Source organism: Streptomyces sp. IMTB 2501, assembly GCF_001953885.1.
In the GTDB taxonomy this organism is placed as follows: domain Bacteria; phylum Actinomycetota; class Actinomycetes; order Streptomycetales; family Streptomycetaceae; genus Streptomyces.
This window is the reverse complement of sequence record NZ_MQUS01000043.1, coordinates 1-57217: the sequence shown is the minus strand read 5'-3', so window position 1 is coordinate 57217 and position 57217 is coordinate 1. Positions and strand designations below refer to the sequence as shown.

The 57217-nt window shown below is 72.9% G+C and carries 48 protein-coding genes and 3 pseudogenes (1 of these 51 cut by a window edge); 31 read left to right on the top strand and 20 right to left on the bottom strand.

Features of this window, described 5'->3' with window-relative positions; translation table 11 throughout:
- Window positions 1-1074, top strand: the 3' portion of a protein-coding gene (locus AV521_RS41850; RefSeq protein WP_076096740.1) for a chitinase. It extends 75 nt beyond the left edge of the window; only the last 1074 of its 1149 coding nucleotides appear in the window; its start codon lies off the left edge, out of view; its stop codon occupies window positions 1072-1074.
- Window positions 1075-1124: 50 nt separating this feature from the next.
- Here AV521_RS41850 and AV521_RS49850 read toward each other — a convergent pair whose 3' ends face one another.
- Window positions 1125-1775: a DUF6518 family protein gene (locus AV521_RS49850; protein ID WP_256725931.1), complete on the bottom strand. Its 651-nt coding sequence runs from the start codon at window positions 1773-1775 to the stop codon at window positions 1125-1127.
- Window positions 1776-1869: 94 nt separating this feature from the next.
- Window positions 1870-4236 (bottom strand): MMPL family transporter, encoded by a 2367-nt coding sequence (locus AV521_RS41840; protein ID WP_076096737.1) that lies wholly within the window; start codon window positions 4234-4236, stop codon window positions 1870-1872.
- Window positions 4237-4417: 181 nt separating this feature from the next.
- Between AV521_RS41840 and AV521_RS41835 the strand changes: the two genes are divergently transcribed.
- On the top strand, window positions 4418-5062 hold the full coding sequence (locus AV521_RS41835) for a TetR family transcriptional regulator (RefSeq protein WP_076096735.1): 645 nt from the start codon (window positions 4418-4420) through the stop codon (window positions 5060-5062).
- A 267-nt stretch (window positions 5063-5329) separates the two neighbouring features.
- On the opposite strand, the gene AV521_RS41830 is transcribed toward AV521_RS41835, so the two are convergent.
- Entirely contained in the window at window positions 5330-6613 is a 1284-nt protein-coding gene (locus tag AV521_RS41830) for a hydrolytic protein (RefSeq protein ID WP_076096733.1), read from the bottom strand.
- Between the two features lie 270 nt (window positions 6614-6883).
- On the opposite strand from AV521_RS41830, the gene AV521_RS41825 reads away from it, so the two are divergent.
- The 16 genes from AV521_RS41825 (at window position 6884) to AV521_RS47215 (ending at window position 27530) form a co-directional block, all read left to right on the top strand.
- Window positions 6884-7552 (top strand): response regulator transcription factor, encoded by a 669-nt coding sequence (locus AV521_RS41825; protein WP_076096732.1) that lies wholly within the window; start codon window positions 6884-6886, stop codon window positions 7550-7552.
- Between the two features lie 151 nt (window positions 7553-7703).
- Entirely contained in the window at window positions 7704-10886 is a 3183-nt protein-coding gene (locus tag AV521_RS41820; RefSeq protein ID WP_076096730.1) for a DUF11 domain-containing protein, read from the top strand.
- Complete coding sequence (locus tag AV521_RS41815) at window positions 10883-11617, top strand: DUF4255 domain-containing protein (RefSeq protein ID WP_076096728.1); 735 nt, start codon at window positions 10883-10885, stop codon at window positions 11615-11617. The genes AV521_RS41820 and AV521_RS41815 overlap by 4 nt, the downstream gene beginning before the upstream one ends.
- Before the next feature lie 20 nt (window positions 11618-11637).
- Window positions 11638-13872, top strand: coding sequence for an ATP-binding protein (locus AV521_RS41810; RefSeq protein ID WP_076096744.1), 2235 nt, complete (start codon window positions 11638-11640; stop codon window positions 13870-13872).
- Between the two features lie 196 nt (window positions 13873-14068).
- The gene (locus AV521_RS41805) at window positions 14069-15628 is read left to right on the top strand and encodes a phage tail sheath family protein (protein ID WP_076096726.1); all 1560 of its coding nucleotides are present in this window, start codon (window positions 14069-14071) and stop codon (window positions 15626-15628) included.
- A gap of 35 nt (window positions 15629-15663) precedes the next feature.
- On the top strand, window positions 15664-16104 hold the full coding sequence (locus tag AV521_RS41800) for a phage tail protein (protein ID WP_067043798.1): 441 nt from the start codon (window positions 15664-15666) through the stop codon (window positions 16102-16104).
- On the top strand, window positions 16101-16604 hold the full coding sequence (locus tag AV521_RS41795; RefSeq protein WP_076096724.1) for a zinc-ribbon domain-containing protein: 504 nt from the start codon (window positions 16101-16103) through the stop codon (window positions 16602-16604). The genes AV521_RS41800 and AV521_RS41795 overlap by 4 nt, the downstream gene beginning before the upstream one ends.
- On the top strand, window positions 16601-16759 hold the full coding sequence (locus AV521_RS49845) for a DUF6760 family protein (RefSeq protein ID WP_179023800.1): 159 nt from the start codon (window positions 16601-16603) through the stop codon (window positions 16757-16759). The genes AV521_RS41795 and AV521_RS49845 overlap by 4 nt, the downstream gene beginning before the upstream one ends.
- A 3013-nt stretch (window positions 16760-19772) precedes the next feature.
- The gene (locus AV521_RS41785; RefSeq protein WP_076096720.1) at window positions 19773-20198 is read left to right on the top strand and encodes a phage tail protein; all 426 of its coding nucleotides are present in this window, start codon (window positions 19773-19775) and stop codon (window positions 20196-20198) included.
- Complete coding sequence (locus tag AV521_RS41780; protein WP_076096718.1) at window positions 20198-20917, top strand: LysM peptidoglycan-binding domain-containing protein; 720 nt, start codon at window positions 20198-20200, stop codon at window positions 20915-20917. The genes AV521_RS41785 and AV521_RS41780 overlap by 1 nt, the downstream gene beginning before the upstream one ends.
- Window positions 20914-22737: a VgrG-related protein gene (locus AV521_RS41775; RefSeq protein WP_076096716.1), complete on the top strand. Its 1824-nt coding sequence runs from the start codon at window positions 20914-20916 to the stop codon at window positions 22735-22737. Before AV521_RS41780 ends, AV521_RS41775 begins: the two co-directional genes overlap by 4 nt.
- Before the next feature lie 88 nt (window positions 22738-22825).
- Window positions 22826-23143 carry a PAAR domain-containing protein gene (locus AV521_RS41770; protein WP_076096714.1) on the top strand — a complete coding sequence of 106 codons (318 nt, stop codon included), beginning with the start codon at window positions 22826-22828 and terminating at the stop codon, window positions 23141-23143.
- Window positions 23143-23565 (top strand): GPW/gp25 family protein, encoded by a 423-nt coding sequence (locus AV521_RS41765; RefSeq protein WP_076096712.1) that lies wholly within the window; start codon window positions 23143-23145, stop codon window positions 23563-23565. The genes AV521_RS41770 and AV521_RS41765 overlap by 1 nt, the downstream gene beginning before the upstream one ends.
- Window positions 23565-25523 carry a putative baseplate assembly protein gene (locus AV521_RS41760; protein ID WP_076096710.1) on the top strand — a complete coding sequence of 653 codons (1959 nt, stop codon included), beginning with the start codon at window positions 23565-23567 and terminating at the stop codon, window positions 25521-25523. Before AV521_RS41765 ends, AV521_RS41760 begins: the two co-directional genes overlap by 1 nt.
- A complete protein-coding gene (locus AV521_RS41755) occupies window positions 25520-26083 on the top strand; it encodes a phage tail protein (protein ID WP_076096708.1) in 564 nt (187 codons plus the stop codon). Before AV521_RS41760 ends, AV521_RS41755 begins: the two co-directional genes overlap by 4 nt.
- A gap of 682 nt (window positions 26084-26765) precedes the next feature.
- The gene (locus AV521_RS47215) at window positions 26766-27530 is read left to right on the top strand and encodes a zinc ribbon domain-containing protein (RefSeq protein WP_079249672.1); all 765 of its coding nucleotides are present in this window, start codon (window positions 26766-26768) and stop codon (window positions 27528-27530) included.
- 23 nt (window positions 27531-27553) lie between these two features.
- On the opposite strand, the gene AV521_RS41745 is transcribed toward AV521_RS47215, so the two are convergent.
- The gene (locus tag AV521_RS41745; RefSeq protein ID WP_076096704.1) at window positions 27554-28405 is read right to left on the bottom strand and encodes a helix-turn-helix transcriptional regulator; all 852 of its coding nucleotides are present in this window, start codon (window positions 28403-28405) and stop codon (window positions 27554-27556) included.
- An 87-nt stretch (window positions 28406-28492) separates the two neighbouring features.
- Between AV521_RS41745 and AV521_RS41740 the strand changes: the two genes are divergently transcribed.
- The gene (locus AV521_RS41740) at window positions 28493-29293 is read left to right on the top strand and encodes an SDR family NAD(P)-dependent oxidoreductase (protein WP_076096702.1); all 801 of its coding nucleotides are present in this window, start codon (window positions 28493-28495) and stop codon (window positions 29291-29293) included.
- A 21-nt stretch (window positions 29294-29314) separates the two neighbouring features.
- Here the strand turns inward: AV521_RS41740 and AV521_RS41735 are convergent, their stop codons facing one another.
- Window positions 29315-30187 carry an SGNH/GDSL hydrolase family protein gene (locus AV521_RS41735; RefSeq protein ID WP_076096700.1) on the bottom strand — a complete coding sequence of 291 codons (873 nt, stop codon included), beginning with the start codon at window positions 30185-30187 and terminating at the stop codon, window positions 29315-29317.
- Between the two features lie 388 nt (window positions 30188-30575).
- Here AV521_RS41735 and AV521_RS41730 point away from each other — a divergent pair, with 388 nt between their 5' ends.
- Window positions 30576-31571 carry an NAD(P)-dependent oxidoreductase gene (locus tag AV521_RS41730; protein WP_076096698.1) on the top strand — a complete coding sequence of 332 codons (996 nt, stop codon included), beginning with the start codon at window positions 30576-30578 and terminating at the stop codon, window positions 31569-31571.
- Window positions 31572-31612: 41 nt separating this feature from the next.
- On the opposite strand, the gene AV521_RS41725 is transcribed toward AV521_RS41730, so the two are convergent.
- Window positions 31613-32722, bottom strand: a complete 1110-nt coding sequence (locus AV521_RS41725) for a sensor histidine kinase KdpD (protein WP_076096696.1) — start codon at window positions 32720-32722, stop codon at window positions 31613-31615.
- A 2-nt stretch (window positions 32723-32724) separates the two neighbouring features.
- Complete coding sequence (locus AV521_RS41720; protein ID WP_076096694.1) at window positions 32725-33456, bottom strand: response regulator transcription factor; 732 nt, start codon at window positions 33454-33456, stop codon at window positions 32725-32727.
- 111 nt (window positions 33457-33567) lie between these two features.
- On the opposite strand from AV521_RS41720, the gene AV521_RS41715 reads away from it, so the two are divergent.
- Genes AV521_RS41715 through AV521_RS41705 form a run of 3 tightly spaced genes read left to right on the top strand, consistent with a single transcriptional unit; the run spans window position 33568 to window position 35623 of the window.
- On the top strand, window positions 33568-34260 hold the full coding sequence (locus AV521_RS41715) for a glycosyltransferase family 2 protein (protein WP_076096692.1): 693 nt from the start codon (window positions 33568-33570) through the stop codon (window positions 34258-34260).
- Window positions 34257-34871 carry a DUF2064 domain-containing protein gene (locus AV521_RS41710; protein ID WP_076096690.1) on the top strand — a complete coding sequence of 205 codons (615 nt, stop codon included), beginning with the start codon at window positions 34257-34259 and terminating at the stop codon, window positions 34869-34871. Before AV521_RS41715 ends, AV521_RS41710 begins: the two co-directional genes overlap by 4 nt.
- Window positions 34871-35623 carry a bifunctional 2-polyprenyl-6-hydroxyphenol methylase/3-demethylubiquinol 3-O-methyltransferase UbiG gene (locus AV521_RS41705; RefSeq protein WP_076096688.1) on the top strand — a complete coding sequence of 251 codons (753 nt, stop codon included), beginning with the start codon at window positions 34871-34873 and terminating at the stop codon, window positions 35621-35623. Before AV521_RS41710 ends, AV521_RS41705 begins: the two co-directional genes overlap by 1 nt.
- 313 nt (window positions 35624-35936) lie before the next feature.
- Here AV521_RS41705 and AV521_RS41700 read toward each other — a convergent pair whose 3' ends face one another.
- On the bottom strand, window positions 35937-37169 hold the full coding sequence (locus tag AV521_RS41700) for a molybdopterin-dependent oxidoreductase (RefSeq protein ID WP_076096686.1): 1233 nt from the start codon (window positions 37167-37169) through the stop codon (window positions 35937-35939).
- Between the two features lie 113 nt (window positions 37170-37282).
- Between AV521_RS41700 and AV521_RS41695 the strand changes: the two genes are divergently transcribed.
- Complete coding sequence (locus tag AV521_RS41695) at window positions 37283-38617, top strand: hypothetical protein (protein ID WP_076096684.1); 1335 nt, start codon at window positions 37283-37285, stop codon at window positions 38615-38617.
- Between the two features lie 72 nt (window positions 38618-38689).
- On the opposite strand, the gene AV521_RS41690 is transcribed toward AV521_RS41695, so the two are convergent.
- Window positions 38690-39175, bottom strand: coding sequence for a DUF6083 domain-containing protein (locus AV521_RS41690; protein ID WP_076096682.1), 486 nt, complete (start codon window positions 39173-39175; stop codon window positions 38690-38692).
- A gap of 292 nt (window positions 39176-39467) precedes the next feature.
- On the opposite strand from AV521_RS41690, the gene AV521_RS41685 reads away from it, so the two are divergent.
- Window positions 39468-42644 (top strand): amidohydrolase family protein, encoded by a 3177-nt coding sequence (locus AV521_RS41685; RefSeq protein ID WP_076096680.1) that lies wholly within the window; start codon window positions 39468-39470, stop codon window positions 42642-42644.
- Window positions 42645-42663: 19 nt separating this feature from the next.
- Here the strand turns inward: AV521_RS41685 and AV521_RS41680 are convergent, their stop codons facing one another.
- Complete coding sequence (locus tag AV521_RS41680; protein WP_076096678.1) at window positions 42664-43122, bottom strand: DNA-binding protein; 459 nt, start codon at window positions 43120-43122, stop codon at window positions 42664-42666.
- 86 nt (window positions 43123-43208) lie between these two features.
- Complete coding sequence (locus AV521_RS41675; protein ID WP_076096676.1) at window positions 43209-44696, bottom strand: long-chain fatty acid--CoA ligase; 1488 nt, start codon at window positions 44694-44696, stop codon at window positions 43209-43211.
- A gap of 161 nt (window positions 44697-44857) precedes the next feature.
- Between AV521_RS41675 and AV521_RS41670 the strand changes: the two genes are divergently transcribed.
- Window positions 44858-46024, top strand: a complete 1167-nt coding sequence (locus AV521_RS41670) for a CdaR family transcriptional regulator (RefSeq protein WP_256725929.1) — start codon at window positions 44858-44860, stop codon at window positions 46022-46024.
- Window positions 46025-46048: 24 nt separating this feature from the next.
- Here the strand turns inward: AV521_RS41670 and AV521_RS41665 are convergent, their stop codons facing one another.
- From AV521_RS41665 to AV521_RS41655, 3 genes are all read right to left on the bottom strand, one after another.
- A complete protein-coding gene (locus AV521_RS41665) occupies window positions 46049-46792 on the bottom strand; it encodes a class I SAM-dependent methyltransferase (RefSeq protein WP_076096672.1) in 744 nt (247 codons plus the stop codon).
- An 87-nt stretch (window positions 46793-46879) separates the two neighbouring features.
- The gene (locus tag AV521_RS41660; RefSeq protein ID WP_218639412.1) at window positions 46880-47464 is read right to left on the bottom strand and encodes a DUF2332 domain-containing protein; all 585 of its coding nucleotides are present in this window, start codon (window positions 47462-47464) and stop codon (window positions 46880-46882) included.
- Window positions 47392-48369: a class I SAM-dependent methyltransferase gene (locus tag AV521_RS41655; protein ID WP_079249671.1), complete on the bottom strand. Its 978-nt coding sequence runs from the start codon at window positions 48367-48369 to the stop codon at window positions 47392-47394. Before AV521_RS41655 ends, AV521_RS41660 begins: the two co-directional genes overlap by 73 nt.
- 109 nt (window positions 48370-48478) lie before the next feature.
- Here AV521_RS41655 and AV521_RS41650 point away from each other — a divergent pair, with 109 nt between their 5' ends.
- Window positions 48479-49474, top strand: coding sequence for a TIGR01777 family oxidoreductase (locus tag AV521_RS41650; protein WP_076096667.1), 996 nt, complete (start codon window positions 48479-48481; stop codon window positions 49472-49474).
- 60 nt (window positions 49475-49534) lie between these two features.
- On the opposite strand, the gene AV521_RS41645 is transcribed toward AV521_RS41650, so the two are convergent.
- From AV521_RS41645 to AV521_RS49840, 5 genes and pseudogenes are all read right to left on the bottom strand, one after another.
- Window positions 49535-50389 carry an L-tyrosine/L-tryptophan isonitrile synthase family protein gene (locus AV521_RS41645; RefSeq protein ID WP_076096742.1) on the bottom strand — a complete coding sequence of 285 codons (855 nt, stop codon included), beginning with the start codon at window positions 50387-50389 and terminating at the stop codon, window positions 49535-49537.
- Window positions 50390-50531: 142 nt separating this feature from the next.
- Window positions 50532-50968, bottom strand: a pseudogene (locus AV521_RS41640) (ABC transporter ATP-binding protein); the annotation flags it as partial.
- Entirely contained in the window at window positions 50965-52041 is a 1077-nt protein-coding gene (locus AV521_RS41635; RefSeq protein WP_076096666.1) for an iron ABC transporter permease, read from the bottom strand. The gene AV521_RS41635 and the pseudogene AV521_RS41640, both read right to left, overlap by 4 nt.
- A pseudogene (locus AV521_RS41630) lies at window positions 51954-53119 on the bottom strand (ABC transporter substrate-binding protein). The gene AV521_RS41635 and the pseudogene AV521_RS41630 overlap by 88 nt, the downstream one beginning before the upstream one ends.
- 246 nt (window positions 53120-53365) lie before the next feature.
- Window positions 53366-53797 (bottom strand): annotated as a pseudogene (locus tag AV521_RS49840) (sigma-70 family RNA polymerase sigma factor); the annotation flags it as partial.
- Window positions 53798-53893: 96 nt separating this feature from the next.
- Between AV521_RS49840 and AV521_RS41620 the strand changes: the two are divergent.
- Together AV521_RS41620 and AV521_RS41615 are read left to right on the top strand one after the other, a co-directional pair.
- On the top strand, window positions 53894-54808 hold the full coding sequence (locus tag AV521_RS41620) for a TIGR01777 family oxidoreductase (protein WP_076096663.1): 915 nt from the start codon (window positions 53894-53896) through the stop codon (window positions 54806-54808).
- Window positions 54809-54967: 159 nt separating this feature from the next.
- Window positions 54968-55837, top strand: a complete 870-nt coding sequence (locus AV521_RS41615) for a class II glutamine amidotransferase (protein ID WP_076096661.1) — start codon at window positions 54968-54970, stop codon at window positions 55835-55837.
- 60 nt (window positions 55838-55897) lie between these two features.
- Here AV521_RS41615 and AV521_RS49835 read toward each other — a convergent pair whose 3' ends face one another.
- Window positions 55898-56053: a hypothetical protein gene (locus AV521_RS49835; protein WP_179023798.1), complete on the bottom strand. Its 156-nt coding sequence runs from the start codon at window positions 56051-56053 to the stop codon at window positions 55898-55900.
- Window positions 56054-56101: 48 nt separating this feature from the next.
- On the opposite strand from AV521_RS49835, the gene AV521_RS41605 reads away from it, so the two are divergent.
- Entirely contained in the window at window positions 56102-56680 is a 579-nt protein-coding gene (locus tag AV521_RS41605) for a GNAT family N-acetyltransferase (protein WP_076096659.1), read from the top strand.
- Between the two features lie 93 nt (window positions 56681-56773).
- Window positions 56774-57007: a hypothetical protein gene (locus AV521_RS41600; protein ID WP_256725928.1), complete on the top strand. Its 234-nt coding sequence runs from the start codon at window positions 56774-56776 to the stop codon at window positions 57005-57007.
- Window positions 57008-57217: the final 210 nt, after the last annotated feature.

Sequence of the window (57217 nt, the reverse complement as noted above, 5' to 3'; positions counted from 1 at the left end):
GTCGCCGCCACCCTCCTCACCGCGCTGTTCACCGCGACTCCCGCGCAGGCCGCGGACGGCCAGATCACCGGACTCGCCGGCAGGTGCGTCGACGTGGCCGGAGCCGACAGCGCCAACGGCACCGCCGTACAGCTTTACGACTGCAATGGAACCAACGCCCAGATCTGGTCGAACCCGGGCGACGGCACTCTGCGGGCGCTCGGCAAGTGCCTGGACGTCGTCGACCGCGGCACCGCCGACGGCGCGGCGGTCCAGCTGTGGGACTGCGGCGGTGGCGCGAACCAGCAGTGGGTGGTCACCGCCGCCCACGACATCGTCAACCCCCAGGCGAACAAGTGCCTGGACGTACGGGACAACAACAGCGCCAACGGTACGCGGCTGCAGATCTGGACCTGTTCGGGTGGCGCGAACCAGAAGTGGAACGCCCCGGCCGACGGCGGGAGCGGCACGCCTTCCCGATTCGTCGTCTCCGAAGCCCAGTTCAATCAGATGTTCCCGAACAGGAACTCCTTCTACACCTACAGCGGACTCGTCCAGGCGCTGGGCGCCTACCCCGGTTTCGCGAACACCGGCAGAGACACGGTCAAGAAGCAGGAGGCCGCCGCCTTCCTCGCCAACGTCAGCCACGAGACCGGCGGGCTGGTCTACGTCGTCGAGCAGAACACCGCCAACTACCCCACCTACTGCGACTGGAGCCAGCCCTACGGCTGCCCGGCCGGACAGGCGGCGTACTACGGCCGCGGACCGCTCCAGCTGTCCTGGAACTTCAACTACAAGGCAGCCGGTGACGCACTCGGCATCGACCTCCTGAACAACCCCTGGCAGGTGGAGAACGATCCGGCCGTCGCCTGGAAGACCGGCCTTTGGTACTGGAACACCCAGTCAGGACCGGGCACCATGACCCCGCACGACGCGATGGTGAACCAGGCCGGCTTCGGCCAGACCATCCGCAGCATCAACGGCTCCCTGGAATGCGACGGCAAGAACCCGGCCCAGGTCCAGAGCCGCGTCGACGCCTACCAGCGCTTCACCCAGATCCTCGGCGTCCCGCCTGGCAGCAACCTGTACTGCTGATCAAGTGTCGCTGCCCTGCCGAACCCAACGGCAGGGCAGCGACGACCGGATCAGGCGGAGACCGTCTGGAGGGGCAGCTCGATGACGGCGTAGGCGAGCGGTGCGCAGACCACAGCGACACCCAGTGTCAGGGCGCGCTCTTTGTGTGTGCGAGCCATGAGCAGCGGGATGAGGACGAAGAGGACCAGGCATGCCCAGGCCTGCGCGGTGTAGTGAAGTGTCCAGGCATAGGCCAGGCCCTCCATGCCGAAGAGCCCGGCGAGGGCGGCCAGGCCGGTGACGCGGCGGCGCGTGTCCGGACCGCGCCGCCACCAGTGGCCCGCGACACCGAACAGAGGCCCGGCCACGCAGGCCATGCCGAGCCACACGAGCGGGAAGAAGAGGCTTCCGGCGCCGTCGCGCCCGAATTCGGCATAGCCGTAGTACCCGACGACCAGGCCGACCTCCGCGCCGAGGCCTCCGATCGCGGCCTTGGGCACGGATCCTCGCCGATACAGCAGTGCTCCGGCGGCGAAGGCGACGGCGGACCACACGGCACCGGAGTTGGCGATCTGCTGCCATGCTCCGGGAAGCCACCCCTGGGCCAGGTTGGTCAGTACGCCGAGCAGCAGCCCGGCACCTGGCGCAGTCGCCGCGGGGCCGCCCCACGCGCGCAGCCGGTCCCGCACGCCGACGGCCTGAACAGAGGTTGTCGCCGTCATCGCCGCCCCCACAGTCGTAGTCTCACAGCGGGCACTATACACATCATGTATACGCTTCATGTATACCGGGTGAGTCCCGGCGGAGTTCATGTGGTCAGGGCGCGGTCGGTCCGCTCGCGGTGGTCACGGCGGCGGGCCTGGGCTCCGGCCCGGTGGGGCCGGAGCCGGGTCCGGACTCGTGTCCGGGTGCGGTTGCGGGCGCGAGGCGCTCCCCTTCGATGTCGAGGTCGGGGAGCAGCCGGTCCAGCCACTTCGGCAGCCACCAGCCCGCGCGGCCGACGAGCGCGAGGACCGCCGGGACCAGGGTCATACGGACGACGAAGGCGTCGATGAGGACCCCCACCGCGAGAGCGAAGGCGATCGGCTTGAGGATGCTGCTGCCACCGGGGATGAAGCTCGCGAACACCGCGAACATGATCAGCGCCGCGGCCGTGACCACGCGGGAGGCGTGCCGAGAGCCGGCGAGGACGGCCTCCCGCGGGGCGGCGCCGTGCACAGACGCCTCGCGCATACGGCTGACCATGAACACCTCGTAGTCCATGGCGAGTCCGAAGAGCACCGCCATCACCAGGATGGGCAGAATGCTGACCACCGGCCCGGTCTCCGTGACGCCGAGCGCGCTCGCGAGCCAGCCCCACTGGAACACGGCCACGACCGCGCCGAAGGTGGCGGCCACCGAGAGCAGGAAGCCGAGGCCGGCCTTCAACGGCACGACCACCGAACGGAAGACGAGCAGCAACAGCAGCAGCGACAGGCCGACGACGACCAGGGCGAACGGGACGAGCGAGCTTGCCAGCCGGTCGGAGACATCGATGTTCACGGCCGTCGTACCCGTGACGGACACCTCCGCCCCCGTCTGCGCGCGCCAGCCGGGGGCCGCGTCACGGATGTCCTCGACGAGGTTGTTGGTCCGCCCGTCCCCGGGTCCGGTCTTCGGCACGACCTGGATGACGGCGGCGTCCTGGTGCGGGACGAACTGCGGTGCGCCGACCGTGGCGACGCCGTCGGTGGCCTTCAGGTCCCGTACGAGGGTGGCGGTGGCCTGTTGTGGGCTGTCGGTGCGGGAGGTGTCGGCGAGCACGAGCAGCGGGCCGTTGAAGCCGGGGCCGAACTTCTCGGAGACGGTGTCGTACGTCTGCCGTTGTCCGCTGCCCGCGGGGGCGGAACCGTTGTCGGGCAGGGCCAGTTGAAGGTCTCGTGCGGGGATCGCGACGGTCAGCAGGCCGACGAGGACGGCCAGCAGGGTGAGGAGCGGACGGCGGATGGCGAGCCTGCCCCAGCGTTCGCCCATCGGCCTGCGCCCACGATGCCCGCCGTCACGCCCGGCACCATGCCCGCCTTGTCCGGCTCCATCCCCGCCGCGCTCGGCATCGTACCCAGCGCCATGCCCGGCGTCGCGCCCAGCGCGCTCGGCATCGTGGGCGGCCTGTTCGCGGCGCGCTGCGCGAGAGCCAGGCTTCGGCCGCAGCCGCTCGCCCGCGAAGCCCATCACGGCCGGCAGGAGAGTCGTGGAAACGCCGACCGCGATCAGCACGGCGGCGGCGCCGGCGATGCCCATGACGGTCAGGAACGGGATGCGCACGACGGCCAGCCCGCACAGTGCGATGATCACGGTCAGGCCGGCGAAGACGACCGGGCTGCCCGCGGTGGCGGCGGCCCGGGCCGCCGACTCCTCGGTGTCCATGCCGGTGGCGAGTTGCGAGCGGTGGCGGGAGAGAATGAACAGGGCGTAGTCGATGCCCACGGCGAGCCCCAGCATGGACGCCAGCGAGGGCGCGGTGCTGGAGATGGTCAGCACGCCGGTCAGCGCCGACAGGCCCAGCAGGGTGACTGCCACGCCGGTGATCGCCGTCAGCAGGGGCATGCCCGCGGCGAACAGCGAGCCGAAGGTGATCGTGAGCACGACGAGGGCGACGGCCACGCCCGTCAGTTCCTTCACATGGCCCGTGCTCTTGCCGCTGCCGTACGCGGATCCGCCGACCTCGACCGTGAGTCCGGCGTCCTTCGCCGGACGGGTCGTCCTCTCCAGCGCGGACAGGCTGTCCTCGTGCAGGTCGGGCCGGCCGACCTGGTAGCGGACCTGGCCGAGCGCGGTCGTCCGGTCCGGCGATATGACCTTGCCGCGCATCGGGTCGGTGACGCCGACGACCTGGGGAGCCTTGTCGGCCTCATCCATGGTGGAGCTGATGGCGCGGGAGTAGCGCGGCTCGGTGACGGTGTGACCGTGGGGCGCGACGAAGACGATCTGGGCGCTGGTGCCGGCCGCCGAGGGCAGTTCGCGCTTGAGGGTGTCCATCGCGGTCTGGGCCGGTGAGCCCGGCACGGTGAACTCGTCGTCGGTCTTGCCGCCGAAGGTGATCACGCAGGCCACGACCGCGGCCAGCACCAGCAGCCAGGTGGCCAGCACCGCCCGGCGGCGCCGGAAGGCACCGCGGCCGAGCCGGTAGAGCAGGGAAGCCATCAGGAGTGCTCCTTGAAGGGGTCTTGCCGGGAACGAGCGGCACGTTCGGGGAGGCTTCAGCGCCGGCGGCAGAGGCAGCCACCAAAAGTGTCACGACTGACACGATACATAAAGTGTCAGGACTGACACTCTTCATGCTCACGTCAAACCCGGCTCGTGCGGAGCGTGGCAGGATGATCCCGTGAGCGAGCAGGGGACACAGGAGCCGGAGCTGGGGCGGCGGGACCGGAAGAAGGCCGCCACGCGGCGCACCCTGCTCCACACGGCGACCCGCATGTTCGCCGAGCGCGGCTACCAGGAGACGACGGTCAAGGACATCGCCGCGGAGGCCGGCGTCACGGAGCGCACGTTCTTCCGGTACTTCCCCTCGAAGGAAGACCTCGTCTTCGCCGAGATCCTGGACTTCGTCCCCCTGGTCGCGCAGGAGATCCTGCGCCGGCCGGCCGGCGAACCGCCCCTCACCGCCGTCCACAACAGCCTGCTGGCGGCAGCGGGCCGGCTCGACGGCGGGCTCGCCATCCTCTTCGTGGGCGCACCGCCTCGGGCACTGACCGGCCGGACCCGGCGCACGCATGTCCTGACCGATTTCGAGGACGGCATCAGCGACGCGCTGGCCGAACGCTTCGCCGCGCACGACCCCGAGGAACCGGCCCGCCGACGCGCACTGCGCGCCTCCGTCCTGGCCCGGGCCGCCGTCGGCGCCGTGCGCGGCGCCCTGCTCATGCACACACGGGGCGGCGCGGAGACCGGCGCGCGCAAGGTCGAGGACTACGCCACGCTGCTGGACGAGGCGTTCACGGTCCTGCGGACGGCGGACGGCGGATAGCACCGGGCCGGCCGGTCACGCCCTGACCTCCCGACGGGGCGCCTTCGCAGCCGCAAGCCATGACGTCGGGTGCGCTAACCGGCCATTTCTGCACGGCAGTTGATGTCCGGCCGTCCGGACGGTGTCCGTGCGCACCCGTGATTCCGGGCTCCCGACGCGTCGTGAAATGTGTCGGTTACATCCAACACTCCGTCGGTTTTCGGACGGAGTCGGACTCTCCTCTTCCGATCGCACCCAGCAGGGCGAACGATGTTCGAGGGGGCGATGTCACCGGGTGATGTCGCTGAGTACGCCACTGACGTTCAGGACCTCATGACACTGCTGCGCCTGCCGGCCGGTCGCCGGAGTACCGGGCTTCGCACATGTCACCTTCATGGTGACCTTGGCGTCCTCGGGGATCTTGATGGGGGTGACCCAGTGGTAGTCCTGATTGCGGAAGGTCTCCAGGGCGATCGTGGTGATCTTCCGGTCGCCGAAGGTGATGGTCATGAGGCCCTCGTCGCCCTGGAAGTTGGCGACCACGATGTCCGTGATCCCGAACACCTTGCCCTTCGGCACCACATAGATCCCGGTCTTGTCCTGACCGCCGGACGTCTGTACGTCGATCGTGGTCGAGCTCTGCTGGCCGACTCCGGACTCCACACCGCTCCCGCCGGAGCCGCCGCCGGTGCCCGCCGTCGTACCCCGGCCGCCCTGCTGGGTACCCGTGCCCGTCCCGCCTCCGGAACCGGTGCCCGGAGACTGTCCGTTGCCCTGTCCGCCGGGTGTGGGGCGCGGCTGGACCACCTCGTCGGCGGCCTGCTTGGCGGCGCTCCGCACCGCCGGGCGGACCAGCGCGAACCAGGCCAGCAGCAGCGCGATCAGGGCCGCGAGGACCGCCAGCAGCCACTTGGGGAAGATCGGGATCTGGACGAACTCGGCCTCCAGCGGCGGCCGCACGAGGGCGCCGGGCCGCTCAGTCCCCTCCGCGGCCGTGGTGTCCGTGGCACGTACGGTGAATGGCCAGACCACCGGTTTGCCGAACCAGACCGGTTTGCCGGTGCGCACCCGCAGCCGGGTCTCCGCCGACTCGCCCGGCTCCAGGGGAAGTTCGGCGGGCGTGAACGCGAACCGCAGCTCCTCGCCCCGCTGTTCCGGTGTCAGGGCGATCCTGGCCGGGGTGTTGCCCTCGTTGCGCACCGCCAGCCGGTAGCGGCCGCGCAGCCAGCCGCGACGGCGGCGCGGGAGCAGCTCGGTGCGCAGCTCGCGGAACTCCTCGATGTGCACCGTCGTTTCGGGCACGGTGACGGCTTCGGGGTGCTCGGCCGGCAGCACGCGTACGCCGAGCGGCACATCACCGGCGCGGACCTCCGGCGAGCGGGGCGGGTCCAGCCGGATGGTCACCGTCTCGGAGGTGCCGGGATACAGGGAGACCCGCTCGGGTTCCACGGTGGCCCAGGCCGCACAGTCACCGACGACTTCCAGGGTGTACGCCTCGACGATGTCGCTGTCGTTGCGGACGGTCAGACGGGTCGAGGCGGTACCGCCAGGCGTCACCGTCACATCGGGCATGTCGAGCCCGGGCAGTCCAGGGCCGGAAGAGGCTGCAGAAGGCGTCACGCGACGACCGTAGAACCGTGGCCGGACGGCCACGAGAGGTGCGAGGGCAACACCCGGGCAGTCGGCCTGCCCCGGACGGTCAAGGTCAACTCCTCGGATTGGCACGTTTGTTGAGGTCATGTCGTGCCGCCCGCGGTCCTCCGGCGGGCACCGCCGCCGTCCTCTTCCCGGCTCCTGTGTCGTCCGCTCCCCTTCGGTCCCTCGTCTGAATCAGGAACCTCCATGCCCCCCTCCGTGACAGAACATCAGACCGGCCCCGCCGGTCGCCCGCACCGGGTTTCCGTCGCCGTCTACGCCCAGGACCTCGTACTGCGCATCGGCGTCATCCATCAGCTCCGCCAGCGCCCCGAGGTGGAACTGCTCGACGGCGCCGACGCGGATCGGGCGCGCACGTCCCTCGTGATCGTCGACTCCGTGGACGACGAAGTCATCGCCCTGCTACAGCGGTTACAGCGCAACGCCGCCACCCGCACCGGACTCGTGGTCGGTACCTTCGAGTCCGCCGCCCTGCAGCGGGTCATAGAGTGCGGCGTCGCGGCGGTGCTGCGGCGCGCCGAGGCGGACCAGGACCGGCTGCTCCACCTGGTGCTCGCGCTGGCCAACGGCGAAGGCGTACTCCCCGGCGACCTGCTCGGCAAGCTGCTCAGCCATGTCGGCAGCCTGCAGCGCTCCGCGCTCGATCCGCGCGGCCTGGCCCTGTCCACGTTGACCGCGCGCGAGGCGGACATGCTGCGCCTGGTGGCGGAGGGGTTCGACACGGCGGAGATCGCGCAGAAGACGTCGTACTCCGAGCGGACCGTCAAGAACGTGCTGCATGAGATCACCACGCGTCTGCAACTGCGCAACCGGGCGCACGCCGTCGGATACGCCCTGCGCAACGGACTGATCTGACATCACGTCATCTCGGGCCCGGCGCAGGGGAGCTGCCCGAAAGCGCATCCCGCGCTTCCCCCGGGCACGGCCCCGCCGCCCTGCCGCGTGCCGCGCGCGCGGAGGCAGAGTGGCGGGGCGACCCTGGTGTTCCGAGACTGCGAGGTGGACCGTGAACGGCACCGATGGCCCCGGCGGGCAGCGCCGGCGGGGGAGATTCGGCGCGTCGTTGCTCCTGCTGGTCCCGCTGCTCGCGGTGACGGCGGCCTCGGGGCCGAGCAGCGCAAAGGCCCAGCCGAAGGCGACCGCGCCCTCCGCCACCCGGATCGCGTACGCGGGCACCGGACATCGCAGTCTCGGCAAGGTGGTCGACACCAAGGACAGCGAACCGCTGTTCGGCGCGGGGCCGGCGCACTACGACGTCGAGCCGTCGGCGCTGGGCGACACGATGGTGTTCGCGAGCCGCCGCGACTCGAAGAACCCCCAGATCTATCTGCGCGCCCCCGACGGCTCGGTGCGCAAGCTGACCAGCGGCCGGGACGCGGCGCATCCCCGGCTGGCCCCGGACGGCAAGGCCGTGGTGTTCGACTCGGCGGAGCCCGGCGGCCCGAACGGCAAGAAGCAGCGCGACCTGTGGCTGGTGCGCACCGACGGCACCGGTCTGACCCGGCTGACCGACACGCCGTACGACGAGGAGAGCCCGACCGTCTCACCGGACGGGCAGCGCCTCGCGTACTCCTGCGACAGCGATGCGGTGTTCGGGACCCAGATCTTCGTCCGGCCGCTGGTCGGCGGCACCGCGACCCGGGTGACCGGCGCGCTCGGCAGCAGGGCGACGGAGCCCGTGTGGAACCCGGTGAACGACGCGGCCCACCGGGACCTCATCGCGTACACCTCCACCCCCACCGCCTCCGACAACTCGACGGGCCCCCGGCTTCGGGTGACCGGCGGCCCGGCAGGCGACCAGCCGCTGCTCACCGGCACCCCGAACGGATGGCGGACCCATGGGGCGGCCTGGTTGCCCGATGGGGAGAGTGTGCTGTTCCTCAGCCCGGACCGCACCTGTGGCTGCGAGGGGGACTGGGACCATGTGTACCAGGTGCAGAACCGCACGACCGGCCCGCAGTTGGTGCTCATGGAGGACCGCGCGGTCGGCACGCCGACGTGGGTCGGCCCGCCGAACGGCGGTTACGTCGTGGTGGACCGCACCTCGGCCAAGGGAAGCAACACGGCCGACGGCGTGCACGGTCCGCACGTGGTGACCCTCCAGGACGTCCGGATGGACGGCGCCGACCCGCGCGACCTCGGACTGACGATCCTGAACGAGGACCCGGCGGCCGACACCAACACCGATCCGGCCAAGGATCCGCTGTTCAACCCGGCTTCCGGGTACGACCCGTGGACCGAACGGCAGAACTACACGCCGGACGGCCGCCGTATCGTCGTGACCCGGTTCGAGGACAGCGACGCCGGGCGGATCGAGCGGATCTGGACGGTGGACGCCGACGGCGCCAACCCGGCGCCGATGCCGCTGGCCGGACGCGGGCCGAGGGACTGGGACACCGACCCCACGTTTTCACCCGACGGCAAGTACATCGCGTTCACGCGGACTTCGCCGGGCGGGGTCGGGTCCGCCTCCGGTCCCGGGCGCATCCTGATCGCCGACGCGACGAGCGGGGCGATCGTGCACGAGATCGTGCCGCCGGCCGGGCAGCGGACGGGCGGCGACGCCCAGCCCACCTGGTCCTCCGACGGGACCACTCTTGCCTTCACCCGCACCATGACCATCGACGGCAACGGCGGCAACAAGCACATCTGGACCGTGCCGGTCAGCAACCTCGGCCGGCAGCGCGATCTGAGCGCGGCGATCTGTCCCGGCAACTGCGCGGTCATCGACGACAGTCCCGCGTTCTCGCCGGACGGGCTGCAGATCGCCTTCAACCGGAAGAACGGCGGCGGCCGGGTCGACGAGCAGAACGGCATGGTGCTCACCTCCGTGTCCGGCGGCGACTGCCGGGTGCTGCTGCCCGAGTCGGCGCGGGGCACCGCCGACGCCTGCCATCAAGAGCTGCCCGACACCTCGGTCACCGGCCCGCACCAGCCAAGGGACGCGGCCTGGACGGCGGACGGCACCGGAATCGTCTACAGCTCCCGCACCGACACCCCCGCCAACTGCCCGGAAAAACTACATCTGTTGAACGTCAGGACCGGCCATCAGACGGCGCTCACCCTGGAGCTGCCGGGGCGTCAGAAGGAACCCGGTGTCCAGCAGTCGGTGGACCTGGCCGTGCACGCCCCGGGCACGGTGCCCGCGGTCACTGTCGACCACTCCACCGACATCCGCGTCGACGTCGTCAACCACGGCCCGGCCGCCTCGCCCGGCACCCGGCTGACCATCGCACCGCCGGCCGGCGTGAGCGTCACCCGGATCCGCCGGCCCGGCGGCACCTGCGACGCCGCCTCCCTGCAGTGTGACATCGGGGTGGTGCCGCCCGGGGCGACCGTGCCGGTGACGGTCACCGTGACCGGGAACACCGTCGGCGACCAGCCCCTGGACTGGTCGGTCACCGGCAGCGTGATCGACCCGCGGCCCGACGACAACACCGCCCGGACCGTGGTGCCGGTCCGCAAGGCCGCCCCGCCCACCCCGCCTCCGACCCCGCCGACCCCGCCGACGCCCCCGGCGCCTCCCACACCGCCCGCCCCGGAGGCCGGACCCGGCGTCCGGGTCACCGCCCAGCCGAACCCGGGCTATGTCGGCGGCCGGGTCGTGGTGACGTACACCGTGCGCAACGGCCGTAACGCGCTGGCGACCGGGCTGCGGCTGCGGATCGGGCTGCCCGCCGGGATCCCGAACGGCGGGCCGCCGCCAGGCTGCGACGACCACTGGGTGTGCGCGCTGCCGGACCTGTCGCGGGGCACCTCCACCGTCGTACGGGTGGTGCTCTCCCCCGACCACGCGCTGACCGGTCGTGTCAGCGGTGTCCTCACCACCACCGGTACGGACGCCGACCCGCGCGACAACAGGACGCACACGACACTGCGGATCCTGCAGCCGAGGATCGTCGCCGTCCCGCCGATCGGGAAGCCCGGCTTCGTCACCTCGGTGCGCGGCAAGGACTTCCCGCCGGGCGTCCCGGTGCGGTTCACCTGGAAGCCGGGGATCACCGCCGCCGCGGCACCGACCGTGCCTGGGCCGGACGGCACGTTCATCGGCCAGTTGCTCATCCTCACCAAGGACCAGACGGGGCCGCGGACGATCACCGCGAGCGGACCCGGATTCTCCCCGGTGAAGACCGACTTCCTGGTGGTGAACGGCAGTGTGCAGCCGCCGGACGAGGTGACCCGCCGGTGATCCACGAGGTCGACGAGGCGCTGCGCGGACTGCTCGCCGGGTCCGGACTGGAGGCGTCCGGAGTCGAGATCGTCTTCGACGCGCCGACCCGCGAGTGGGCCGCCCGCCGTAACGCCCCCACCGTCTGTGTGTTCCTGTACGACATCCGGGAGGACCCGGCCCGGCGCGGCAGCGGCGCCGGGGAGGTGTACGACGCGGACGGACATGTGGTGGCGCGGCGTACCCCGCCCCGCTGGTTCGAGCTGACGTACCTGGTCACGGCGTGGGCGAGCCGCCCGCAGGACGAGCACCGGCTGCTGTCGCAGGTGCTGGCCACGCTGGTGGCCGCCGACGCGCTGCCGGAGCGGCTGCTCACGGGCTCGCTGGCCGAACTGGGCCTGACCGTGTCGCTGGACACCACCGGGACGGGCGGACCGGACGGACCGGCCGCCTCGGACGTGTGGTCGGCGCTGGGCGGCGAGTTGAAGGCCTCGCTCGGCGTGCGCGTGTGCGCGCCGCTCGCCGGGGCGAGCAGGGCGGCCGCGCCGCCGGTCACCGAGGGGCTCGTGGTGCGTGCCACGGATCACCGGCAGGACGCTGATGCGGTGGACCGGCGGCAGGACGGGGATCCGGTGCCGGGGCGCCGACTGCGGTACGAGGGCGTGAGCGACCCGGGGCCGGACGGTTTCGCCGGTCCGCGCGAGCGGCGCCCGGCCCCGGCCCGCCGCCGCAGAGGGGGCCGCCAGCCGTGACGTACACCGCGGATGTCGGCATGGTGGCCGGCACGGACCCGCTGTGGGCGCGACTGCGGCTGGTCGAGGAGCGGGTCCGCTACGCGGTGGCGGCCCGCCGTGCCGCCGATCCCGATCCCGACGACCCCTACCGCGGGCAGTACCTCTCCCCCGAGGCCGTGGAGCGGATCCTGCACGAGCCGGGCGGGCTCGACGTGCCCGGACACGAGCCGCTGCCCCCGCCGCCCGCGTCCGCGCTCGGCACGCTCGCCGCGCGGTTCGGCCTGTCCCCGCTGGACACCGATCTCCTGCTGATCGCGCTGGCACCGGACCTGGACGCCCGCTTCGAACGTCTCTACGGCTACCTCAACGACGATCTGACCCGCCGCCGGCCCACGGTCGCCCTGGCACTGGAGCTGTGCGGGCTCGCGTCGGCGTCGGCCGCCCGGTTCCGTCTCTCCCCGGGAGCACCGCTGGTCGCGGGCGGACTGGTGGAGGTCACCGAGCCGGACCGGCCGGCGTTGTCGCGGGTGCTCGCGGTGCCGGACCGGGTGACCGCCCATCTGCTGGGCGGTACCGAGCCGGACGCCCAACTCGCCGGAGTGCTCGGCGAGCCGGCGGCCGACCCGACGGCCGAGCCGGAGGAGGTGTACCGAGCGGCCCGCGCCGCCCGCTCCGGAACGGGACTGGTGCATCTGCTCGACCGGGGCGGAGACGCGCCGGGCCTCGCGGCGGCCGCCCTTCACGCGGCAGGACGGCGCGCGCTGGTCCTCGACGCGGCGGCACTCGCCCGACGCCCCGGCGACGTGCCCGCGCTCGCCCGGGTCGCGGCGCTGGAAGCCCGCCTCACCGGCGCCGGTGTCGTCCTGGGACCCCTGGAGGCACTGCCCGCGGCGCCGGCCGAACGAGCCCGCGCCACCGGCGAGTTGTGTACGGCACTGAGCGGCATCCCGCTGTTCACCCACGGCAGGGACGGCTGGGACCCGGCGTGGGCGGCCGACACCCCGGTCGTCCTTCCGGTGACCCCGCCCTCTCCGGAGCGGCAGGCGGCGCGCTGGCGGCATGCCTTGGCCCTGGCGGACGCCGAGGGCTCAGTGACGTTCGATGCCGACGGCTGGGGGATGAGTGACGCCGAAGGCTCCGGGACGGGCGACGGCGATGGCCGCGTGCAGGGCGAGGCGGACGGCTATGTGACAGGCGATGCCGATGGCTGTGTGACGGGCGGGGCTGGCGGCTCTGTGACCGGCGGCGTCGATGATTCCGTGCGGGGCGGCGACGCCACCGACGCCTACGCCCTCGCCCGCGCCGTCGCCGCGCACCGGCTCGACGGCGGGCAGCTGCGCCGCGCGGCGCACGCGGCGGTGCGGTCCGCCGGGCTCGCGGGCCGCCCGGTCTCCCCCGACGACCTGACGTCCGCCGTACGCGCGCAGAACGGCGCGGGGCTGGCGCGGCTGGCCCGCAGGGTGGAGCCGGGGGTCGGCTGGGACGACCTGGTGCTGCCCGCGCCGACCCACCGCAGGCTGCGCGAACTCGCCGTGCGGGCCCGGCATCGCGAGCAGGTGCTCGGGCAGTGGCGGATGCGTCCGGGCGGCGGCCGGGGACGCGGGGTGATCGCGCTGTTCGCGGGCGAGTCGGGCACCGGCAAGACCATGTCCGCGGAGGTGGTCGCCGCCGATCTCGGCATGGACCTGTACGTGGTCGATCTCTCCACGGTGGTCGACAAGTACGTCGGCGAGACCGAGAAGAACCTGGAACGGATCTTCACCGAGGCGTCCGCGGTCAACGCGGTCCTGCTCTTCGACGAGGCCGACGCGATCTTCGGGAAGCGTTCGGAGGTCAAGGACGCGCACGACCGGCACGCCAACATCGAGTCGGCGTATCTGCTGCAGCGCATGGAGTCCTTCGACGGGATCGCCGTGCTGACCACCAACCTCCGGGCCAACCTGGACGAGGCGTTCACCCGCCGGCTCGATGTGGTGGCGGAGTTCCCCATGCCCGACGCCGCCCAGCGGCTGGCCTTGTGGGACCGGTGTCTGGGCGGCCGGCTGCCGCGCGCCGACGACCTGGACCTCGGCTTCTGCGCGGACCGCTTCGAACTGGCCGGCGGCTCCATCCGGGCCTGCGCGGTGACCGCCGCCTATCTCGCGGCCGAGTCCCAGAAACCGCTCACCATGCGGCAGTTGGTGTCGGCGGTGGTGCGGGAGTACCGCAAGCTCGGCCGGCTGGTGCTGGAGAGCGAGTTCGGGCCGTATCTGGCGGACGCCCTCGACGCCTGAGGCACCTCGCCGACCTGCTGTTTCACCGAACTCGGCCAACCCGGGCCAGAGTTCCTTCCCCTGTGGTCCGTACGGGCGTCCGTAAAGGCAGTGGGGTTGCCCCCGGCAAGGTACCCGCGCCCCTGTCGCCGTGCCCAAGCGGCCTCGGAGACTCGGCATCGACGCAGGTGACCCGAAGGAACGTGAAGGAGCGAGCATGCCGACGTACCTCACCCCGGGCGTGTACGTGGAGGAGGTGCAGTCCGGTGCCCGCCCGATCGAGGGAGTCGGCACCGCCGTCGCCGCGTTCGTCGGGTTCGCCCAGAACGGGCCCTTCCACGAACCGACCCTGGTCACCAACTGGGACCAGTACACCCAGCTGTTCGGCGGCTTCACCGAGGGCACCTACCTCGCGCACGCCGTGTACGGCTACTTCTCCAACGGCGGCGGCGCGGCCTACGTCGTGCGCATCGGCGGCTCCGCGGACGGCGCCTCCGCCCCGGCCGGTGGCGGCCGGGGAGCCCGCGAGGGCCGGGCGGCGGAGCCGGTCGCGCTCGGCGGGTTCCAGATCACGGCCAGGCCCGGTGCCTTGGGAGTGTCGGTGGAGATCGCCGACGCGGACGGCGAGAACCCGCCCGAGGACCGCTTCAAACTGCTGGTCCGCCAGGGAGACCAGGTGGCCGAGACGTACGACGTCTCCACCCGCAAGAACGTCAAGGGCTATGTCGTCACCCAGCTGCGTGCCTCCAAGCTGATCGAGGTCACCGAGCAGCGCGACGCCGCCCAGGCCCGGCCCGCCAGCCAGACCGTGGCGGTGCCCGACGCACCGGCCGCGCCCGCGGTGCCCGGCCCCGGCGCGGTGTCCCGCCTCGACCCGGCCGAGTACGTCGGCGACGCCGCCGCCCGGACCGGCTTCGCCGGGCTGGAGGCCATCGACGAGATCACCATGGTCGCGGTCCCTGACCTGATGGGCGCCCACCAGCGCGGCGACATCGACGCCGAGGGCGTACGCACCGTCCAGCTCGCGGTCATCTCGCACTGCGAGCAGATGGGCGACCGGGTCGCCGTCCTGGACGCCCCGCCCGGACTCACCGCCCAGCAGGTGCGGCACTGGCGCAACGAGGAGGCGGGTTACGACTCCCGGTACGCCACCCTCTACTACCCGTGGGTGCGGGTCTTCGACCCGGCGGCCGGCCGCAACACCACGGTCCCGCCGAGCGGGCACATCGCCGGTGTGTGGGCGCGCAGTGACGCCGAGCGCGGCGTGCACAAGGCGCCCGCCAACGAGGTGATCCGCGGCGCGGTGGACCTGGAGACCCGGCTCAGCAAGGGCGAACAGGACCTGCTGAACCCGATCGGTGTGAACTGCGTACGCGCCTTCCCCGGCCGCGGCATCCGGATCTGGGGCGCGCGCACCCTGTCCTCCGACCCGGCCTGGCGCTACCTCAACGTGCGCCGCCTCTTCAACTATCTCGAAGAGTCAATCCTGTTGGGCACCCAGTGGGTGGTCTTCGAGCCGAACGACGACCGGCTGTGGTCGAGCATCCGGCGCAACGTCACCGCGTTCCTCACCGAGGAATGGCGCCGGGGCGCGCTCTTCGGCCGCACCGCCGAGGAGGCGTTCTACGTCAAGTGCGACCGTGACAACAACCCGCAGACCTCCATCGACCAGGGCCGGGTCGTCTGTGACATCGGCGTCGCCCCGGTCAAGCCCGCCGAGTTCGTGGTGTTCCGGCTGGCCCAGTTCTCCGACAGCACCAGCCTCATCGACGAGTGACCCGCGGGTCGGTCAAGGAAAGGTGACAGACAGTCATGGCAGAGGGCGATGCTCTTTCCACACACGTCTTCGGCGTGCAGCTCGGCGGGTACATGGTCGAGTCGATCCAGGAGATCAGCGGGTTCTCCGTCGAGGAGGAGGTCGTCGAGGTCAAGCAGGTCACGTCGACGGGCAAGCAGATCATCCGGAAGCAGCCCGGGGCACGGCAGGCGGGCGAGATCACGATCACCCGGGGACTCGACAAGAGCAGTGAGTTCACCAAGTGGATCAAGGAGACACTCAACAACGGTGCCGTCGACACCGCCCGGCAGAACCTGACGATCGAGATCAAGGACACCAAGGGCGACACGGTCCGCCGTATCCAGCTGATGAACGGCTGGGCCTCCAAGTGGGAGGGCCCCTCCCTCAAGGCCGGCGAGTCCTCTCCCGCCACCGAGACCGTCACGATCGTGTTCGAGGAGATCGTCGTCGAATGAGGCGCCGTACCGTCACGGCCGGCAACCTGGAGGAGTTCCTGGAGGCGACGTCGCCCGCTCAGGCGGCCGACCAGCCCCAGGCTCAGCCCCAGGCTCCGGCCGCCCGCCCCGCGATCTCTCAGGACCACGGGCTGCGCACGGAGTTCGAGTTCGAGCTGCCCCGCGGGTACGTGGACGAGGCGGGCACGGTGCACCGGCACGGCTCGATGCGCCTTGCGACCGCCCGGGACGAACTGCGGCCGCAGATCGATCTGCGGGTCAAGGAGAACCCGGCCTATCTGAGCGTGGTGCTGCTGAGCCAGGTGATCACCCGGCTCGGCACCATCACCGATGTGCACGCGGGCATTGTGGAGCGGATGTACGCCACCGACGTCGCCTTCCTCCAGGACTTCTACCGCCGTGTCAACAGCGAGGGACACACCCGCGCGGCGGTGACCTGCCCGCACTGCGAGGGGGGCTTCGAGGTCGACCTCTCGGGTGGGCGCCTGGGGGAATCGTGACGTACGCACTCCCCCGGCTGCGGGAGGAGATCGCGTACATCGCCTACCACTTCCACTGGCAGCGCGAGGAGATCCTCGGCCTCACCCACGCCGAGCGCCGGCAGTGGGTGACCGAGATCGCCCGTATCAACACGCGTGTGAACGAAGGTGGTTGAGCTCATGGCATGGCGGGACAGACTGCGCCGCCGGGCTACGGCGCCGGGTGCCATGAGGACGTCGGGGTACGACGCGGCCGGCCAGTCCGTGCCGCGTGACGCCGGTCCGTCCGTGCCCCGTGACTGGGACGGCGGGTGGCGCCGTACCCCGCCGCCGTCACTGACGGTCGCCCGCACCCCGCTCGGCATCAGTGACGGCCTCACCTTCCGCTCGGGTCTCGCCTCCTGGCAGAACCCGTCGTTCGACGCCGGCCTCGGCCATGCGGTGCTTCCCTCCGCCCCGGTCGGCCTCGTCCACGGCGTCACCGGTCCGGCCACACCACGCGCCACCTACACCGACGGCGGGCCCCTGTTGCTGCGCGTCCGGCGCCCGCAAGCCGAGGAGGCCGCCGAGTCCTTCGAGTCCGGTCCGCATTCCGACGAGTCCGGCGAGAGGCGTCCTACGGCCGACGCCGAACGACCTTCCGCCCCGACCGTGACGCAGGTGTCCCGCAGGACGCGACCGGGGGCGAGGTCCCGTGACTCCGGCAAACCGGGGGCGAGGTCGCGCGGCACCGGGAAGGCGGGAGGCTCCGGATCCGGGCAGCGGGCGGGAAGTGACGCGACCGGTCCCGCTCCGACGGCGTCCGCGGATCAGAGCCCGGCGCAAGGCGCTACCGGGAGCGGTGACAACGGCGGCCCGTCTGCTTCGGCATCCGCGGGCCGGGTCGGGCGGTCGTCCGGCTCGGCCGCTCCCCCTTCCGTCCAGCGGGCGGCCGTGACTCCGCCGAGCCGCGCCCTCGTTGCCGCCGACCCCCTTGTTACCGTCGCCGCATCCGAGGTGCCCGTTCAGCGGGCCGCCGCTGATTCCGGCCGACCGGCACCAGGACCGGTGCTGCCGGTCGTACGACGGATCGCCGTGGTGCCCCACACGGCGGGCGACGGCCCCGCGCCCCGGACTCCTTCCGTTGGCCTCGCTACGACCCCGCACGCGGGAGGTACCGCACCGCACCGCCAGGACACGGCCGGCGCGGCGCCGCGCGTCGCCTCCCCGACCCGCGCGTCAGGGTCCAGCGGCCCCCGCTCCGTGCGCCCTTCGGCAGTGGGCCCTTCACTGACCGTCGCCCGACGTCCGACCGTGCCGGTGCGCCGGATAGCGGCTCTTCGGCCCGACCGCGCGGCCACTCGCCCCGTTGCGGGGAGCGACGTCACGCCGACGGCCGGCGCCGCAAGGACTCCGAACCCCGAGCCGCCCGTACAGGAAACCGCACACCCCGCGCCGCCGGTACAAGACCCCACGCCTCCCGTGCGGCGGACCGCCGACCCGGTGCGCCGCCCGAGCAGCCGGCCGCCGCTGGGTGCACCTGTGTCCGAACTTCCGTCCACCGCCCGGCCGTTGACTGCCACTGCGCCGGAGACGCCACGCCCCGCCGGCGGCGCACATCCGACGGCCGGACCGGCGCTCCCGATCGTGCAGCGCCAGGCGGACGTCGCCCCTGGTGCCAGTGCCACGTCGAGCCCGTACGGCGCAGGCACCACGACGACGCCGCAGCCGCATGCGACCGGAGCGGCCGACGCCGCACCGACCGCTCCCGAGCCGCCCGGCCAGGCGCCTCGGCCCCAGCCGTCCGGCGCCCGTGCCCGTGGAGGGCTCGGGGCGCCGCTGCCCGAAATGCCGCCGACCGCGGGCCTGCCCCGACAGCCCGGCTCCCATGGCCGTGACCGTGGCGGCCTGGGTGCGCCCTTGCCGGCGATACCGCCGACCGCGGGCGCATCGCACCCGGCCGGCCCCGGCGGCCGAGCGGCCTTCCCGAACATCCAGCGGACCCCGGTGCGCCCGGACCGCACCGCCGACGTCGCGGAAGCTCCCACCGCACCCCTGCTGGGCACCTCGGACGCCGAGAACCACAGCACGAACCTCACCTCGTCATCCTCACAAGGGATTTCAGCTCCGGCCCCGAGCGCCTCCCCCGCTCCCGCCACCCCCCTCGTCTCTCCGGTCGGCCCGGGGGCGGCGCCTTCCGGCGCAGCCGAACCCGGTGCCGTGGTGCAACGCGCGGTCACGTCAGCGACTCGGTCGACCCCTTCAACGGGCCAAGCGCCAACACCTGTTGAAGTCTCGGACACGGGCCGACCGGAGCCGGTGGTCGCCGTCCGGGCTGTCGACCGACCCCGTACAAGCCCCGGCGCCGCCGATACTCGGACGCCCGGCGTCATCCAGCGCCGGCCGCTCTCTGCGTGGCGCCGACAGTCCCCACCCCGCACCCTCGCGCTGCTCGCCGCACGTCCGCTCACCGTCAACACCCGTGCGCCGGAGGGCATCGCGCCTCCCACGGGAACCCATGCGCCCGAGCCTCCCGTCGTCGCCGCATCCTGGCACCGCGACCAGGACCCGGCCGCGAGCGCATCCCCCACCACGCGCGCACCGCATCCCGGAGTGTCGCAGGTACAGCGAACCGTTTTCGACCCCGTGCCGTCCGGTTCCCCCAACCCCACCTCCGTGCACTGTAGTTCTCCGCCCCTCTGGCGAGCCGTTCCCGTCGTACGGCCGAACCCCTCCCTCCAACGGGCCGTTGCTGGCGGCGACATGGCCGTACGGCCGCTCACGCTGCCATTGTCCGATCCACAGGCACCCCCGCTCCCGGACCGGCCGGACAACGCGGTCCCCGGCCCCCCTCCGGTACCGGTGGTCCGCGTCGCCCGTACGACACCGACGAAGGCGCCGGCCGTGCAGCGCGAAGTGGGCCGAGCCGGTGGTGGCGGTGCCGTTACCGCCGGGGTACCGGCGACGGCCGTACCCCCGCGGGGTCGGCAGCGGTCGGCCGTCGCGCCGCCGGCGCCCGGGACGGCCGCCGGCAGGGGGACCCGGTCGGCGGGGGCGGGGCAGGAGCCCGTGATCGACCTGGACGAACTGGCGCGGCGGCTGCTGGACCCGATGGCCCGGCTGCTCCGCGCCGACCTGCGGCGCGGCCGTGAACGTACGGGCCGTCCCTACGACGGACGCCGCTGAGGACAGGGAACGGATGGCCAAGGGATGACGGACAACATCTTCGCGACGAGCGTGTTCTTCCGGCTCGCGATCGGCGGCAACGACCTGGGTGCCTTCCACACCTGCTCCGGCATGGGGGCGGAGGTGGAGATGGAGAGCTACGCCGAGGGCGGGAACAACGGCTTCACCTGGCAGCTCCCCGGCCGGGTCACCTGGTCGAACATCACCCTCACCCGGCCGGTCACCGCCGACACGGCGAAGATCGGGCGCTGGCTGGACCAGACGCTGCGGCGCGTGGAGCCCAAGGACGGGGAGATCGTGGCGCTGAAGCCGGATCTGACCCGGATCATCAGCTGGCAGGTGCTCGGTATCGTGCCGGTGCGCTGGCAGGGGCCGTCGTTCGACCCGTCCTCCTCGCAGCCGGCGGTGGAGACGCTGGAGATCGCCCACGAGGGACTGAGGCCTTCCTGATGGCTGCCGTACGCACCAGCGTGGCCAGGGCCCAGTTGACCCTGAAGGAACCCCCGGCGGCGGTCGGCGCGAAGCCCGGAGGGACGATCGCGCGACTGAACCTCCAGTTCAATCCCAACACCCTGCAGCTGCGCAAGACCACCGAGTGGCGGCGCAGCCCGTCCCGGATGGCCGGGCAGTCGGCGCTGCCGGAGTTCGTGGGCAGCGGGCCGCGGGAGCTGAGTCTGGAGGTCTTCCTCGACGCGACCTCGACCCATGACAACTCGGTGGAGCAGGCGGTCGAGACGCTGATGAAGGCGTGCGTGCCGAGTCCGGCGAGCCTCGCGCGGAAGAAGCCGGCCAGTCCGTGGGTGCGGTTCGAGTGGGGTACGGCGCGCACGACGTCGTTCGACGGGGTGCTGTCCAGCCTGTCGGTGACGTACACGCTCTTCGACGTGGACGGCAAGCCGCTGCGGGCCACCTGTGCGCTGTCGGTCGAGGAGGCGAGCGTCGACCCCCCGGGGCAGAACCCGACCTCGGGTGCGCGGACGGCCCGCAGTACGCACACGGTCGTGGCCGGGGACAGTCTGGCGCTGCTGGCCTGGCGGGAGTACGGCGACGCGACCGCGTGGCGGGTCATCGCGGAGGCGAACGGGATCGACGACCCGCTGGCCCTGGCGCCCGGTACCGAACTGGTGGTGCCGGCGCTCGGGGACGCGGGCGGTGAGGAGGAGCGGTGACCACACCCGAGGCGCGGGGCGGGCGGTCCTTCGCGGCGGACCCCGTCGTGGAGGCGCCCGGCGAGCTGCCGCAGATCTGGGCGGCGCAGCTGGTGAGCTGTGTGGTGGACGAGAACGTGGGGCTGCCGGACACCGCGGTGCTGACCTATCGCGATCCCGACAACGAGTTCCTGAAGTCGACCGGCATCACGCTCGGCACCCCGCTGCGGGTGTCGGTGGTGACGGTGGCCGGGCAGGCGCGCGAGCGGCTGTTCAACGGCGAGGTCACGGCGGTGGAGATCGACCGGGACAGTACCGGGTCGTTCACGGTCGTACGGGGGTACTCCGTCGCGCACCGGCTGCAGCGCGGCCGGAAGGTGGTGGCGTACCGGAACATGACGGCGGCGGCCATCGTGCGCAAGGTGGCCGCCGGGGCGGGGCTGTCGTGCGGGAAGGTGGAGGCTGCTCCGGTCACCTACAGGCAGCTGTCCCAGGCCAACGTCTCCGACTGGGAGTTCCTGCAGTACCTGGCGGGCGAGAGCGGTGCGCAGGTGCGCGTCGACGACCAGGGCGTGCTGCAATTCACCAAGCCCGAGAAGGCCTCCGGTGCGCCCGCGCCGTCGACACCGGCCACGCGGAGTCCGATGGTGCTGGAGTACGGGCGGAACCTGCTGGCGCTGCGGGCCGCGCTGTCGGGTGCGGACGGGGCCTCCCAGGTCGAGGTGCGCGGCTGGGACGTCACCACCAAGACGCCGCTGGTGGCCCGGCAGCAGTCGGTGACCAGCGACACGGTGCTGCCCGGCCTGGCGCCGGAGTTCGGCGCCCGGTTCGGGAAGTCGGCGAAGCTGGCGGTGACGGACACGCCGTACCGGACGCAGGCCGAGACGACGGCGGTCGCCGCTGCGGTCTCCGGTCATGTGAGCGCCGGCTTCGGTGAGTTGGAGGCCGTGGCCGAGGGCAATCCGCGGCTGCGTGCGGGCCGGCCGGTCGCGCTCGGCAATGTGGGGCCCGCGTTCTCCGGCCGGTACACGGCCACGGCGGTGCAGCACAGCCTGGAGCCGCACGGCGGCTACCGCACCACGGTGTGGGTGAGCGCCAGCCCGGACCGGTCCCTGACCGGTCTGGTGACCGGGGCGAACGCGCCCGGGCGCGGCCCGCGCATGCCGGGCCTCGCGATCGGTGTGGTCACGGACGTGCGGGAGCCGGGCGGCGCGCAGAGTGGCGGGGTCCGCCTCAAGTTTCCCTGGCTGGACGACACTTATGTGACCGACTGGGTGCGTACGGTGCAGTGGGGCGGCAAGGGCGGGGGCGGTGTGGTGAGCCCCGAGGTCAACGACGAAGTACTGGTCGGCTTCGAACAGGGCCTGCTGGACAGCCCGTACGTCATCGGCGGTCTGTACAACGGCGTGGACCGGCCCTCGCCGCACGATGTTCCGCTGGTCGACGGGACGAGCGGCAAGGTCAACCGGCGCTCGGTGGTGTCGCGTTCGGGGCACCGGCTCGAACTGCTGGATCCTCCGACCGGACCGTCCGGTGTGCGGCTGCGCACCGCGGACGAGCGGCTGGAGGTGCTGCTGGACGACCGGAACAACCGGATCGAGGTGACGGTGTACGCGGCCGGAGGCCGGCGGGCGCTGTCCTCGGTACGGCTGGACGGCCAGGGCATCACGCTCGACGCGAAGACCGGCAAGGTCAGCGTGAAGGGCGGCACCGTGGAGATCGACGGCACCGACTCGGTCAGGGTCGGCGGCCGCTCGGTGAACGTCACCGGGCAGACGGACCTCACGCTCGACGGCGGTCTGCTCGGAGTACTGAAGGCGGATCTCGTGCGCATCAATTGACCCACTGATTCATCGATCGACACACAGTCACTTTTGTTGGAATTCAAGGCCCTTGAGGGCCGTGACCCCGCTTCGAGGAGCCCGTTGCATGCCCGGCGCAGCCCGTACCGGCGACCCCACCAGTCATGGGGGTGTGATCGCCACCCCGCCGCCCGGCGCCGCCACGGCGGTGGCGCGTGTGCTGATCGGCGGCCGTCCCGCCGCCGTCGTGGGCAGCCTGCACACCTGTGTGATGCCCCCGCACGCCGCCATGGGTCCGGCCAATGTGATCCTGCCCAGCCCGGCCGGGCTCGTCTCGGGCGAGGTGCTCATCGGCGGGCTGCCGGCCGCGCGGGCGGGCGACACCACCGCCTGCGGCGCGACGATCCAGATCGGCGCCCTGAACGTGCGGATCGGGGGCTTGTGATGAGCGAGCGGTTCATCGGGCGCGGCTGGGCGTTCCCGCTGCGGGTCGGGCCGACCGGTGGCATCGCCATGGTGGAGCGGGAGCGGGAGATCGAGGAGGCGATCCGGCTGGTACTCGGCACCGCGCCCGGGGAGCGGCCGATGCGTCCGGAGTTCGGCTGCGGCATCCACGACTACGTCTTCGCGCCCGGCGACGGCGCCACCGCGGGGCGGATCGCCCAGCAGGTGCGCGAATCGCTGGAGCGGTGGGAGCCGCGGATCACCGTGGACGACGTGGTGGTGGCCTTCGACGCGGTGGACGACGGAACCCTCTACATCGATGTGCGCTACACGGTGCGGTCCACCAACGACCGGCGCAACCTGGTGTTTCCCTTCTACACGATCCCCTCCGAGGAGGGGGCCGAGGAAGCGGTCGCGGACTGATGGCCCTGCCCTCCCCCAACCTGGACGACCGGCGGTTCCAGCAACTCGTCGACGAGGCGAAGCGGTATGTGCAGCAGCGCGCCCCGGAGTGGACCGACCACAACGTCTCCGATCCCGGTGTCACCCTGATCGAGACCTTCGCGTATCTCGTGGACCAGTTGCTGTACCGGCTGAACCGGGTTCCGGACAAGAACTACACCGCGTTTCTCGACCTGCTGGGCATCCGGCTGTTCCCGCCGGCGGCGGCCGGGGCCGCGGTCGACTTCTGGCTGTCGGCACCGCAGCCCGACACGGTGACGCTGCCCGCCGGCACGGAGGTGACCACGGCGGACGGCGAGACCGAGGAGCCCGTGGTGTTCGCGACCGTCGACGAACTGCGCATTGTGCCCTGCGAGTTGACTCGAATGGTGACAGCGCCCCGCACCGGTGACCAGACCGACCGGACCGGTGAACTGGCCGAGGGCCGCGATGTCCGGTGCTTCCAGGCGGCGCCCGAGCCGGGCGACGCGCTGCTGTTCGGACTGCCCGCAGCCGTGCCCCGGTGCATCGTCGCCGTACAGCTGGACAGCCGGGTGGAGGGCGTTGGCGTCGACCCGCGTCAGCCGCCGCTGGTGTGGGAGGCCTGGGACGGCGGCCGTTGGCAGGTGTGCGAGACCGGCTCGGACACGACGGGCGGTCTGAACCGGCCCGGCGAGGTGATCGTGTACGTCCCCGCCGGGCACACGGCGTCCGTGATCGGCGGGACGCGCGCGGGCTGGCTGCGCTGCCGGGTCACCGAGGCGGAGCCGGGCCAGCCGTTCTACTCGGAGTCCCCGACGGTGCGCGAGGCGGCCGTGTTCACAGTCGGCGGCACCATCGCCGTCGAGCACGCCGAGACCGTCACGGACGTACCGCTCGGCACGTCGGAGGGGGTGCCGGGCCAGACGTTCCGGCTCGGCCGGCCGCCGGTGCTGCTGGACGGTGAGCCGCCCTTGGTGGAGGTCTCCTCGGCCGACGGCTGGCAACGCTGGAGCGTCGTCGAGCACTTCGGCCGCTCCGGTGCCGACGACCGGCATGTACGGGTGGACGCGACCACCGGCGAGTTCACCTTTCCGCCGGCCCTGCGCGAGCGGGACGGCACGCTCCGGCTGTGCGGCGCGGTGCCCGACAAGGGCGCCCATATCCGGGTGTCCCGCTATCGCACGGGTGGCGGCCCGGCCGGCAACGTGGCGCGGGGCGCGATCTCGGTGCTGCGCAGTTCCGTGCCGTACATCGCCCGCGTCACCAACCGGGAGGCGGCACGCGGCGGCGTGGACGGGGAGACGATCGCCAACGCCAAGCTGCGGGCGCCGGACGCGCTGCGTATGCAGGAACGCGCGGTGACCGCCGAGGACTACGAGATCATCGGCCGGCAGGCGGCCCCCTCGGTGCGCCGGGTGCGCTGTCTGCCGGCGGCGGACGGGGCGGGCGCGGTGCGGGTGCTGGTGGTACCGGACGCGGTGGCGGACGACGGCGACCGGCTCCGCTTCGAGCAGTTGATCCCCTCGGACGAGGTGCTCGCCGCGATCACCGAGAGTCTGGACGAACGGCGGCTGATCGGCACTCGGCTGGTGGTGGAGCCGCCGGTGTACCAGGGCGTCACCGTGGTCGCCCGGCTCATGACGGCACCCGAGGACACCGACCGGGTCCGCGACGCAGCCCTCACCGCGCTGTTCCGCTACCTCAACCCGCTGCAGGGCGGGCCGGACGGCACCGGGTGGCCGTTCGGACGGCCGGTGCAGTACGGCGAGATATTCGGCCTGCTGCAACGCGCCACCGGTAACGCGCTGGTGGAGGAGATCCGGCTGTTCGCCGCCGACCCGATCACCGGGCGGCGCGGCACACCGGTGGACCGCATCGACGTGGCCGCGGGCGCGCTGGTCTTCTCGTACCAGCACCAAGTCGTCGTACAGTCCCGGGAACCGGAGGCCCGCCCATGAGCCGCGCCGCCGTACCCGGCCTGCCGAGCCGGCATCCGATCGGCGGGCTGCTTCCCGCGCTCTACGCCGACGACGACTTCGCCCAGCGGTTCACGGCCGGGCTGGACACCGTCCTCGCCCCGGTGTTCGCCACCCTCGACAGTCTGCCCGCGTATCTCGACCCGCGGGTGGCGCCGCTGGACTTCGTCGCCTGGCTGGCGTCGTGGGTGGGCGCCGACGACGATGCCGAGTGGCCCGCGGAACTGCGCCGCGAGGCGGTGGTGCGCGCGGTGGAGCTGCACCGCTGGCGGGGCACCCGGCGCGGCCTGGTGGAGCGGCTGCGGCTCACCCTCGGGGTCGACGCCGACGTCGTCGGGGACGGCGGGGCGGTGTGGTCACGTACCGCGGGCGCCGAGCTGCCGACGGAGCGGTCCGGTGCGGTGGTGGTCCGGGTGTGGCCGGGCCGCGATCCGCAGGTGGACGCGGGCCGGGTCCGGGAGGTCGTCCGGTCCCTGTGCCCGGTGCATGTCCCGTGCCGGGTGGAGATCCTGCCCGGCCCGCCCGCCTACGAAGGGAGCTGACGCCATGCGCGCCTGTCCCGTGTGCGGGGCGTCCAACGCCCCCGACGACGACTTCTGCAGCAACTGCGGCTCGTACCTGGGCTGGTCTGAGGAGGGTGTGCGGGGTACGTCCGCATCGTCCGACGCGCCCCCACCGACGCCTTTGGCGCAGGGCGGGGCGACGGCGGGCGCCGGACCGGAAGCGGACGCTGATCCGGCACCGACACCGGCGCCGGCGGCGTCGGACGGGGAAGCGCGAGCCGAGGCGAACGGCGAGGGGTCTCGCAGGACTCCATCCGTCACCAGCAGCGATGCCCACAGCGGCAACCGGACCGGCACCATCGGCCGGACCCGCGGCGCCGACGGCGCTACGGACCGCTCGTCCGCGCCCACGACGCCCCCGGCGTTCCCTCCGCCCCCGGACCGTCCTCCCACCCCCCAGCCTCTGAGCACCACACAGCCGGCCGACACACAACCACCCGTCTCACAACCGGCTCCCCCGCAGCCACCTGCCTCGGCATCAACCCGCTCACAGCCACCCACCTCGGCATCAACCCGCTCACAGCCACCCGCGGCACCACCAACCCCCACACAGCCACCCACCACACAGCCGGCCCCCGCTCAACCACCCAGCGCACAGCCGGGCCCCGCGCAACCGCGCCCCGCGCGGCCGGAGCAGTCGGTCGCGCCGCAGCCCGCGCCCGTGCAGCCCGCGAAGCCGGTCGCGCCGCGACCCGTCGTGCGGCCGGTGGCGGCGCCGGAGGAGGTGTCCGGGGTGCCGTGCCCGGCGTGCGGGACGCCCAATCCGCCGGGCCGCCGGTTCTGCCGCCGCTGTGCCGGCCCGCTCACCCCGGCGCAGGACCGGGCGCCGCTGCCCTGGTGGCGGACCATCTGGCCGTTCCGGCGCCGGGTGCGTGCCGGGTCCGGGCGGTGGATCCGGGTGCTCGTGACGCTGGCCGTGATCCTCGCTCTGTGCGTGGGCGGGTTCTTCCTGCTCCCGGCCGGGCGCGCCCTGTTCGAGGACACCCGGGACAAGCTCAGTGGCGCCAAGGCCGTCACACCGGTGGGTATCCACGCCAGTGCCGAGGTGCCCGGGCATCCGGCGAAGGACACCACGGACGGACTCAGCAACCGCTACTGGGGGGCGCCGGGGGCCGGAGCCTCGATCACGTACACCTTCGGCAAGCCGTTCCGGCTGGTCGACCTCATCATCACCAACGGCGCGTCGAAGCAACCCGAGGAGTACGCCCGTGAGGCGCGGGCGCTGCGCATGGACATGCAGGTCACCTCGGCGGACGGCTCGGTGCACCACAAGGAGATCGACCTCAGCGACAAGCCGGGAGACCAGACCGTCGCGACCGGCATCGATGACGTGGTGAAGGTACGGCTGGTGCTGGGCTCGGTCACGGGACTCACCGGGCAGCGCGTGGTCGCGGTCGGCGAGGTGGAGTTCTTCCAGCGGGGCTGAACGCGCGGGCCGGCACGGGAAGTTCAGCGGGGTGCGTCCATGCGCTGGGTGCCGATGACCGACAGCAGCCGCAGCGCCTCCTCGGAGGACGAACCGGGGACGGCGGTGTAGATGACGACCTGCTGGTCCCGGTCGGTGAGGTCGAGGGCGTCGCAGTTGACGGTGACCGGCCCGACCAGCGGGTGCTGGAACGTCTTGCACAGGGTGGGCTCCGTGGCCACGTCGTGGGAGGCCCACAGCCGGGCGAACTCCGCACTTCTGGCGAGGAGTTCGCGGATCAGGGTGCTCACCTCGGGATCGTCCGGGTAGCGGGCGGCGGTGGTGCGCAGGCGCCGGGCCGCGTGGCGGGCGAACGTGTCGGGGTCGGACACGCCGTACAGCCTCCGTCCCTCGGGACGCGGCCCGAGGAAGGCCCGGCGCGCCAGGTTTCGGTCGCGTCGGGGCAGGGCCGAGAAGTCCTCCATGAGGGCGGCCGCGAGCTCGTTCCAGGCGAGCACCTCCAGCAGGGCGGAGGTCACGAAGGCGGCGGACTGCGGCAGCCGGTGCACCAGGTCGAGGATGCTCTGCGGCACTTCGCGCGAGGGTCCGGGCGGTGGGCCCGGCGGGGCGCCGGCGAGCAGGTGGAGGTGGCCGCGTTCGGCGTCCGTCAGCCGCAGGGCCCGGGCCAGCCCGGTCAGCACCTCGCGCGAGGGGCGCGGGCCGCGAGCCTGCTCCAGGCGGGTGTAGTACTCGGTCGAGATGTACGCCAGCTGTGCGACCTCCTCGCGGCGCAGCCCCGGCGTGCGGCGGCGCGGCCCGACGGGCAGGCCCACGTCGGCGGGGCTGATCCGCTCGCGCCTGCTGCGCAGGAAGGCCGCCAGTTCCGCTCTGTCCACACCTCCAGTGTGCGCGGGTGCCACAGCGGCGATCCAGGTACTCCTGGTGCCTGGATGGGCCCTGCTCGCGGGCGCAGGCTCGCTGCCATGGAGAACACACAGCTCATCGAAGCACGCACGTCGCACACCTCCGGCCTCCTGACCGGCAAGGTCGCCTTCGTCACCGGGGCCGGGCGCGGGATCGGCGCCGCCGCGGCGCGGCTCTTCGCCCGGGAAGGGGCCCGGGTGGTGCTCGCGGCCCGCACGGAGGCTCAGTTGAAGGCGGTGACCGAGGAGATCCGTGCGGCGGGCGGCACCGCGGACTACGTCGTCTGCGATCTGGCGGACACGGGGAGCGTGCGGGCGGCCGTGGACCGTACGGTCCAGCTGTACGGCCGTCTCGACGTCGCCTTCAACAACGGTGCGACGCTCCAGCGGCCCGGTCCGATGGACGCGCTGCCGGAGGCCGACTTCGACGAGGTCTACACGGTGAACCTCAAGGGCGTCTGGCTGGCCATGGTCGCCGAGGTCGCCGCCATCCGGGCCACCGCCGGGACCGGCGCCATCGTCAACAACTCCTCCGTCGGCAGTCTGCGGGGCAATCCCGAGCTGCCGGCGTACGGTGCGATGAAGCGGGCGGTGAACAGCCTGACGGAGTCGGCGGCCGTGACATACGGCCCCGAGGGCATCCGGGTCAACGCCATCGCCCCCGGCAACACGCTGACGGAGATGATCCGGGCCTGGGAGGCGGAGTCCCCCGGGCTCCAGGAACGGCTCACCGCCGTCACTCCGCTGCGCCGCGCCGCCGTACCCGAGGAGATCGCCCAGGCCGCCGCATGGCTCCTGAGCGACCGTTCCTCCTTCGTGACCGGCACGGTGCTGCGGGTGGACGGCGGCGCACGCGCCTGACCTGCCGGGCCGTCCCAGGGGTCAGTCGAGGCCGAGGACGCTCATGGTGCGCTCGGCCATGCGCTGTTCGCCGAGCGCGTTGGGGTGGACGGGCACGATGTTCGTCCCGAACAGCAGCGGCTCGATCCATCGGGTGCCGACGGCCTGGCATGCGTCGTGCCCCTCGGAGGCCTGGGAGAAGTCCACGTAGGTGGCCCCGGTCTCCTCGGCGGCGCGCTGTACGACGGTGTTGAGGTGGGCCTGCAGGGCGTGCAGGTACGGCACGTCGCCGGAGGCGACGGGGAGTTGGGCGAAGCAGGACGGGTCGGCCTCGGCGGGGGTGATCCACGGGTAGCCGAGCACCGCCACGCGGGCGCCCGGCGCCTTGGCCCGGACACTGCTCAGCGCGTTCTTCAGCGCGGGGTAGGTGTTCGTGTCGATGGCGTCGTCGAAGGAGCTGCCGTACATGTCCTTGCAGGGGCTGCCCTGGCCTGCGGTGAGGATGCCCGCGCTGCCGCAGGCGAGCATGGCGTTGATGAAGGTGCCGTCGTCGTTGCCGCCGATGGTCAGCGTCACCAGGCCGGTGTCCGCGGTGACAGCGTCTGCCTGCGGGGCGACTCCGGGGTACTGCGACCCGGTGAAGTCCTTGGTCTGGGCGGCGCCGCAGGTGACGTCGGTCAGTCGGGCGCCGGTGCGGGCGGCGATGACGTGGGGGTAGTTGGCCGTGGAGCGCAGGCAGATCAGATTGCTCGTGTCAACGGGCAGCACACCTGAGGCGGCGCTGTAACTGTCGCCGAGGGCGGCGTAGTTCAGGGTGGTGGCGGCCTGGACGGGTGCGGCGGTGAGGCCGAGGGCCAGCGCACCGGCGAGTGCGGAGGCCGCGGCGATGGCACGGCGCAGGGCAGGCATGGGCATGGGAACGGGCTCCTTGTTCTCGGGATGGGGACACCGAGCAGGCGGGCATGACGGTGCCCGACCGTGTGCTGGTGCACGAGAATGCAGCGGCTCAGAGCAGGGGGAAGTACCGGAAGAGGTGGGGTTACTTCGCGGTTCTACTGGTAGGTAATGTGGGGGCGCCGCACCCAGGAGTCAACGTTGTTGACGGAGATTCTTAAAGCCGCACCCACCGCGCGCTCCCCTCGCGCCCCTGAGCAACCAGACGTTGTCGTACCGGGGATGTGCCGTAAGCGCGCAGGGCGCCTGTGACGGCGCGCCGCAGCGCCGCCCGCAGCATCTCTTACGGAGTCATGACGCGACCGCCGCGTCGGCCGGTCGCGGTGCCGTCCGCGTCTAGCGTGGCCGTATGCGTGTACTGGTCACCGGCGGTGCCGGGTTCATCGGGTCCCATGTCGTCGAGGCGCTGCGGGCGAACGGGCACGAGCCGCTCGTGTACGACGTCCGCGCGGATCCCGGCGCGGACGTGCGCGACCCGGCGTCGGTCGCACGGGCGCTGGCCGGGGTGGACGCCGTCTGCCACCAGGCGGCGATGGTCGGACTCGGCAACGGCGTCGCCGACGCGGCTGAGTACGTCTCACGCAATGACCTCGGCACGGCCGTACTGGTCGCGGCCATGGCGGAGGCGGGGGTACGGCGCCTGGTTCTCGCCGGGTCGATGGTGGTGTACGGCGAGGGGCGTTACACCTGCCCGCGGCACGGCATCGTACGGCCGGGGCCCCGGAGCGTCGCCGACCTCGACGCGGGACGGTTCGAGCCCCTGTGCCCGCGTTGCGGGGCGGAGCTGAGCCCCGGACTGGTCGACGAGGACGCCCCGGCCGATCCGCGCAACGTGTACGCCACGACCAAGCTGGCCCAGGAACACCTGGCCGCCGCCTGGGCCCGCAGCACGGGCGGGTCGGCGGTGTCGTTGCGCTATCACAACGTGTACGGGCCCCGGATGCCGCGGGACACCCCGTACGCCGGGGTCGCGTCCTTCTTCCGCTCGGCCCTGGCCCGCGGGGAAGCCCCCCGGGTGTTCGAGGACGGGCGGCAGCGCCGTGACTTCGTGCATGTCCGGGACGTGGCGGAGGCGAACGTGGCCGCGCTGGAGGCGGAGGCCTCCCCGGGTGTCCTCACGGCGTACAACACCGGCAGCGGTGAGCCGCGTACCGTCGGCGAGCTGGCCCATGCCCTGGCGGCCGCGTGCGGCGGACCGGAGCCCGTCGTCACCGGGGAGTACCGGCTCGGGGACGTACGGCACATCACCGCCGACTCCTCCCGGCTGCGGTCCGCGCTGGGGTGGAAGCCGCAGGTCGGGTTCGCGGAGGGGATGCGGGAGTTCGCGGCGGCCGCGTCCGCCTGAGGCGGCCGCGGGCCGGTCACCGGGCGGGGGCGGGAGCCCGCCTAGGGCGCCGCGGGCAGCGTCAGCTCGAAGCGGCAGCCGCCGGGGATGTTGCGGACGGTGGCGCGGCCCTGGTGGGCCTCCACGATGCCGCGGACGATCGCCAGGCCGAGGCCCGCGCCCGCCGGTGGGGTGCGGGCGTCGGTCCCACGCCAGCCGGTGTCGAAGACCCGCGGCAGGTCCTCCTCGGGGATACCGCCGCAGCCGTCCGTGACGGACAGCACCACGCCCTCGTCGGTGCGTTCGGCGGCGATCGCGACCGTGCCGTCGGCAGGGGTGCGGCGGATGGCGTTGACCAGGAGGTTGCCGAGCACCCGGGTCATCTCCTTGCCGTCCACCTCGACGGGTACGGGTTCGACGCGGTCGCCCACGAGTCGTACGCCGTGCTCCCGGGCGAGCGGGTCGGCGCCCGCGAGCGCGTCGCCGACCAGGTCGTACAGGGAGATCCGGGAGGGGCTCAGCGGGAGGGTGCCCGCGTGAATGCGGGAGAGTTCGAAGAGGTCGCCGACCATGTCGTTGAGCCGTTCGACCTCGGTGCGGATCTGCTTGAGGTAGCGGCCGGGGTCGGCGGCCACGCCGTCCTCCAGCGCCTCGGACATGGCGCGCAGGCCGGCCAGCGGGGTGCGCAGATCGTGCGAGATCCAGGCGACCAGTTCGCGCCGGGACTTCTCCAGCGCCCGCTCTCGTTCCCGGGATTCGGCGAGCCGTGCGCTGGTCGCGGCCAACTCGCGGCTGAGTGCGTCCAGTTCGGCGGTGGCGGGGCCGTGCGGGGCGGCGAAGGAGCCGGCGTCGCCGAAGGAGCGGGCGGCGTCGGTGAGCGCACGGCTGCGGGCGACCACCCAGCGGCCCAGGAGCAGCGCGGTGACCAGTGAGACCACGGCCGCCATCGCGACCACGGTGGTGACCACGCTCAGGTCGTGCGAGGACAGGAACATCGCCCACGCGACGGCGAGCGTCCCGGCGAGCATGGCGACGACGCCGACGGCCGCGACCACGGCGAGGGAGGCGGTGAGCGAGCGGCGCCGGATCAGGCGCAGCACGCCCGCTCCCGCGGCCCCGGCGGCCGCGGCTCCGGCGAAAGCGTAGAGGGCGATGAGCAGGGTGTCGCGCATGGTCAGTGCACCACCCCGGAGGCCTCGAAGCGGTAGCCCACGCCCCAGACCGTCTGGATCAGGCGGGGCTGGGCCGGGTCGTCCTCGACCTTGCCGCGCAGCCGGCGGACATGGACGGTGACGGTGGACAGGTCGCCGAAGTCCCAGCCCCAGACCTCGCGCATCAGGTCCTCGCGGCTGTAGGCGCGGCCGGGGTGCCGCAGGAAGAAGGCGAGCAGATCGAACTCGCGGAGGGTGAGGGCGAGTTCACTGCCGTTCTTGGTGGCCCTGCGGGCGTCGGGGTCGACGGCCAGTCCGGCCGCGGCCAGCCGGTGTCCCGTGGTGGCGGGGCGGCTGCGGCGCAGCACCGACTCGACGCGCAGGACCAGTTCACGGGGACTGAAGGGCTTGGTGACGTAGTCGTCGGCGCCGACCTCCAGGCCCAGGATGCGGTCGTCCTCGTCACCGCGGGCGGTGAGCATGATGACCGGCACGGGCCCGCGGTCCCGCATCCGCCGGCACACCTCCAGGCCGTCCATGCCGGGCAGCATCAGGTCGAGCACCACGAGGTCGGGCCGGTGCGCGGCGGCACGGGTGAGGGCGGTCGGGCCGTCGTCGGCGCGGTCGACCAGATAGCCGGCGCGGTGCAGATATCCGGTGACGACCTCGGCGACGGTCGGGTCGTCGTCGACGACCAGGATCCGGGCCGTCTCGCCTGCGGCTTCGGTCCCGTGGGGCTCGTACTGCGGTTGCATGCCTCAAGCGTCGCACTGCGCGCCCGCCCCCGGTGCGCCGCGGGCCGGGCGTCCGCGTTTCGTAAGGACCATGAGTCCGATATGCCCGATTCATGTTCGTAGGGTGAAACCGTGACGACCACTTCAACGGACGTCGACGTGGTGCTGCCCTGCCTGGACGAGGCCGAGGCCCTGCCCTGGGTGCTCGGCCGGATTCCGGCCGGCTGGCGCGCCCTCGTCGTCGACAACGGTTCCACCGACGGCTCGCCCGACATCGCCCGCGCCCTCGGCGCGACGGTGGTGCGCGAGCCGCGGCGCGGCTTCGGCGCCGCCTGCCATGCGGGGCTGACCGCGGCCACGAGCGACATCGTGTGCTTCTGCGACTGTGACGCCTCCCTCGATCCCGCGCTGCTCGTCCCGTTCGTGCGGGAGATCCGCAAGGACGCGGCCGACCTGGTGCTGGGCCGGCGGCGTCCCGAGGGCCGGGGTGCCTGGCCCGCGCATGCCCGCGCGGGCAATCTCGCGCTGGCGCGGATGCTGCGCCGCCGTACCGGACTGCGCCTGCACGACCTGGGCCCGCTGCGCGCCGCGCGCCGCGAGCCGCTGCTCGCGCTGGACCTCACCGACCGGCGCAGCGGCTACCCGCTGCAGATGGTCGTCCGCGCGGCCGACGCCGGCTGGCGCATCGCCGAGCACGACGTGCCCTACCGCCCGCGCACCGGCACCTCCAAGGTGACGGGTACCTGGCGCGGCACCTGGCAGGCGGTGCGGGACATGAGCCGCGTGCTGGCCGAGACCCCGGCCGACGGGGGGCTCGTACGATGACCACGCTGCTCGTCATCGCCAAGGAACCGCTCCCCGGGCGCGTCAAGACCCGGCTCACCCCGCCGTTCACCCCGCGGCAGGCGGCCCGCCTCGCGGAGGCGGCGCTCTGCGACACCCTGCACGCCGTGGCGGCGGCGCCCGCGACCCGGCGGGTCCTGGTCCTCGACGGGGCGCCGGGACCGTGGCTGCCGCCCGGCTTCGAGGTACTGCCGCAGTGCACGGGCGGGCTGGACGGGCGGCTGGCGGACGCCTTCGCGCACTGCTCGGGCCCGGCCCTGCTGATCGGTATGGACACCCCGCAGGTGACGCCTGAGCTGCTCGCCGTGGACTTCGCGGGCTGCGACGCGTATCTCGGTCCGGCGGAGGACGGCGGGTTCTGGGCGCTGGGCCTGGCCGAGCCCGACCCCGCACTGCTGCGGGGCGTGCCCATGTCGACACCCGAGACCGGCGCGATGCAGCGGGAGCGGCTGCTGGCCGCGGGGCTGCGGGTGCGCGAGCTGCCCCGGCTGCGGGACGTCGACACCGCCGCCGACGCGCACGCCGTCGCCGCGCTGGCCCCGCACGGGCGGTTCGCCGCCCGGCTGGCCCGCTGTACGCCGGTCGTCCGGTGATGGGCGGCTCCGTTGCCTGGGCGGCAGCCGATCCCTACGCGGCCGCGCTGCGCACCGGCCGCGGCCCGCTGTTCCTGCGCCGCGCCGACGGCTGGCTGCTGCCGCTGGAGGTGGAGCGCTGGTGCGCCGACGCGGACGCCGTGGACCGGGCGGTGCTTGACCGCTGCGAGGGCGCCGTCCTGGACGTCGGCTGCGGGCCCGGCCGGCTGGTCGCGGAGCTGGCCGTCCGCGGCCGTACCGTGCTCGGCATCGACGTCAGCGAGGCCGCCGTCGACCACACGGTCGGGCTCGGCGGGCAGGCGCTGCGGCGCTCGGTCTTCGAGCCGTTGCCCGGCGAGGGCCGCTGGGACACCGTGCTGCTCATGGACGGCAACGTCGGCATCGGCGGGGAGCCGGCCGCCCTGTTGGAGCGGGTGGCGGCGCTGCTGCGCCCGGGCGGTCTGCTGATCGCCGAGACCGTGCCGGGACACGTCGACGAACGCGCCCGGGTCCAGGTCGTCGACACGACAGGTGTCCCCCGCACCACCGGTGCGCCCTTCCCCTGGGCGCGCCTCGGCACCCCGGCCCTGCTGCGGTACGCGCGCAGGGCCGGGTGGCGGCCCGTCGCTCAGTGGGGCGCGGACGGCCGTTGCTTCGCTGCCCTGCGCACCCGCCACATCAGCAGCACCGCCGAACCGCCGAAGAGAACGGCGCTGATCAGCAGCCAGCGGGTGAGGAAGCCGTCCGGGGAGAGCCCGGTGGCCAACCGGTAAGGCCCGGCCACCATCCCGCTGATCAGCGGGAACCACACGAGCAGGAGCAGTCCGGACAGCAGCGCCGGGACGCGGACGTACAGCGTCCAGCCGCGCCGTCCGGCCGCTCCGAGGCCGCGGACGACGGCCCGGTCAGCCAGCGTGTACAGCGGCAGCAGGACGAGGTCGTGCAGCAGGGCGGCGCCCACGATCCACAGCACCACACCGAGCCAGTCACCGGCGAACAGCCGGACCCCGGCGTACGCGGCGAGCGCGAACGAGCAGGCGAGCAGCAGCAGTTGGAGAGGACTGCCCAGAGGTACGCGGCGCGGCATCACAGGTCTCCGAAGGTCAGTCGGGCCACCCACTTGGTGTTGAGCACACCGGGTGCCGCGGGCACGATGATCCGCGCCGGGTGGCCGTGGTCGGGGGAGAGTTCCTCGCCGTTGACGGACAGGGCGAGCAGGGAGCGTCCGTCGGCCACCTGGTTGGCGCGCAGGGCGGCGCGACGGAAGGCCCCGTGGCGTTGCAGGGACTCCACGAACACGTCGGGCGGGTCGCCGTCGTACCCGACGAGCGCCGCGAGGTCGCGCAGCCGCACCCCGCGCCACCACTGGTCGGCGGTCGACCAGCCCTCCACACAGGCGATGGGCAACGACGCGCTGTGCTGCGGAAGTTGGAGCAGCTGGGCGCGGCTGAGCCGGACGGTCCCGGTGCGGCCGGTGACGACGAGCCGCCAGGAGTCCTCGTGGGTGTCGGCCGCGGTGACTCCGGCGTAGGCGGCCGTCTTGTTGATCTGGAAGCCGTTCGGGCCGCCGCCGGGATCGGCCGTGCCGTGCGGCGCGAGCAGCGCCGTACGGCGGAAGGGTCCGCCGAGGCTCTGTCCGACCGTGGTCAGGAACAGCAGCAGGGAACCCCCGCCGACCAGCCCCAGCGCGCCGCGCCGGGACACGGTGGGCGCCTCGGGGCGCGGGGTGACGAGGTCGCTCGGCTCGTCCCGTCGCCGCCGTACGGTGCGCACCGCGGCCGGTGTCTTGAGCGCGGCATGGGCGAGGAAGGCGGCGAAGAACACCCACGCCCCGTAGAAGTGCAGCGGATAGAACGAGCCGGGGAAGACATAGTCCAGCTGGACGTTGAGGACCCCGGTCGTGAACTCGAACAGACCGCCGCCGACCAGCAGCAACAGCGAGATCCGCTCCAGCGCGTGCGTCACCGAGCGGGCCGGCGGCAGGGTGAACAGCCTCGGCACCACCGACCACAGCTTGGCCAGCAGGACCGGGACCAGGGTGATGCCGAGCGTCACATGGACGCCCTGGGTGAGCCGGTACAGCCACACCGGGCCGGTGGGCCAGGCGAACAGGTAGAAGCCCAGGATGCCCTTGTCCGGCGTCTGGTCGTTCACCCGGGACAGGCCCGGGTTGTAGGCGGCGTACGACACCAGACCGGTCACGAACAGCACGGTGATGCCGACGAGCAGCACGAGGCCGAGCACCGAGGTGAACCAGGGGCCGCGCAGCGGGCTGCGCCAGAAACCTGGGGACGTGGGAAGGCGGGGATGGTCGCGCATGTCCCGACCGTAGGCCGGGACACCCCCCGGAAAGGGGCCGCGACCGGTGACGAAACGCTGACGTCCTGCCCGGACGGCGGCCTCTCGCCGGTGTCCCGGCCTAGCGTTCCGGTGTGACTCGATCTCTCCGCCGCGACTTCTACGCCGCCGGTGCCGCCGCCCTGCTCGTGACGGCGGCCGTCGTCGTCGGCCGGCACATCCAGGACACCCGCCACACCCTGTTCGTGCACTGGCCACCGGTGTTCGCCGACTGGGACCCGCATGTCGGGCCCGGCACTCCGGCGGCCCTGGCGGTGGCCGCGGCGACCGTGGTGTACGGCCCCGCCGTCGCGGCCCGGCTGCCCTGGCGTGCGCTGCTCGCGGCGGCCTGGGCGAGCGCCCTGGCCTGGATCCTGTCCCTGGCCCTGATCGACGGCTGGCATCAGGGCATCGCGGTCCGGCTGACCACCAGCAACGAGTACCTCCGGGTCATCGGCCGCTTCCATGACATCCCGGCCACCCTGCGCGACTTCACGCACCACATCGTCAGCGGCACCCCCGACCCCTGGCCCGCCCATATCGCCGGGCACCCGCCGGCCGCCACGCTCACCTTCGTCCTGCTGGACCGGATCGGGCTGCGGGGCGGGGGCTGGGCCGGGATGTGGTGCATCGTCGTGGGGGCCACGGGATGCGTGGCCGTGCTGATCGCGCTGCGCGCGCTGGCCGACGAGTCCCTCGCCCGCCGGGCCGCGCCGTTCCTGGTGCTGGCGCCGGCCGCGGTGTGGCAGGGCACGTCCGCCGACGGCTACTTCGCGGCCGTCGCCGCCTGGTCCCTGGCGCTGCTCGCCCTTGCCCTGACCCGACGGTCCCACATCTGCGCGGCTGCCTCGGGCCTCCTCTTCGGCCTGACCTGCTATCTCTCCTACGGCCTCACCCTGTTCGCACTGATCGCCGCGGCGGTCGTGGCACTCACCCGCTCCGCGCTCCGGGAACGCCCCACCCTCCTGCTCTCCCTGCTCGCCGGACTGGCCGTGTTCCCCGCGCTGTTCACGCTCGCCGGCTTCGACTGGTGGCAGGCCTACCATCTACTCGTCACGCGCTACTACCAGGGCGTCGGCGGCACCCGCCCCTACGGCTACTGGGTCTGGGCCAACCTGGCCTGCACGGTCCTGATCACCGGCCTGGCCACGGCGGCGGGCCTGCGCCGGACGGCCACGGCACTGCTCCCGCGACCCGACCGCACACGCCCGGCGGAGACACGGCTCGCCCTCCTTGTCACCGCCACACTGCTCGCCCTGCTGATCGCCGACCTGTCCGGCATGAGCAAGGCCGAGACGGAACGCATCTGGCTGCCCTTCGCCCTCTGGCTCCTCCCTGCCTGCGCCCTGCTCCCCCGCCCCCGTGCCTGGCTCACGGCCCAGGCGATCCTGGCCCTGCTTCTCAACCATCTGCTGCTGACGGGCTGGTGACGCCGGGGCTCCTGCGTCCGGCGCCGCTTCCGGCCGGCCCCGGCCCGCCCAGGCCCGCCCCGGCCGCAGGCTTCAGCCGGCATCGGGCAGCGCCTTCGGACACCCCTCCTCGTCCGCCCTTCGCCGTGCCCTGCGGGCGTTCTCCTCGCGGACCGCGCTCAGCCATCGCCAGGGCCGGATCTCGTCCAGGCTGAGCCCTGGACAGGCCAGTTGGTGCGGGATGCGGCAACGGGCGCGGGCCAAGGGCTGCGCGAAGCCGCCGTTCCAGGCGACGCCGTTGCTGTCGATGTGCCAGCGGTGCCCGCCGGGCACCAGGTGCGCGGGCAACACGAGACCCGGTTCGAGCGGGACGTGCTGACCGGTGCAGGTCGGGCGCCGTTCACCGGCGAGCCCGCAGTGCGGGCAGTGGGGCGGACTCGGCGGTTCCGGGCCGGTGGCTCCGTCCAGGAGGGCTTGGGCGCGGTCGGTGTTCTCCCAGGGGCGGGGAACGCCGGGCGGCCGCTGCCGCTGTTCGTCGGATCCGGATGACGGGATGCTGCGGTCGTCGTGTCCCCCCATGCGCCCAAGCGCCGCCGTCCGGACCGGGTTTCAGGAGGGCGCGACGAGGGCGCATCGGGGGCGGACCGGCCATGGCCGGCGTCGGTGGCCGCGGGTGCAGCGGCGGTTGAGGTGCCTGAGGTCTTCGGTCTCGTCGACCGCTCGGCGGGGTGACCGGACGTGACCGCAGTACCGTCCGGGCGTTGCGCTGGTCGTGGGGCGGGGCAGCTGTGGCCGAAATTGCCTACTGGTGCGAGGGGTACCGCTGCCACTTCGCTGGGACAGAGACGGCAGGAAGAACAGGGGGAACGGGATGGACTTCGGCAGCGTCGACCGGCGTGGGTTTCTCGGGACGGCGGCGGCAGGGCTGGTGACCGCCGCGGCCTCGCGGGCGGCGGCAGTGGGGGTGCCGGTCGGGTCCGGTGAGCCGGACGGCCACGGCGGGCGGTTCCTCACCTACACCCGGACGACCGGGGGTTCGGTCACCGGCTCCCCGGGCGGCGGTGCGCTGATCGCCGAGGTGCAGGGGGTGCTGTGGCGGGTGCCGCGGGACGGGGGGACGGCCGTACAGGTGTCGGGCTGGGAGCTGGAGGCGACGCGTCCCGCCCTGTCCCCGGACGGGGAGACGCTGGCCGTGTGCGGGTATCGCGGGGGCGGCTTCCATCTGTGGACGCTGCGGCCCGACGGCGGCGGGCTGCGGCAGGTGACGGACGGGCCCTGGGACGACCGAGGGGTCGCCTGGTCACCGGACGGCACCCGGCTGGCCTTCTCCTCCGAACGCGGCGGCGACGCCACCGCCGGTTCCTCCTTCGGGCTGTGGGTGCTGGACCTGGCCGACGGCCGGCCGCGCCGGGTCACCGGCGGGGACCACGAGGACTTCGATCCGGCCTGGTCGGCGGACGGACGGTCACTGGTGTGCGTACGCGCCGCCCACACACCCGGCGGCGGCAACGACGGCGGACTGTCGCTGGTCCGGGTACCGGTCTCGGGCGGTCCGGCCGAGGTGCTGCGCACGGTGTCCTCGGGCCGGTTGGTGTGCCCGTCCGTGTCGCCCTCCGGGCGCATCGCGTATGTGCATCTGACCGGCGCGAGCACCCCCGGGGTTCCGGCGGACTCGGCGCGGCTGATGGTCGACGGCGAGGTCGTCACGGCGGACGAGGACCTGGCGGCCGCTCCGCCGCGCTGGCTGAGCGAGGACGAGCTGCTGTACGTCGGGGACGGCCGGATCCGGATCCGCTCGCTGGGCGGCTCCACGGTGCGGGAGGTGCCCTTCACCGCACGGATGCCGGTCCCCGATCCGTCCGGGCCGCGCCGACGGCGTCCGCTCACGCCCGAGCGCCCGGCCCCGGTACTCGGTCTGCACCGGCCCGCCCTGTCCCCCGACGGGCGCGGTGTGGCCTTCGTGGCGCTGAACGCCCTGTGGCTGATGCCGGTCGGAGGCACACCGCGCAAGCTGCTCCAGGCGGCCGACGTGCACTTGCTGCAGATGCCCGTGTGGGCGCCGGACGGGCGCAGCCTGCTGTACTGCACGGACCAGGACGGGCTGGTGGCCGTACGCCGTCACCACCTGGACAGCGGCGCCGACGAGCCGTTGGCCGACGGCGGGCGGCTGTATCCCGCGCTGTCCCCGGACGGCACCCGGCTGGCCTGCCAGGACGTGACCGGCAACCTGCTGGTGCGCACCCTGGCCACGGGCGCCGAGGAGCGACTGGCCCGGCCGCTGGCCACCGACGGGCCGCCCGGCGCGCCCACCTGGTCACCCGACGGCCGGTACGTGGCCTTCTGCGACCGCAACCGGCTCAACCAGCGCTTCCGAGAGGGATACAACCTCATCCGGGTCATCGACACCCGCACCGGCGGCGAACGCCGTCATCTGCCCGCCGAGCACCAGTCGTTGTCCGACCGGGTCGCCTCCGGACCCGTGTGGTCCCCCGACGGCCGCTGGATGGTACTGGTGGCCGAGTCGGCGCTGTGGCTGCTGCCGGTGACAGCGGACGGCACCCCGGCCGGTCCCGTACGCCGGCTCACCGACGAGCCGGCCGACCACCCCAGCTGGTCCGGTGACTCCGGCACGCTGCTCTACCTCTCCGACGGCCGCCTGCGCCGTCTCTCCCTCGCCACCGCCCGGACCCACACGCTCCCGCTCCGTCTGACCACCGGTCGCGCCGGGAGCGGCTCCCCCGAGCCGCTGCGGATCCACGCCGGCCAGCTGTGGGACGGCACCGGCGCGCCGCCGCGGCACGACGTCGACATCCTCGTCACCGGCAAACGGATCACCGCCGTCGAGCCGCACCGGGCCCGCCGCCCCGGACACCGCACCCTCGACGCCTCGGACCGCACCGTCGTCCCCGGTCTCTTCGACAGCCACACCCACCCGTATTCGGCCACCTACGGCGCCCGGCAGAGTCTCACCGCGCTCGCGTACGGCATCACGACCACGGCCTGTCTCGGCAGTCCGCTGTACGACGCGGTCCGGCTCCGGGAGGCGGCCGGTTCCGGGGAGTTGCTGGGCCCGCGGCAGCTCGCCTGTGCCGAACTCCTCGACGGGGCGCGCACCGCGTACAGCATGGGCCGCGCCCACCGCACCCGCGACGGCGTCCGGCGCACGCTCCGGCGCGCCGCCGCCCTGGACGTCGACTTCGTGAAGACCTATGTGCGGGCCCCGGGCGAGGTCATGGCCGAGGCCGCCGAGGTCGCCCGGGTGCTCGGCGTGCCCAGCGGCAGTCATCTGTGCGCGCCCGGCCGGGCGGCGGGCCAGAGTCTGACGACCCATCTGCAGGCCACCCAGCGCCTGGAGTTCGGGCATGCCACGACTCCGCTCGGCCGCATCGGCGAGGATCTGGTGCAGCAGTACGCCGACGGGGCCTTCGCGTTGATCATCACGCCGTTCACCGCGCAGATCCTGATCGCCTCCGATCCGCGGCTGGCCGACGATCCCCGCGTGACGCGCCTCATGCCGCCCTGGGACGTCGCCGTCGTACGCGACCACGCCCACACCAAGCCCACCGACGCCCAACAGCGCGCCCTCGCCACCGAGATGGCCGACTACCGGCGCCTCGTGGCCCACGGCGCCCGCATCGCCCTGGGCACCGACGCGCCGCTGGTCCCGGTGGGCCTCTCCCTGCATCTGGCGCTGCGGGCCCTGCACGCCCACGGCTTCACCCCCGCCGAGGCCCTGCACAGCGCGACCACCGTGCCGGCCCGCCTCTTCGGCCTCGACGCGGATCTCGGCACGGTGGAGGAGGGCAGGATCGCCGATCTGACGATCGTCGGCGGCGATCCCTTCTCCGACTTCGACACCCTCGTCGACATCCCGGTCGTGGTGCGCGAGGGAGTCCCGTACGAGCAGACCGACCTGACGTCCGCTCATGCCTCCGACGGGTCCGGCCGGTCCGGTGCGCACGAGCCCCCGCCCGGGATGACGTGGCTCAAGGTGGCCGATCACCTCCGCCGGGGATCGTGCTGCCACCTCGGCACGGACGCCGGATAGAACGGCGGACAGGACGGCGTCAGCCGGTCCCGGTCTCGGCGTCCTCGTCGTCGGCTGCGGTCCGGCTGGCGAGTCGTTCGTAGCGCTGGCGGGCGGCCTGGGGGGTGCCGAGGCCGAGGCCGAAGGCGATGTCGGGCCAGGTCATGCCCCGGCCCCGCGCCATCTGCAGCAGCCCGGCCTCCAGTTCGTCCATCTCCGCCCGCATCAGCGGTACGAGACTCAGCGCGGCCGTGATGTCGGCCTGGTCCACCTCCGGTTCGCCGTCCTCCCGCAGCGTGGCCCCACTGAGCAGGAACGACACGAGCCGGACGGCCTCGTGCGGGGCGAGGAACGACGGGTTCGTCTGCCGGCGCCGCAGTTCGTCCGTGGCGGCGTGCCGCTCGGCGATGCGCACCAGCGAGGCGTACACCCGCTGGGCGCGCGCCTGTTCCGGATGAGGGGGTGTGAAGGGGTCGGTGTGGTCAGCTGTCGATGACATGAGACCCAGACTGCGACCACACACGATATGACGTCAACTGATTATTGTGAACGATCCGTTCATCCACTCCGTTGGTTCACCGCGCCTCAGGACAGCGGCGCGGTGATCTCCCGCTTGAGGATCTTTCCGCTCGGGCCCATCGGCAGCGCGTCCGTCAGCCAGAGGCGGCGCGGGTACTTGTAGGCGGCGACCCGGTCCCGGACGAACTGCTGGAGCTCCTCGGTGTCCGCCGCGGCTCCCGGGCGCAGGACGACCGCGGCCGCCACCTCCTCGCCGAGCCGGTCGTCGGGCACGCCGAGGACCGCGGCGAGGGCGACGGCGGGATGCTCGTGCAGCACCTCCTCGATCTCGCGCGGGTAGACGTTGTAGCCGCCGCGGATGATGAGGTCCTTCTTCCGGTCGACGATGTACAGATAGCCGTCCTCGTCCTGGCGCGCCATGTCGCCGGTGCGCAGCCAGCCGTCCGGGATCGTGGCGGCCGTCTCCTCGGGGCGGTGCCAGTACTCCTTCATCAAGTTGGGCCCGCGCACGGCGAGTTCACCGACCTCGCCCGGTGCGACATCCCTGCCGGTGTCGTCGAGCAGCCGGACCTCGACGTCGCGGATGGGGGTGCCGACGGAGCCGGGTCTGCGCGGGCGGTCGGGGTGGTTGAAGGAGACGACCGGGCTGGTCTCGGACATGCCGAAGCCTTCCAGGACCATGCAGCCGAAGCGCCGCTCGAACCCGTGCAGGACCTCCACCGGCAGGGAGGCGCCGCCCGAGATGCACAGGCGGAGGCTGGACACGTCACCGGCGCCCGGGTGCTGGAGGAGCGCGGCGTACATGGTGGGGACGCCCTCGAAGACGGTGGCCCTGTCCCGGGCGATGGCGTCGAGCACCGCGCCCGGCTCGAAGCGGGGGACGAGGGTGAGGGACGCCCCGCAGTGGACGGCGACGTTCATGGTGCAGGTCTGCCCGAAGATGTGGAAGAGCGGCAGACAGCCGACGATCACGTCGTCGGAGGTCAGCCGCTGGACCTCGGTGACGTTGACCTCGGTGTTGTGGCGGATCCCGGCGTGAGTGAGCGCGGCGCCCTTGGGACGGCCGGTGGTGCCCGAGGTGTAGAGCAGTACGGCGATGTCGTCCGCGGCTGCGGCGGTCACCTCGAACTGCGGTTCAAGACGCGCCAGTTCGGCGGCGAGGGCGGCCGGTTCCACCGCCAGATGCCGTACTCCGGCGGCGGCCGCGCCCGCGGCGCCCTCGCCGGGCGCCTGATGCCACTCGAAGAGCAGCACGGCGCCGGAGTCCCGCAGGTGGTACTCGGTCTCGCGCTCCTTGAGCAGCGGGTTCATCGGCACCACGATGCCGCCGGCGCGCAGCACGCCGTAGTACAGGACGACGAACTCGGGGACGTTCGGGAGCATGAGGGCGACCCGGTCGCCGGTGCGCAGGCCCTCGGTGCGCAGCAGCGCCGCGGCCTGGGCGGTCAGCCGGTCCAGTTCGGCATAGGTGGTGGTCGCCGTGCCGAGCCGCAGCGCCGGGCGCCCGGGCAGCCGTCGCGCCGTCTCCACCAGGAATTCCGCCAGATTGGCCATGTATGCCTCCTCGCACGCATGCTCTCGCCGCGCTCACGGGTCCCGCCGCAGGCGCTCAGGGCATGGTCGCGTGCACACTGGCGGGGGTCCATGGTGGCGCCGACAGTTCACCCCTGCCGGCGTTGTCCCCAGGGACAAAACAAGCGCCGTAAGCTGGGGGTATGAGTCTGTCGAATGTGGGCGCGGCCCTGCGTACGCGCCTTCCGGAGCTGGGTGAGCGGATGACCGAACGCATCCGTGCGGAGGTCGAGTCGTACGCGGACGACTCGCTCATCCCCTTCGCGTCGCTGAGGGACTCCTGCACGGACAACGCCGATCTGCTCCTGGGACGCTTCGCCTACGGCGCCGAACCCGACGTGGGAGCCGCTCAGCAGACCGGGCGGCTCCGCGCCGTGCAGGGCGTTCCGCTCGCGGACACCCTGCACGCCTACCGGGTGGGGTTCGAGCTGCTCTGGTCGGAGATGGTCGACGAGGCGCGCAGGCATCCGGAGGTGACGGACGCCGAGCTGGTGGCCGGCTCCTCGGAGATCTGGGCCCTGTTCGGCCGGTACGCGGAGGCGGTGGCGGCCGCCTATCGCGAGGCGAGCGCGGAGCTGGCACTGCAGCGCGAGGCCCGCCGCTCGGCGCTGGCCGAGGCCCTCTTCACGGGCGCCCTCGCGGACCGTACGACGCCGTGGGAGGCGGCCCGGCAGCTCGGTCTGCCGGAGCGCGGCCCGTATGCGGTGGTGGCGGCGTCGGTGCCGGATCCCGGCCAGGAGCCACTGCCCGGCATCGAGGCGGCGCTGCGCCGCAATGGGGTGGCGTCGGTGTGGCGGCTGCTGCCGGACCAGCAGATCGGCCTGGTCTCGCTCGGGCACCGGGACGCGGAGACGGTGAGCCTGCGGGCGCTGCGCCGCCGGCGCGCCCGGGTGGGCGTCAGCCCGCGGTTCGACTCGCTGCGGGACACCCCGCAGGCGCTGCGGTTCGCCCGGCTGGCGCTGGCCGGGCTGCCCGGCGAGGCGCCGGGTGTGACCCGGTTCGACGACAGCCCGCTGGCGATGCTGGTCGCGGCGGCCCCGGCGGAGGCGAGCCGGCTGGTCGAGGTGTCCCTCGGGCCGGTTCTCGCACTGCCCGCGGCGGAGCGCGCCCGGCTGCTGCAGACCCTGGGGCACTGGTTCGCCTCGGGCGGGGTGGCCGCCGAGGCCGCGGAGCGGCTCTTCGTCCATCCCAACACCGTGCGCTACCGGCTGCGCCGTATCGAGGAGGTGACCGGACGCGCGCTCACCGACCCGGTCGCCCTGGCCGACCTGGGGGCGGCGTTGTACGCGCTGCGCCGGCTGCCTTCCTGAGCGGCCGGAGGTCTCTCTCCTCGGCTACGGCGCCGTCGGCAGCCGGTACACCGAGACATGGGAGCGGGACTCGGCGGTGAACTCGGCACCCGCCCAGTCCGCGTGCCTGGACTCCCGCTCGAATCCGGCCAGTTGGGCCATGAGATCGAGTTCGGAGGGCCAGATGTAGCGGTGGGGGCTGCGGTACAGCCGGGCCTCCTCGGTGCCGTCGAAGTGGAAGTGGTGGGATACGACACGCTGGTTGAGGACGTCGTAGGTGTCCAGGCCGATGTACTCGGCGTCGGAGTGCCACACGGTGGCCGACGTGCCCGGGGGCAGCGTGCGCAGCTCGGGCACCCACAGCTCGATCACGAACCGGCCGCCGGGTGCGAGGTGGCGGGCGGCGTTGCGGAAGCACTCGACCTGCTCGGCCTGCGTGAGGAGGTTGGAGATCGTGTTGTAGACGAGGTAGACGAGGCGGTACGTCCCCGGGGCGACGGTGGTCGCCATGTCGCCCATGACCACGGGGATCGCGGCTTCACCGGCCTTGGTCCGCAGTTGCTCGACCATCGGCCCGGACAGCTCGACACCGGTGACGGGCACCCCTCGCCCGGCGAGCGGGACGGCGACCCGGCCGGTCCCGATCGCGAACTCCAGCGCCGCTCCGCCGTCCGCCAGCTCGGCGAGGCGCTCCACCGTGGGCGCCAGCACCTCGGGGGCGAACATGCCGGTGCCGGGCGTGTCGTAGCGCCGGGCGACGGCGGCGTCCCAGATGTTCTCCTGCTGCATTGCATCAACGCTGGTCGCCGACAAGGGAGTTGTCCAGTCAATAACCGCCCGGTACCCCGGCCTCCCTGGCGCCATTGACACCAGGGGTCAGTCCTCTACCGTGGTTCCACGCACGGCATGTCGCACGTCATCCGCGTCGGTCACGTCGACCGGATCGAGGTCGACGCCGACCCGGGCGACGACCTCGGGCATCGCCCGCGTCGGGACGGGCCGGTCTCCCGCGATCGAGGACGACAGCTGGACGGGAGATGACGGGTCGCCCAGCGCTTGTCCGTTGCTGTACGTGATGCCGACGCGGTCGACGTTGAGATTCAGCCCAGCCGAACAGCCCACGTCGATCAGCCCCACCGTATGCGCGCCCACCCGGCGCGCCGCCTCGGCGACGGCCGGATACAGCACGGCGCAGCGTCCGGTCTCGCTGGTCCGCGCCTGCCGGCGCACGGCGACGGCCACGACCGAGTCGGTCATGCGCAGCAGCGTGTCGAGCGCCGGTGCGCGTCCGGAGAGGGCCAGGTCGTGCAACGCGGCGAGGATCACCGTGGGGTGCCGTTTGCGCGCCGGCGCCGCCTCGATGACGCGCAGCGCCTCGTCGGACTCGCTCAGGGCGACGGCGACGCGCTCGTACAGCGGCGATGTTCCGGCGGCGTCGACCTCACCGAAGTGCCGGTACACCTGAGCGAGTGTGCGGGCCCTGCCCACGGGTGCGGCTCCCTCAAGAACGGCGAACGTTCTGATCCGACAGGACTCCAGCCGGGCCAGACGAACACCTCGGTGCTGGGCGCCCGTTCGGAGAACAGGACCACCGGTGAGGCCTGCGCGAGCAGGCGGCGCAGGTCTGTCTCGAAGGCCTCACGGTGGGGGCCGAACAGGTGGGGAGCCGAGTACGACATCGAGAAGGTCCACGCCACCATGTCGTCCACCGTGCGCCGCAGTTCCTGTCCGGCGGGGACGACATACCGCTGCGGCCCCTGGAAGCCCGCGTCGGCCAGGATCGCCGCCTCTCCGCCGGCCGTCCCCTGCGGCAGCAGCCCCCGTCCGGCGCGGCGGACCGGCCCCAGGTAGCGCTCGACCAGTTCCTGGATGTCCCGGTAGGGCACCGCCGGGTACGGCAGTCCGTCGACCGTGCGGGACTCGTTCTTCAGATCCGACAGGTGCACCAGCACCCCACCCGGACGCAGCATGCCGCGCACGGTCTTCGCCACCCGCTCACGGTCCGTCCAGTGGAATGACTGGGCGAACACCGCCACGTCGAACCGCCCGAGACCGGCCGGGAGTTCCTCGGCACGCATCCGCACCCAGTGCGTCCTGCCGCCGAGCCCCGCGGCGGTGGACCGACTCGCCGCTTCGGCGATCATCCCGGCATCCGGGTCGACCCCGACGACCTCCCGGAACAGTGGCGCCAGCGGGACACCGACCGTCCCCGGCCCACAGCCCACGTCGAGCAGCCGCCCCTGCCCGTCGGCTGCCAACACCTCGGCGAGCAGCGGCACCAGCCCCGGGGCGTAGGGCAGTCGGCCCCGCTCGTAGTAGGGAGCCGTGCCCTCGAAGAGGGTCTCGTCCCACTGCCAGTCGCTCATCGCGGATCCGTGTCCTTTCACGGGGTCGAAGACGCCTCTGGAAATCCTCCCACTTTTGAACGCGTTCAAATCTAAGGCTACGCTGTGCGCACCGAACCGAGGGGGATCGATGAAGGTAGTTCTGCCCGGGGGAACCGGTCAGGTCGGCACGGTTCTTGACCGTGCGCTGACGCATGCCGGTCATGAGGTCACTGTGCTGACCCGGCATCCAGTGCGGGCGCGGGAGGTCGGCTGGGACGGGGCCACGCTCGGTCGCTGGGCCGAGGTGGTCGACGGCAGCGATGTCGTGATCAACCTGGCCGGACGCAGTGTGTCCTGCCGCTACACCGCCGAGAATCTGCGGGCCATGATGGATTCTCGGGTGGACTCGGCACGGGTGGTCGGCGAGGCGATCGCCGCCGCCGCGCGCCCACCGCGGGTGTGGCTGCAGATGAGTACGGCGACGATCTACGCCCACCGCTTCGATGCCGCGAACGACGAGGCGACGGGGGTGATCGGCGGCTCGGAGACCGGAGTTCCGGACTACTGGGCCTACAGCGTTGACATCGCGAAGAACTGGGAACGGGCGCAGGCCGAGGCGTCGACGCCGAAGACGCGGAAGGTGGCGCTGCGCTCGGCGATGGTGATGAGCCCGGACCGGGGCGGGGTGTTCGACGTCCTGCTGGGCCTGACCCGGCTGGGCCTGGGCGGGCCGGTCGCAGGCGGTGCGCAGTACGTCTCCTGGATCCACGACGAGGACTTCGTACGTGCGGTGGAGTTCCTGATCGACCGGGACGACATCGACGGGCCGGTGAACCTCGCCTCGCCCGGCCCGCTCCCCCAGCGGGACTTCATGCGGGCGCTGCGCGCGGCCCGAGGCGTTCCCGTGGGGCTGCCGGCGACGCGGTGGATGGCGGAGCTGGGCGCGTTGGCGCTGCGCTCGGACACGGAGTTGCTGCTCAAGAGCCGCCGGGTGGTACCGGGTCGGCTGCGGGAGGCCGGGTTCGGCTTCAGGTACCGCACCTGGCAGCCGGCCGCCCTGGACCTCGTACAGCGGGCCTGGTTGTCCCGTGCGGGCCGCTGCGGTCTTGTGGCAGCGGAAGCGGCGTCCGGGCGGCGGGCCTGAGCCGGGCGGAGCCCTCCAGTTTCGCCCGTTTGGGTCCGCCGGCCCCCGCTCCCGGCCGGTTCACCCCTGACGGAAGTGGCTCGGCCTGCCGTCGGCCGTCACCAGCCGACCCAGCTGTGCGGCTCTGGCGCGCGGCATCAGTGTCCAGGTTCCGTCCGCGCGCTGCAGGGCAGCCGAGTGCCAGGGGGTGGTCCAGGCATCCGGTGCGTCCAGGAGACGGATGCCGAACTTCGCGGCGCCGATCGGCTGGGGGTGGATGGACAGCCGTACGGCCGCCGGATGGTGCTCGGCGATCAGGGCGCCCCAGGCGCGGCTGCGCTGCAGGACGCCGTACGCCCGCTGCCGGCACGCGCGTTGGAGGGCGGAGCGGGTGCCCGGGAGGTCGGCGGTGTCCTCGACGCTGGGGGCGTGGTGCCGGTGGATGTGGGCGCGTTTCCTGTCGTACGGCAGATCGCCCAGCACGTCGCGCAGGTCGAAGACGGACAGACTGGTGAGGCCCAGGCCGGTGATGAGGCCGCGCAGTTCGTCGGCGTAGGCGTCGATGTGAGGGTCGGGGACGTGGATGACGTCGCCGAAGACGTGTCCGTCGGAGCAGATGACGATGCGGGCGCCGGGCGGGTGGATGCGCTCGATGTCGGTGCAGAGCCGGTGCAGGAAGCCGAGCGAGAGTCGTTCGCCCTGGTCGGGCAGGTGACCCAGCACCTTGGCCGGGTTGGGGGACTTGCAGGGGAAGCCGGGGAGGGTGAAGACAACCGGGGCGCCGCGGCGTACGAAGTCGGCGATGCGGCGCAGCTGGTGCGGGAACGCCGTCAGGGGTGCGGGGGCCGCCGGTTCGGCCGTGCGGTGGTGGGGCAGGAGCAGGCCCAGGATGGCGGCGCTCGTGCTCGTGATGTGTGTGTCCGGCGCGGTCGCCAGTGGCCTACGGGCCTCCGGGGAGCGTGCAGATGTGTGTGCAGGGGCACAGCGGCCCCGGGCCGGGACCTCGTCAGAGGCGGCGGTCGTAGCCGGCCGGCAGGTGAGGGGTACCGCGGCCGAGGACCGCCGGGATCCACTCGAGTTGGCGTTCGCCGCCGGAGAGGGCGGTGAAGCGGCGTCCGGCCTGCCCGTCCATGCCGACGTCGGCGAGCGCGCGGGCGACGACGTCCCGGTCGGTGGCGTCCTCGCCCGCGAACGCCCGCTTGTACGGTGTGCGCCCCATGGCGACCACTTCACGCACCGTCAGTTCGAAGTCGCTGCCGCGCTCTTGGGGCAGCGCGGCGACATGCCGGACGGAACGGGCCGGAGACAGCTCGCGGAGGTCGGTCCCGGCCAGCAGGACCCGGCCTGCGGCCGGTCTCAGGTGCCGGTACACCGTGCGCAGCAGGGTGGACTTGCCGCTGCCGTTCGGGCCGACGAGGCCCGTGATCTCGCCCTCGGCCGCCACCAGATGCGCGCGCCCGCCACGACCGTACGGCCCGCGTACGCCACCCACAGGTCCTCGATCTCGATCCTCAACTGTCGCTCCCCAGGCGCCGGTCCGGCAGATACAGCAGCGCCGGAGCTCCGAGCAGGGAGGTAACCACCCCGACCGGCAGCTCCTGCGTCTCCATGGCCGTACGGCAGACGATGTCGACCACCACGAGCAGCACGGCACCGGCCGGCGCCGAGACGGGCAGCAGCCGCCGGTGGTCGCCGCCGACCAGCAGCCGGCAGACGTGCGGCACCATCAGCGCGACGAACGCGATCGCCCCGGAGACGGCGACCAGGACGCCGGTGAGCACGCTGGTCACCGCGAACAGTTCGCGGCGCAGCCGGCCGACGTCGACGCCGAGGCCAGCCGCCGTCTCGTCGCCCATCAGCAGGGCGTTCAGGCCACGGGCGCGGGCCTGCAGGCAGAGCCAGGCGCCGGGGACGGCGACGGCCGGGACCGCGAGGAGGTCCCAGTTCGCCCCGCCGAGGCTGCCCATGAGCCAGAACAGCACGCTGTGGGTCTGCTGTTCGTCCCCGGCCCGCAGCACCAGACAGCTGGTGAAGCCGGACAGGAACTGGCCGATGGCGACCCCGGCCAGCACCAGGCGCAGCGCCGCGAACCCGCCGCGCCGGGCGGCCACCGCCCACACCAGGGCATAAGTGGCCAGCGCTCCGGCGAAGGCCGCTGCGGACAGGCCGAGGCCCAGTGCGCCACCGGTGCCGAGGCCGAGCACGAGGGCCGCGACGGCGCCGAGCGAGGCGCCGTTGGAGACGCCCAGCAGGCAGGGATCGGCGAGCGGATTGCGCACCAGCGCCTGCACCGCCGTACCCGCGAGGCCGAGGCCCGCGCCGACGGGCGCGGCGAGCAGGGCGCGGGGCACACGGAGCTGCCAGACGATCAGGTCGTCGGTGCCGGGACGGGGTGCGTCACCGGACAGTCTGCGGCCGATCACGTGCCACACCTCGGCGGGCGGGACGGACGTAGACCCCGAGGCCACGGCCGCCATGAGGGCCACGAGCAGGACGACAGTCAGGACCAGCAGCAACGGCCCGGCGGGCAGTGTTCGCGCGCCGTCGGCGGCGGCCGCGTCCTCGCGCTGTGACAGAGCGGGGCGCACGGCTGGTCGACCTTGCCGGGGTGGAGGGTGCGGGCGATCTCCCGGACGGTGTCGGCGTTCTCGACGCCGGCGATGGTGGTCCGCTCGGATCCGATCCGCAGGAACTGACCTTCCCTGACGGCCTTGAGACCCTTGGTGGCCGGCGTGGCCTTGAGCCACTGTTCGGCCTCGTCGAACGCCTTCTCGTTCGCCGCGGCGCTGCCCCGGTCGCGCACACCGAGCTGGATCCAGTCGGGGTTCTTGGCGATGACGTCCTCCCAGCCGGCCTGCCGGTAGTCACCGGCGCAGTCGGCGAAGACGTTGCGGGCGCCCGCGAGGTTGATCACGGCGTTGGCGATCTGTCGGTCGCAGACGACGGTGGGCTGCTTGGTACCGGCGTCGTAGTCGAAGAAGAAGTACGTCGGACGGGCGCTGCGCGCGGCACCGCCGATCGCCTTCCGCACCGCGTCGGCCTTCTTCCGCATCCCGGCGACGAGTTCCCTGGCCCGCGCGCTCGTGCCGGTGACCGCGCCGAGGGCGGTGATGTCCGACTCGACGCCCGACAGGTCGGTGACCCGCTTCTTGCTCCGCGCGGCACAGGCGGTGGACTTCAGGTAGACGTGCTTGATGCCGGCCGCCTTGAACTCGTCCTCGGTCGGCGCGTCGCCCATCCCGCCGCCGCCCATGCCGCCCATGCCGCCCATGCCGCCCATCGCGGCGAACGTGTCGAGGTAGAGGTCGGCGCCGGAGCCGAGCAGCTTCTCCTTCGGGATGACGCTCCGGCTGAGCACCGTGACCTTCCGGGCCTGCGCGTCGAGGGCGCCCGGCAGCGTGCCCTTGCCGGGCGGGAACCCGGTGCCGATCACCGGTCCCCCGCACCCAGGCGCAACAGCAGCTCCAGGCCCGCGGCATTGCTGGTGACGATCCTCTTCGAGGCCTTGGCAAAGGTGGTCGCTGCGCCGGCGCAGTCGGTCACGGTCACCGGGTGGGCACCGGATCCGGCCGTCCCCGGGCTGTCGTCCGCGGCGTCCTCCTTCGCACCGCCGCCGCAGCCCGTCACCAGCAGGGCACCCAGTACGACGCCGTCGTACCGCCCCACACACCAGAACGCATCGCACAACTCCCGGATCCACTCGGTACACGGGTGAACCTCCGTCACCCGGTCCAGTAGTGGGGGCGGACGTGCCGGGAGTTCCCGGGCGCTGGTGATCCGGCTCGGAGGGTGGCGCCGGTCGCGTACGACGGGCGTCGCGTGCCGACGGGCGTCACCCTCCGGACGGCTCAGGCCGCCGGCGGCGGGCCGCTCCTCCCCCACTGCCCAAAGGGCGTGGGAGGTGTCCCCACCGTCGAGCAGGTCCATCAACGTCGCCCGGGCCCGGGCCACTCGGGAGCGGACCGTGCCGATGGGACAGGCGCTGACCTCGGCGGCCTCCGCATAGGGCAGGCCGAGCAACTGGGTGAGGACGAACGCCTCCCGGCGCTCGTCCGGCAGACAGGCCAGCAGGTCCAGCAGGGCGACGCCGTCGTCGAATCCGGGCAGGCCCCGCGGCTGGGCCGACTCCACCGCCAGCTGCCAGTCGGGGACGTCGGACAGGCGGGGCCGTGCGGCGGCGTGCCGGTAGCTGTCGATCACCGCGCGGCGTGCGATGGACAGCAGCCAGGCGCGCGCCGAGGAGCGGCCCTCGAAGCGGTGCAGGCTGCTGACGGCGCGCAGGAAGGTGTCCTGCGCGAGGTCGTCGACGGCCTGGGGATCGGTGCAGAGGTGGGCGACATAGCGCGGGGCCTTTACTTGAACTTACAAGCACTGCGTGTATCGTGCGCGCATGATTCAAATTTGAATCAGCTACGGCACGAAGCTCCTCGGGAGGACGCGATGCGCGTCGCGATCACCGGGTCCACCGGACTCATCGGCTCCGCCCTCACCCGCTCTCTCCTCACGGACGGCCACCAGGTCGTCCGCCTCGTCCGCGACCGGTCCGCCACCGTTCCTCGCGACGGCGGCGCGTCCGCGCACTGGGACCCGGTCGCGGGCCGGGTCGCGCCCGGCGCGCTGGACGGCGTCGACGCCGTCGTCCACCTCGCCGGCGCGGGAGTCGGCGACAGGCGGTGGACCGCCGCCTACAAGCAGGAGATCCACGACAGCCGGGTACGGGGCACCGACGCGATCGCGCGGGCCTGCGCCGCCTTGGCCGACCCGCCGCGGGTCCTGGTGTCCGCGTCCGCGACCGGCTACTACGGCGACACCGGCGAACGGACCGTCGACGAGAGCGAGTCCGCCGGGCACGACTTCCTGTCCCGCGTCTGTGTCGACTGGGAGGCGGCGGCCGACCCGGCCCGGCAGGCCGGTATCCGGGTGGTGCACCCGCGCACCGGCCTGGTCGTGTCCGCCGGGGGAGGCGCCTTCGGGCGTCTCTTCCCGCTGTTCCGCCTGGGCCTGGGCGGCCGGCTCGGCTCCGGTGACCAGTACTGGCCGTTCATCTCGCTGACGGACCACATCGCGGCCCTCCGCTTCGCCCTCGACACCGAGGATCTCTCCGGGCCCGTCAACTTCACGGCCCCCGAGCCGCTCAGCAACCGCGAGGTGACCCGGGCGCTGAGCCGCGCCCTGCACCGCCCGGCGTTCGCCGCCGTGCCCGGCTTCGCCCTGCGTGCGGCGCTCGGCGAGTTCGCCGCGAGCATCACGTGCAGCGCACGCGTCGTACCGGCCGCCCTGCACAAGGCGGGGTTCGCCTTCGCCCACCCGACGATCGACGGAGCACTCGACTCGGTGCTGCGACCGGCCGGTTGAGAAGGTCCGTGGCGGGGCCGGATGCCGTACCCGGCTCCGGGTGCGCGGCCGGATGCCGTCGGTTGCGCCGGGTGCGGGAACGGGCGTCGCGCGGGACGATGGTCGTCCGGGTGCCCGGGGACGGGGCCCGCCCGGAAGACGGGTGACGAGGAGGTTGCCGTGTGCCGGCTGTTCGGGCTGATCAGCTCCCCGCTCCGCACGCACGCCACGTTCTGGCTGCTGGACGCCCCCGACAGTCTCAGCGCGCAGAGCCACCGCGAACCCGACGGCACCGGGCTCGGGTACTACGACGCGGACGGCACACCGGAGGTGCACAAGGCTCCGATCGCGGCCTACGAGGACCGCGCCTTCGCCCAGGAGTCCCGCGAGGTGGAGTCGGCCACCTTCCTCGCGCACATCCGGTACGCGTCCACCGGCGGCCTGGAACTGCGCAACACGCACCCCTTCGAGCAGCACGGGCGCCTGTTCGCGCACAACGGTGTGATCGAGGGGCTGGAGGCGCTCGACCGCCATCTGGGCGAGGACGGCTCGCTGGTGCGCGGCGACACCGACTCCGAGCGCTTCTTCGCGCTGGCGACGCGGGAGACCGCGGCGCACGGTGGGGACGTGTCGGCCGGCCTCGTCGCCGCGGCGCGGTGGGTCGCCGCGAACCTGCCCCTGTACGCCCTGAACGTCATCCTCGTCACCACTCGGGAGCTGTGGGCCCTGCGCTATCCCGCCACCCATGAGCTGTATGTGCTGCGGCGACCTGCCGGAGGCCACCAGGGATCGCGGCATCTGGACCACACCGGCCGGGGCGGTCGGCTGCGCGTGCGCTCGGCGCATCTGGGCGATGTTCCGTCCGTCATCGTGGCCAGCGAGCGCATGGACGAGAGCCCGCACTGGCAGCTCATGGAGCCCGGCGAACTGCTCCATGTGGGCCCCGAGCTCGGGGTGACCTCCCGCATCGTCCTGCCCTATCCGCCGGCCCACCTGCTCACCCTGTCCGATCTGCGCCCCGAGGCGGCGGCCTCCCAGCGGCCCGCGTAGACACGCCGCCGACTCCCGCTCACGGGCGACCACAAAGCTGCTGCCGAGGATGCCGAGCCGTCAGCCCCACCTCAATCCCCGTACGTGCGCGAACAGTTCCTCGTTCGGTGCGCCGAGGTCCTCGGCCCACAGGCCGGCCGTGAAGGACTCGACCCGGGGAGCTTCGAGGCCGAGCCGGGCGCCGACGCGTTCCCGCCGATGTCGAGAATCACGCAACGGGCTGCCATACGCGGCCCCTTCCAGCGCTCTTTGTAGGGTCGAGCCATGAGGACGACGGGAGACGACGCGGCGGTTCCCGGCGAGGCTGGGACCGTCGCCTACCGGCCCGCACGGGCCGAGGACTTCGCGGCCATCACGGAGATCGACGGGTCCTTCACCACGGACTCGGTGTTCGAAGTGACCGCGGCGGACGGGATGTTCACGATCCGGCAGACCGCGCTGGACACACCCCTCCACAAGACCTTCCCGGATGAACCCGAAGATGACGACGACGGCGACGCGGAGCCGACGCATACGGTGGTCGCCGTCTCCGGCGACGAGCTGTGCGGGTTCCTCCAGGCCTCGTTCGCGCCCTGGAACGCGCGCGTGACCATCCGCGACATCGAGGTGGCACCGCCGTGGCGGGGCAGGGGCATCGGATCGGGCCTGATGCGGCACGCCTTCGACTTCGCGCGGGAGCACGGGGCCGTTCATGTGTGGCTGGAGGTCAGCAACATCAACGCTCCCGCCGTCCGCGCCTATCTGCGCATGGGCTTCGGCTTCTGCGGGCTGGACACCACGCTCTACGACGGCACGGAGTCGGCGGGCGAACGGGCACTCTTCATGTCCCGCCGGGTGGACTGACAGGCGGCCGACGACGGCAGCGCCCCGAGGCCGGACGTACCAGTGACCTGACTCACGGCCTCGAATACTTGCGCAACCCTTAAAATATCGGCCGTGGAGACTACCGAAGTGAGGGGCTGGGAGACCGCCGTGCTCGACGGAGGACCGGCGCAAGGGCTGCGGTTGAAGGTCTCCGACCGGCCGCGCGTGATCCAGGTGACATACCCCTGCCGGATCGAGGCCGCACCGCCCGGCGGCGTGCGCGCCGACGCGGTGTACCTGTACCGCAGGGACTACACCGTCACCACCGAGCCCCTGCGGTACGGCTTCGACGTCGCCAGCCCCTGACGCGTGGGCCGCTGCCTCCGACCGCGGGAGCAGCCGTGTGAAGCATCGCGCCCGCCCCACCCTCGTGCGCGGCTCTGCGCAACCGCACGACCGGCGTACCCGGTCAGGCGTCGGAGTCGGGTTTGCCGCGTGCTGCCGCGTAGGCCTGGGAGGGGGTCATGGAGATGCCGTTGAGGTTGACCGTCTTGTAGGGGCTGACCTTGGCGCAGG

Coding starts and splice junctions, on each gene's coding strand:
- AV521_RS41770 (WP_076096714.1), top strand. CDS start 22,826: ATGCCCGGCGCAGCCCGTACCGGCGACCCCACCAGTCATGGGGGTGTG.
- AV521_RS41825 (WP_076096732.1), top strand. CDS start 6,884: ATGCCCCCCTCCGTGACAGAACATCAGACCGGCCCCGCCGGTCGCCCG.
- AV521_RS41810 (WP_076096744.1), top strand. CDS start 11,638: ATGGTGGCCGGCACGGACCCGCTGTGGGCGCGACTGCGGCTGGTCGAG.
- AV521_RS41650 (WP_076096667.1), top strand. CDS start 48,479: ATGAAGGTAGTTCTGCCCGGGGGAACCGGTCAGGTCGGCACGGTTCTT.
- AV521_RS41780 (WP_076096718.1), top strand. CDS start 20,198: ATGGCTGCCGTACGCACCAGCGTGGCCAGGGCCCAGTTGACCCTGAAG.
- AV521_RS41685 (WP_076096680.1), top strand. CDS start 39,468: ATGGACTTCGGCAGCGTCGACCGGCGTGGGTTTCTCGGGACGGCGGCG.
- AV521_RS41670 (WP_256725929.1), top strand. CDS start 44,858: ATGAGTCTGTCGAATGTGGGCGCGGCCCTGCGTACGCGCCTTCCGGAG.
- AV521_RS41795 (WP_076096724.1), top strand. CDS start 16,101: ATGAGGCGCCGTACCGTCACGGCCGGCAACCTGGAGGAGTTCCTGGAG.
- AV521_RS41830 (WP_076096733.1), bottom strand. CDS start 6,613: ATGCCCGATGTGACGGTGACGCCTGGCGGTACCGCCTCGACCCGTCTG.
- AV521_RS49850 (WP_256725931.1), bottom strand. CDS start 1,775: ATGACGGCGACAACCTCTGTTCAGGCCGTCGGCGTGCGGGACCGGCTG.
- AV521_RS41785 (WP_076096720.1), top strand. CDS start 19,773: ATGACGGACAACATCTTCGCGACGAGCGTGTTCTTCCGGCTCGCGATC.
- AV521_RS41710 (WP_076096690.1), top strand. CDS start 34,257: ATGACCACGCTGCTCGTCATCGCCAAGGAACCGCTCCCCGGGCGCGTC.
- AV521_RS41690 (WP_076096682.1), bottom strand. CDS start 39,175: ATGGGGGGACACGACGACCGCAGCATCCCGTCATCCGGATCCGACGAA.
- AV521_RS41800 (WP_067043798.1), top strand. CDS start 15,664: ATGGCAGAGGGCGATGCTCTTTCCACACACGTCTTCGGCGTGCAGCTC.
- AV521_RS41730 (WP_076096698.1), top strand. CDS start 30,576: ATGCGTGTACTGGTCACCGGCGGTGCCGGGTTCATCGGGTCCCATGTC.
- AV521_RS41765 (WP_076096712.1), top strand. CDS start 23,143: ATGAGCGAGCGGTTCATCGGGCGCGGCTGGGCGTTCCCGCTGCGGGTC.
- AV521_RS41680 (WP_076096678.1), bottom strand. CDS start 43,122: ATGTCATCGACAGCTGACCACACCGACCCCTTCACACCCCCTCATCCG.
- AV521_RS41620 (WP_076096663.1), top strand. CDS start 53,894: ATGCGCGTCGCGATCACCGGGTCCACCGGACTCATCGGCTCCGCCCTC.
- AV521_RS41665 (WP_076096672.1), bottom strand. CDS start 46,792: ATGCAGCAGGAGAACATCTGGGACGCCGCCGTCGCCCGGCGCTACGAC.
- AV521_RS41740 (WP_076096702.1), top strand. CDS start 28,493: ATGGAGAACACACAGCTCATCGAAGCACGCACGTCGCACACCTCCGGC.
- AV521_RS41755 (WP_076096708.1), top strand. CDS start 25,520: ATGAGCCGCGCCGCCGTACCCGGCCTGCCGAGCCGGCATCCGATCGGC.
- AV521_RS41675 (WP_076096676.1), bottom strand. CDS start 44,696: ATGGCCAATCTGGCGGAATTCCTGGTGGAGACGGCGCGACGGCTGCCC.
- AV521_RS41805 (WP_076096726.1), top strand. CDS start 14,069: ATGCCGACGTACCTCACCCCGGGCGTGTACGTGGAGGAGGTGCAGTCC.
- AV521_RS41720 (WP_076096694.1), bottom strand. CDS start 33,456: ATGCAACCGCAGTACGAGCCCCACGGGACCGAAGCCGCAGGCGAGACG.
- AV521_RS41655 (WP_079249671.1), bottom strand. CDS start 48,369: ATGAGCGACTGGCAGTGGGACGAGACCCTCTTCGAGGGCACGGCTCCC.
- AV521_RS41840 (WP_076096737.1), bottom strand. CDS start 4,236: ATGGCTTCCCTGCTCTACCGGCTCGGCCGCGGTGCCTTCCGGCGCCGC.
- AV521_RS41700 (WP_076096686.1), bottom strand. CDS start 37,169: ATGCGCGACCATCCCCGCCTTCCCACGTCCCCAGGTTTCTGGCGCAGC.
- AV521_RS41705 (WP_076096688.1), top strand. CDS start 34,871: ATGGGCGGCTCCGTTGCCTGGGCGGCAGCCGATCCCTACGCGGCCGCG.
- AV521_RS41760 (WP_076096710.1), top strand. CDS start 23,565: ATGGCCCTGCCCTCCCCCAACCTGGACGACCGGCGGTTCCAGCAACTC.
- AV521_RS41735 (WP_076096700.1), bottom strand. CDS start 30,187: ATGCCCATGCCTGCCCTGCGCCGTGCCATCGCCGCGGCCTCCGCACTC.
- AV521_RS41725 (WP_076096696.1), bottom strand. CDS start 32,722: ATGCGCGACACCCTGCTCATCGCCCTCTACGCTTTCGCCGGAGCCGCG.
- AV521_RS41605 (WP_076096659.1), top strand. CDS start 56,102: ATGAGGACGACGGGAGACGACGCGGCGGTTCCCGGCGAGGCTGGGACC.